The 57,010-nt window shown below is 64.9% G+C and carries 50 protein-coding genes (1 of these 50 cut by a window edge); 24 read left to right on the top strand and 26 right to left on the bottom strand.

Going from position 1 to position 57,010, the window contains the following annotated elements:
- The 18 genes from ACFTOW_RS19265 to ACFTOW_RS19180 form a co-directional block, all read right to left on the bottom strand.
- Positions 1-752: the 5' portion of a branched-chain amino acid ABC transporter substrate-binding protein gene (locus ACFTOW_RS19265; protein WP_379918815.1), read on the bottom strand. Its footprint begins 487 nt before the window's first position; 752 of the gene's 1,239 nt are visible here — the first part of the coding sequence; it begins with the start codon at positions 750-752; its stop codon lies off the left edge, out of view.
- Positions 753-907: 155 nt separating this feature from the next.
- Complete coding sequence (phnE, locus tag ACFTOW_RS19260) at positions 908-1,720, bottom strand: phosphonate ABC transporter, permease protein PhnE (protein ID WP_379918813.1); 813 nt, start codon at positions 1,718-1,720, stop codon at positions 908-910.
- Positions 1,717-2,523, bottom strand: a complete 807-nt coding sequence (gene phnE / locus ACFTOW_RS19255; RefSeq protein ID WP_379918811.1) for a phosphonate ABC transporter, permease protein PhnE — start codon at positions 2,521-2,523, stop codon at positions 1,717-1,719. The genes phnE (ACFTOW_RS19260) and phnE (ACFTOW_RS19255) overlap by 4 nt, the downstream gene beginning before the upstream one ends.
- Positions 2,520-3,341 carry a phosphonate ABC transporter ATP-binding protein gene (gene phnC / locus ACFTOW_RS19250; RefSeq protein WP_379918809.1) on the bottom strand — a complete coding sequence of 274 codons (822 nt, stop codon included), beginning with the start codon at positions 3,339-3,341 and terminating at the stop codon, positions 2,520-2,522. The genes phnE (ACFTOW_RS19255) and phnC overlap by 4 nt, the downstream gene beginning before the upstream one ends.
- Positions 3,342-3,410: 69 nt before the next feature.
- Positions 3,411-4,361 carry a phosphate/phosphite/phosphonate ABC transporter substrate-binding protein gene (phnD, locus tag ACFTOW_RS19245; protein ID WP_379918807.1) on the bottom strand — a complete coding sequence of 317 codons (951 nt, stop codon included), beginning with the start codon at positions 4,359-4,361 and terminating at the stop codon, positions 3,411-3,413.
- Positions 4,362-4,502: 141 nt separating this feature from the next.
- A complete protein-coding gene (locus ACFTOW_RS19240; protein WP_379918805.1) occupies positions 4,503-6,554 on the bottom strand; it encodes a 3'-5' exonuclease in 2,052 nt (683 codons plus the stop codon).
- On the bottom strand, positions 6,547-6,930 hold the full coding sequence (locus tag ACFTOW_RS19235) for a response regulator transcription factor (protein ID WP_379918803.1): 384 nt from the start codon (positions 6,928-6,930) through the stop codon (positions 6,547-6,549). Before ACFTOW_RS19235 ends, ACFTOW_RS19240 begins: the two co-directional genes overlap by 8 nt.
- 15 nt (positions 6,931-6,945) lie before the next feature.
- Positions 6,946-7,458, bottom strand: a complete 513-nt coding sequence (locus ACFTOW_RS19230) for a hypothetical protein (RefSeq protein ID WP_379918801.1) — start codon at positions 7,456-7,458, stop codon at positions 6,946-6,948.
- Between the two features lie 11 nt (positions 7,459-7,469).
- Entirely contained in the window at positions 7,470-9,290 is a 1,821-nt protein-coding gene (locus ACFTOW_RS19225) for a DUF294 nucleotidyltransferase-like domain-containing protein (RefSeq protein WP_379918799.1), read from the bottom strand.
- A gap of 125 nt (positions 9,291-9,415) precedes the next feature.
- Entirely contained in the window at positions 9,416-11,197 is a 1,782-nt protein-coding gene (locus tag ACFTOW_RS19220; protein ID WP_379918797.1) for a sodium:solute symporter family protein, read from the bottom strand.
- Positions 11,198-11,209: 12 nt separating this feature from the next.
- Positions 11,210-11,470, bottom strand: coding sequence for a DUF4212 domain-containing protein (locus ACFTOW_RS19215; protein ID WP_379918795.1), 261 nt, complete (start codon positions 11,468-11,470; stop codon positions 11,210-11,212).
- Between the two features lie 66 nt (positions 11,471-11,536).
- Positions 11,537-12,235 (bottom strand): adenylate kinase, encoded by a 699-nt coding sequence (locus tag ACFTOW_RS19210; RefSeq protein ID WP_379918793.1) that lies wholly within the window; start codon positions 12,233-12,235, stop codon positions 11,537-11,539.
- 427 nt (positions 12,236-12,662) lie between these two features.
- Positions 12,663-14,027: an FAD-dependent oxidoreductase gene (locus tag ACFTOW_RS19205; protein WP_379918790.1), complete on the bottom strand. Its 1,365-nt coding sequence runs from the start codon at positions 14,025-14,027 to the stop codon at positions 12,663-12,665.
- Positions 14,024-14,893, bottom strand: a complete 870-nt coding sequence (locus ACFTOW_RS19200; RefSeq protein ID WP_379918788.1) for an isocitrate lyase/PEP mutase family protein — start codon at positions 14,891-14,893, stop codon at positions 14,024-14,026. Before ACFTOW_RS19200 ends, ACFTOW_RS19205 begins: the two co-directional genes overlap by 4 nt.
- A complete protein-coding gene (locus ACFTOW_RS19195; protein WP_379918786.1) occupies positions 14,890-15,510 on the bottom strand; it encodes a cysteine hydrolase family protein in 621 nt (206 codons plus the stop codon). Before ACFTOW_RS19195 ends, ACFTOW_RS19200 begins: the two co-directional genes overlap by 4 nt.
- 3 nt (positions 15,511-15,513) lie before the next feature.
- Positions 15,514-17,586, bottom strand: a complete 2,073-nt coding sequence (locus tag ACFTOW_RS19190; RefSeq protein ID WP_379918784.1) for a hydantoinase/oxoprolinase family protein — start codon at positions 17,584-17,586, stop codon at positions 15,514-15,516.
- Positions 17,583-19,271, bottom strand: a complete 1,689-nt coding sequence (locus ACFTOW_RS19185) for a hydantoinase B/oxoprolinase family protein (protein ID WP_379918782.1) — start codon at positions 19,269-19,271, stop codon at positions 17,583-17,585. The genes ACFTOW_RS19190 and ACFTOW_RS19185 overlap by 4 nt, the downstream gene beginning before the upstream one ends.
- Positions 19,268-19,831 (bottom strand): tautomerase family protein, encoded by a 564-nt coding sequence (locus ACFTOW_RS19180; protein WP_379918780.1) that lies wholly within the window; start codon positions 19,829-19,831, stop codon positions 19,268-19,270. Before ACFTOW_RS19180 ends, ACFTOW_RS19185 begins: the two co-directional genes overlap by 4 nt.
- Before the next feature lie 145 nt (positions 19,832-19,976).
- Between ACFTOW_RS19180 and ACFTOW_RS19175 the strand changes: the two genes are divergently transcribed.
- The 6 genes from ACFTOW_RS19175 to ACFTOW_RS19150 all read left to right on the top strand — a co-directional run bounded on the left by ACFTOW_RS19175 (position 19,977) and on the right by ACFTOW_RS19150 (position 25,749).
- A complete protein-coding gene (locus ACFTOW_RS19175) occupies positions 19,977-20,783 on the top strand; it encodes a GntR family transcriptional regulator (RefSeq protein WP_379918778.1) in 807 nt (268 codons plus the stop codon).
- A complete protein-coding gene (gene leuC, locus ACFTOW_RS19170; RefSeq protein WP_379918776.1) occupies positions 20,783-22,180 on the top strand; it encodes a 3-isopropylmalate dehydratase large subunit in 1,398 nt (465 codons plus the stop codon). Before ACFTOW_RS19175 ends, leuC begins: the two co-directional genes overlap by 1 nt.
- Positions 22,177-22,782 (top strand): 3-isopropylmalate dehydratase small subunit, encoded by a 606-nt coding sequence (gene leuD / locus ACFTOW_RS19165; RefSeq protein ID WP_379918774.1) that lies wholly within the window; start codon positions 22,177-22,179, stop codon positions 22,780-22,782. Before leuC ends, leuD begins: the two co-directional genes overlap by 4 nt.
- An 88-nt stretch (positions 22,783-22,870) precedes the next feature.
- Positions 22,871-23,878: a TRAP transporter substrate-binding protein DctP gene (gene dctP, locus ACFTOW_RS19160; RefSeq protein WP_379918772.1), complete on the top strand. Its 1,008-nt coding sequence runs from the start codon at positions 22,871-22,873 to the stop codon at positions 23,876-23,878.
- 57 nt (positions 23,879-23,935) lie between these two features.
- Entirely contained in the window at positions 23,936-24,442 is a 507-nt protein-coding gene (locus ACFTOW_RS19155) for a TRAP transporter small permease (RefSeq protein WP_379918879.1), read from the top strand.
- Complete coding sequence (locus ACFTOW_RS19150) at positions 24,442-25,749, top strand: TRAP transporter large permease (protein WP_379918770.1); 1,308 nt, start codon at positions 24,442-24,444, stop codon at positions 25,747-25,749. The genes ACFTOW_RS19155 and ACFTOW_RS19150 overlap by 1 nt, the downstream gene beginning before the upstream one ends.
- Positions 25,750-25,810: 61 nt before the next feature.
- Here ACFTOW_RS19150 and ACFTOW_RS19145 read toward each other — a convergent pair whose 3' ends face one another.
- From ACFTOW_RS19145 to ACFTOW_RS19115, 7 genes are all read right to left on the bottom strand, one after another.
- Positions 25,811-26,092: a formate dehydrogenase subunit delta gene (locus tag ACFTOW_RS19145; RefSeq protein WP_379918768.1), complete on the bottom strand. Its 282-nt coding sequence runs from the start codon at positions 26,090-26,092 to the stop codon at positions 25,811-25,813.
- Positions 26,082-26,909 carry a formate dehydrogenase accessory sulfurtransferase FdhD gene (gene fdhD / locus ACFTOW_RS19140; RefSeq protein WP_379918766.1) on the bottom strand — a complete coding sequence of 276 codons (828 nt, stop codon included), beginning with the start codon at positions 26,907-26,909 and terminating at the stop codon, positions 26,082-26,084. The genes ACFTOW_RS19145 and fdhD overlap by 11 nt, the downstream gene beginning before the upstream one ends.
- Positions 26,906-29,818 carry a formate dehydrogenase subunit alpha gene (fdhF, locus tag ACFTOW_RS19135; RefSeq protein ID WP_379918764.1) on the bottom strand — a complete coding sequence of 971 codons (2,913 nt, stop codon included), beginning with the start codon at positions 29,816-29,818 and terminating at the stop codon, positions 26,906-26,908. The genes fdhD and fdhF overlap by 4 nt, the downstream gene beginning before the upstream one ends.
- 106 nt (positions 29,819-29,924) lie before the next feature.
- Positions 29,925-31,451, bottom strand: a complete 1,527-nt coding sequence (locus tag ACFTOW_RS19130) for a formate dehydrogenase beta subunit (protein ID WP_379918762.1) — start codon at positions 31,449-31,451, stop codon at positions 29,925-29,927.
- On the bottom strand, positions 31,448-31,951 hold the full coding sequence (locus ACFTOW_RS19125) for a formate dehydrogenase subunit gamma (protein ID WP_379918760.1): 504 nt from the start codon (positions 31,949-31,951) through the stop codon (positions 31,448-31,450). The genes ACFTOW_RS19130 and ACFTOW_RS19125 overlap by 4 nt, the downstream gene beginning before the upstream one ends.
- A gap of 86 nt (positions 31,952-32,037) precedes the next feature.
- Positions 32,038-32,943 carry a LysR family transcriptional regulator gene (locus tag ACFTOW_RS19120; protein ID WP_379918758.1) on the bottom strand — a complete coding sequence of 302 codons (906 nt, stop codon included), beginning with the start codon at positions 32,941-32,943 and terminating at the stop codon, positions 32,038-32,040.
- A 52-nt stretch (positions 32,944-32,995) separates the two neighbouring features.
- Entirely contained in the window at positions 32,996-34,162 is a 1,167-nt protein-coding gene (locus tag ACFTOW_RS19115; RefSeq protein ID WP_379918756.1) for an amidohydrolase, read from the bottom strand.
- Positions 34,163-34,256: 94 nt separating this feature from the next.
- On the opposite strand from ACFTOW_RS19115, the gene ACFTOW_RS19110 reads away from it, so the two are divergent.
- From ACFTOW_RS19110 to arsJ, 3 genes are all read left to right on the top strand, one after another.
- The gene (locus tag ACFTOW_RS19110; RefSeq protein ID WP_379918754.1) at positions 34,257-35,102 is read left to right on the top strand and encodes an arsenate reductase/protein-tyrosine-phosphatase family protein; all 846 of its coding nucleotides are present in this window, start codon (positions 34,257-34,259) and stop codon (positions 35,100-35,102) included.
- Positions 35,099-36,097 carry an ArsJ-associated glyceraldehyde-3-phosphate dehydrogenase gene (locus ACFTOW_RS19105; protein WP_379918752.1) on the top strand — a complete coding sequence of 333 codons (999 nt, stop codon included), beginning with the start codon at positions 35,099-35,101 and terminating at the stop codon, positions 36,095-36,097. The genes ACFTOW_RS19110 and ACFTOW_RS19105 overlap by 4 nt, the downstream gene beginning before the upstream one ends.
- A gap of 82 nt (positions 36,098-36,179) precedes the next feature.
- Positions 36,180-37,454: an organoarsenical effux MFS transporter ArsJ gene (gene arsJ, locus ACFTOW_RS19100; RefSeq protein ID WP_379918750.1), complete on the top strand. Its 1,275-nt coding sequence runs from the start codon at positions 36,180-36,182 to the stop codon at positions 37,452-37,454.
- A 23-nt stretch (positions 37,455-37,477) separates the two neighbouring features.
- On the opposite strand, the gene ACFTOW_RS19095 is transcribed toward arsJ, so the two are convergent.
- Positions 37,478-38,275: a TIGR03084 family metal-binding protein gene (locus ACFTOW_RS19095; protein WP_379918748.1), complete on the bottom strand. Its 798-nt coding sequence runs from the start codon at positions 38,273-38,275 to the stop codon at positions 37,478-37,480.
- A gap of 218 nt (positions 38,276-38,493) precedes the next feature.
- Between ACFTOW_RS19095 and ACFTOW_RS19090 the strand changes: the two genes are divergently transcribed.
- From ACFTOW_RS19090 to ACFTOW_RS19020, 15 genes are all read left to right on the top strand, one after another.
- A complete protein-coding gene (locus tag ACFTOW_RS19090; RefSeq protein WP_379918746.1) occupies positions 38,494-39,123 on the top strand; it encodes a hypothetical protein in 630 nt (209 codons plus the stop codon).
- Between the two features lie 73 nt (positions 39,124-39,196).
- Positions 39,197-39,394, top strand: a complete 198-nt coding sequence (secE, locus tag ACFTOW_RS19085; protein WP_379918744.1) for a preprotein translocase subunit SecE — start codon at positions 39,197-39,199, stop codon at positions 39,392-39,394.
- A gap of 205 nt (positions 39,395-39,599) precedes the next feature.
- Entirely contained in the window at positions 39,600-40,130 is a 531-nt protein-coding gene (nusG, locus tag ACFTOW_RS19080) for a transcription termination/antitermination protein NusG (RefSeq protein WP_379918742.1), read from the top strand.
- A gap of 116 nt (positions 40,131-40,246) precedes the next feature.
- The gene (rplK, locus tag ACFTOW_RS19075) at positions 40,247-40,672 is read left to right on the top strand and encodes a 50S ribosomal protein L11 (protein ID WP_379918740.1); all 426 of its coding nucleotides are present in this window, start codon (positions 40,247-40,249) and stop codon (positions 40,670-40,672) included.
- Position 40,673: 1 nt separating this feature from the next.
- The gene (rplA, locus tag ACFTOW_RS19070; protein WP_379918738.1) at positions 40,674-41,372 is read left to right on the top strand and encodes a 50S ribosomal protein L1; all 699 of its coding nucleotides are present in this window, start codon (positions 40,674-40,676) and stop codon (positions 41,370-41,372) included.
- A gap of 572 nt (positions 41,373-41,944) precedes the next feature.
- Positions 41,945-42,463, top strand: a complete 519-nt coding sequence (rplJ, locus tag ACFTOW_RS19065; RefSeq protein ID WP_379918736.1) for a 50S ribosomal protein L10 — start codon at positions 41,945-41,947, stop codon at positions 42,461-42,463.
- A 70-nt stretch (positions 42,464-42,533) separates the two neighbouring features.
- Entirely contained in the window at positions 42,534-42,914 is a 381-nt protein-coding gene (gene rplL, locus ACFTOW_RS19060; RefSeq protein ID WP_379918734.1) for a 50S ribosomal protein L7/L12, read from the top strand.
- A 291-nt stretch (positions 42,915-43,205) separates the two neighbouring features.
- Complete coding sequence (gene rpoB / locus ACFTOW_RS19055) at positions 43,206-47,348, top strand: DNA-directed RNA polymerase subunit beta (RefSeq protein ID WP_379918732.1); 4,143 nt, start codon at positions 43,206-43,208, stop codon at positions 47,346-47,348.
- Positions 47,349-47,455: 107 nt separating this feature from the next.
- The gene (gene rpoC / locus ACFTOW_RS19050; RefSeq protein WP_379918730.1) at positions 47,456-51,700 is read left to right on the top strand and encodes a DNA-directed RNA polymerase subunit beta'; all 4,245 of its coding nucleotides are present in this window, start codon (positions 47,456-47,458) and stop codon (positions 51,698-51,700) included.
- A 122-nt stretch (positions 51,701-51,822) separates the two neighbouring features.
- Complete coding sequence (locus ACFTOW_RS19045; protein WP_379918728.1) at positions 51,823-52,719, top strand: DMT family transporter; 897 nt, start codon at positions 51,823-51,825, stop codon at positions 52,717-52,719.
- Positions 52,716-53,561 carry a glycosyltransferase gene (locus ACFTOW_RS19040; RefSeq protein WP_379918726.1) on the top strand — a complete coding sequence of 282 codons (846 nt, stop codon included), beginning with the start codon at positions 52,716-52,718 and terminating at the stop codon, positions 53,559-53,561. Before ACFTOW_RS19045 ends, ACFTOW_RS19040 begins: the two co-directional genes overlap by 4 nt.
- Positions 53,562-53,839: 278 nt before the next feature.
- Positions 53,840-54,211, top strand: a complete 372-nt coding sequence (gene rpsL / locus ACFTOW_RS19035; RefSeq protein WP_109385713.1) for a 30S ribosomal protein S12 — start codon at positions 53,840-53,842, stop codon at positions 54,209-54,211.
- 12 nt (positions 54,212-54,223) lie between these two features.
- A complete protein-coding gene (rpsG, locus tag ACFTOW_RS19030; protein ID WP_024809819.1) occupies positions 54,224-54,694 on the top strand; it encodes a 30S ribosomal protein S7 in 471 nt (156 codons plus the stop codon).
- 24 nt (positions 54,695-54,718) lie between these two features.
- Positions 54,719-56,842, top strand: a complete 2,124-nt coding sequence (gene fusA / locus ACFTOW_RS19025; protein ID WP_379918723.1) for an elongation factor G — start codon at positions 54,719-54,721, stop codon at positions 56,840-56,842.
- Between the two features lie 85 nt (positions 56,843-56,927).
- The coding region (locus ACFTOW_RS19020; protein WP_236549664.1) for a GTP-binding protein at positions 56,928-57,010 on the top strand (83 nt) is incomplete at its 3' end.

The raw sequence follows: 57,010 nt of genomic DNA, 5'->3' as shown, positions 1-57,010 counted from the left end.
CCCGCATCGATCGCGGCCTTGACCAGCAGCACCATGTCCGAGCCCCAGTTGCCGGTGATGATCACATCCGCGTCCGAGCTGATGATCTTCTGCACATAGGGGGTGAAGTCCTTGACCTTGGCCAGGGGGTGCAGCTCGTTGCCGACGATTTCGATATCGGGGCGTTTTTCGGTGATGAACCGCTCTGCCGCCGCGCCGACGGCCTGACCAAAGCTGTAGTCCTGACCGATGATATAGGCTTTTTTGATATCATCCTGGGCGGCCAGCCAGTCGGTGATGGCGTCCATCTTCATGTCGGCATCCGCGTCAAAACGGAAATGCCAGAAGCTGCAGCGATCATTGGTGAACACGGGGTCGACCGCGGCGTAGTTGAGGAACAGCACCTCTTCGCCGGGGTTGCGCTCGTTGTGCTTTTCCACCGCATCGATCAGCGCCGAAGCCACGGACGAGCCGTTGCCCTGTGCGATGAACCGATACCCCTGGTCGAGGGCCTTTTGAAATTGCACCAGCGATTCCTTGGGGTTCACCTTGTTGTCGAACCCTGTGACCTCGACCATGGCACCGTTGATGCCGCCATTGGCGTTGACATGTTCGGCGGCGAACATGAATTCTTTCAGCCCCTGGTCGCCGGTCGGTCCCATCGGCCCCGACAGCGGGTCGATGTAGGCGATCTTGATTGCGTCCTGCGCCGATGCACCCATCGCCGCAAAAGCCATCGCAGCCGCCAAAGCGGCAGATGTCATGAATTTCATTATTTCCTCCCTTTGCGAAAGGCACCCTCCTCCGGCACCTTTCTTGACTGGGATGAAAAGGTGATCCGGCCCGCTTGTCAAGAAATGCGTGAAATTAGTTTCTGCATGGCGAAATGCGCCTGTTTTCAGAGGGGTTGGGCCAGCCGCCAGCTGGCCTAGATAATCGCGTGGCGCATCCGGGCCGATACCCACTCGCTCAACACCACGGTGGCCAGAATCAGCAGCAGGATCACGGTCACCTGGCTCCAGGCCAGAACGTTCAGCGACGCCTGCAGTTTCAGCCCGATACCACCCGCACCGACAAGGCCCAGAATGGTGCTTTCGCGGATGTTGATGTCCCAGCGAAAGACCGAAATTCCCCAGAATGCGGGCATGATCTGCGGCACGATGCCATAGCTCAGCACCTGCGCGCCGCTGGCCCCGGTGGCGGCGACCGCCTCGATCTGGCGGGCGTCGGTTTCCTCGATCGCCTCGTACAGCAGCTTGCCGACAAAACCGATGGAGCGCAGGGCGATGGCCACGATCCCGGCCAGCAGACCGGGGCCGATGATCGCCACCAGCAAAAGCGCCCAGATCAGCGAGTTGATCGAGCGGGATGCCACGATGATGAACAATGCGATGGGCCGCAGGATCGTGGCCGAGGGCGTGGTGTTGCGTGCCGCCATGAAGGCCACGGGCACCGCCATGATCACACCGCCGATGGTGCCCAGCGTGGCGATGTTGATCGTGTCCCACAGCGGCACCATGAGTTCGGGCAGGTATCCCCAGGCCGGGGGCACCATCCGCCCGCCGATGTCGGCGGCCTGTGTCGGCGCGCTTTGCACGAAGAACCAGATCGTGTCCTTGGTCATGATCTGCCAGCACCAGACGAACAGCGCCACCAGCGCCAGCCATCCGCCCCACAGCAACAGCCGCGCGCGCGGGGTGCGATAGGTCCAGATCTGGGTGTGATGGGGCATATCGCTCATTGCAGGAACTTTCGCAGATAGCTGGAACCGTATTCGGCGACCATCACGATCAGGATGATGATCAGCAGGATCGCGCCCGCGCTGTCGTATTCATACCGGTCGATGGCGGTGTTCAGCGTGGCTCCGATGCCGCCCGCACCGACGATACCGATCACCGCGCTTTCGCGGAAGTTGATGTCAAGGCGGTACAGCGACAGGCCGATCAGCCGTGGCATGACCTGCGGCTGCACCGCATAATTCACCACCTGCCACCACGAGGCGCCGGTGGCACGGATTGCCTCGGCCTGACCTTCGTTGATCTCTTCGATGTCATCGGCCAGCAGCTTGGCAATGAACCCGATGGTGGCAAAGGACAGCGTCAGAAACCCCGCAAAGGGGCCGAAACCGAACATCGCCACAAGGAAGATCGCGATGATGATTTCCTGCAAGGCACGGCTGACCGCGATGATGCTGCGGCAGATGTAATAGATCCAGCGCGGTGCAAGGTTGCGCGCGGCCCCGATCCCGATGGGCACCGAGATGGCGACACCGACCACGGTCGAGGTCAGCGTCATGGTCAGGCTTTCGATCAGCCCCTGGCGGATATCTGTCCAGCGGCTGGTGAAATCGGGTTGCAGAAACCCAAGGATGAAGCGCTGTCCGCGTTCCAGCCCCTCGTAGACACGGGTCCAGTTCACATCGACGGTGCCCATGGCCAGGATCAGGTAGACCACCATGCCCACCTGCAAGGCCAGCCGCCAGCGACGGTCCTTGACGATTTGCGGCGGGCGACGCCACGTTGTGGGGTAGGCGGGCGCGGTCATTGTGCCAGCGCCGCCATGCGGTCGCGCGCATCGGCCTCGGCGGTGGCCTGTTCTTCGTCACCCTTGCGCATGGCGTTCCAGTCTTCCTCGCCATAGATCGTGGTCAGCGCGTCCTGCGTCAGGTGTTCGGGCGGGCCGTCGAACACCACGCGCCCGGCGCGCAAACCGACGATGCGCTGCATGAACTGCTGGGCCAGCGGCACGTCATGGATGTTGACGATGGCGGGCAGGCCGCTTTCGGCGCAGATTTCCACCAGCAGGCGCATGATCTGGCGGCTTGTCTTGGGGTCAAGGCTGGCCGTGGGTTCATCGACCAGCAGCAATTCGGGGTCCTGGGCCAGTGCCCGCGCGATGCCGACACGCTGCCGTTGACCGCCCGACAGCGCATCGGCGCGCTTGTCGGCATGTTCCATCAACCCCACGCGATCCAGCAGTTGATAGGCACGCTGGATGTCGTCGGCGGGGAACTTGCGCATGAAGCTGCGCCAGAACGGCACATAGCCCAGCCGCCCTGACAGCACGTTTTCCATCACGGTCAGACGCTCGACCAGCGCGTATTCCTGAAAGATCATGCCGATGCGGCGGCGCTGGCGGCGCAGATCGCCCTTGCCCAGCTTTGCCAGATCCACGTCGCCCAGCATGACCTTGCCGGCGGTGGGTTCCACCAGCCGGTTGATGCAGCGGATCAGCGTCGATTTCCCGGCCCCCGACGGCCCGATCAGCCCCATGATCTGCCCCTTGGGCACCTCCAGCGTCACGTCCGCCAGTGCGGTGTCGCCGGTCTTGTAGGTCTTGGAAAGCCCTTCGAGTCTGAGCATGCGGCCGCCTTTTTCACAAAAGCGAACGGGCGGTCTCATGCCGCCCGTCCGGTGTTTCTGTCCGACAGATCAGTTGCAGTTGTATTCGACGCCGTTGGCCTCGTCGATGGTGCGGATCACCGACCATTCGTTCTGGAACGTGATCGGGATGAACTGCTCGTCACCGCTGCGGCCGAATTCCTCGGCCATCTTGGTGCCTTCCCAGTCGAAGGAAAAGAACGCTTCCTTGATCTTGTCCTGCAGCTCGGGCGTCAGGTTGTGGGCCATGCCATAGCCGGTGGTCGGAAAGGTCTGCGAAGTGTAGACCGTGACCAGTTGATCGGCCTGAACCACGTCACGTTCGATCATGCGTCTTTTCACCGAATTGGCGATGGCGGCTGCCGGGTAGTCCTTGTTGGCCACGCCGAGGATCGAGTTGTCGTGCTTGCCCGAAAACACCGGCTCGAAATCCGTGCCGGCTTCCATGCCGTATTCGGCTTTCAGGATCGCCGACGGCGCCTTGAACCCCGAGTTCGAGGTTTCCGAGGTAAAGGCCATCTGCTTGCCCTTGATGTCCTCGACCTCTTCGATGCCCGAATCCGGGTAGGTGATGATTTCCATCTCGTAGCCGAACGAGCCGTCCTTGGCCGCCATCATGGCGAAGGGGCGGAACCCGGCGCAGGCCACGGCCAGCGGGTTCGACCCGGTGTTGAAGCCTGCCACGTGCAGACGACCGGCGCGCATCGCCTCAATCTGGGCGGCGTTGGACTGCACCGGGAAGAACTGCACGCTCTTGCCGGTCACCTCGGCCATGTGGTCCAGAAATTCCTGCCAGACTTCGGCATAGACCGCCGGGTCTTCAACCGGGGTATAGGCAAAGATCAGGGTCGATGGATCGACCAGTTGCGATTCGTCGGTGGGAATGTCCGCGATCAGATCGCCATCGGCATCGGTATAGCGGTCGCCCAGCTTGAATTCGGCAATGGCGGGCGCGGCAAAGGCCAGCGCGGCAACGGCGGTGAGTGTCGCAAAAGCTCTCATAATTCTCTCCCAGATGTTGGTTGTGACTGCGACCTACAGGTGCACCATGACAGACACGTGACAGTTTTTTCCGGATCAAGATACAGGCAGATCACGTTTGGGCAAGCGCGGCGGTCTGCGGCAAGGCCAGCGGCCGGCGGATCAGTACTCTTGCGCGCGACGGATGCGGGTCATCTTGCGGCTGGCCTCCAGCGCGTCGCGCAGGGTGATCAGGCCGGCACCCTCCATCACGTCCAGCATGCGCAGGAAAACCTGCGCCGTGGCGGTGGCATCGCCCAGGGCGGTGTGGCGCAGGTGGGTCGGAATCTCGATCCCGAAACGCGCGGCCAGCGCGTCCAGCGTGTGATTGCCGCTGTGATCGAACAGCGTCGCCGATAGCAGCACGGTACACAGAAACGGCTGGCGAAAGTCACGCCCGATCTGCGTTTCCTTCAGGCGCAGAAAGGCGATGTCGAACGGCGCGTTATGCGCCACCAGCACCGCATCGCTGCAAAAGTCGTGGAAATCTTGCCCGGCCTCGCGGATGTCGGGGGCATCGGCGACCATCGCATCGTCGATCCCGTGCACCCGGGTCGAGGCAGGCGGGATCGCGCGGCCCGGATTGACCAGCGTGTCGAACGCCTCGCCGGTCAGCACACGGCCCCCCACCACGCGCAACCCGGCGATCTGCACGATCTCGTCGCCCGCGCGCGGCGACAGGCCAGTGGTTTCGGTGTCGAACACCACGAAGGTCAACGATTTCAGCGGCCGATCCATCAGGTCGCTGTCGGGGTCGGGGCTGGTCAGGTCAAAGTCGTAGAACTCGGGCCGGGCATCCTGCGGGGCCAGCACCGGCGCGCCCGCCTGCGCCAGCGGCAGAACGATCCGGTGACCCTGCGCCATGGGTTCCGACCAGATTTCGGTGCGATGCGCCTCAAGCACGTCGCGGCCGGTGTAATGGCCATAGGCGTCCGAGATATCCTGCGCCACCCAGCCCGAGATCTGCCCGTCGGGCGCATCCGCCCCCTGCCACGACAGGATCAGCCAGATTTCGCGGTCATGCACCTCGGCTCCCAGAACCGGGCCGTGGCGGGTGCCGTCGGCCAGCAGTCCGGTCAGGACGCGGCCCAGCAGCGCGCCGATGGCAAACCCGTCGCAGCGCAGGAAATCGGCGCTGTCGGTCACCTGCAGATCGCCGGGTGCGCGGGCGACAACGGTGTCCAGCACGTCGCGCACCGCGACCTCGGCCATGGGCCAGTGCCGGGCGGCAATCGCGCCATGGCTGCGCGCGCTGTCGCGCAGGGTGGTGAACAGGCGGTCCAGCTCGTCGCGGGCGGCGCTGGCAAAACCTGCGCGCTGCGCGGGCGGCAGATCGGGATCGTCCAGCACCTCAAGCACGGCACCGATGGCGGCGGCTGGACGGCGGGTGCGCTCCAGCAGGGTGTTGAACAGGTGGTCGCGCTCTGCATGGGTGGTCAGATCATCGGTGGCGTCGTGAAAGATCACCACGTGACCGACCGAGGCGGCATCGCTGTCCACCGCGCTGACCTGCCCCAGCAGAAACCGCGCCCCATCGGCGGTGGCGGTCAGGAACGGCTCGGGCCGGGCGGCACCGGGGCGGGCGCGCAGGCGGTCGATGGCATTGTCCAACGGCTCGGTCCGCAGGAACGCCTTGGCCGGGCGGTCCAGACCCACCGCGCCCAGCAGGGCCTGCGCCCGGCGGTTGTAGAGGATGATCCGCCGGTCGGGGCTGAGCACCAGAACCGCGTCGGACAGATCCCGCAGCAGCGCGGCCAGCAGCGCCTTGTCACGGGCCAGCGCGCGGGTCTCGGCCGCGATCGCCTGGGCCTGCGCCTCGCGCGCCTGTGTCAGCGCGTCGTGAACGGCCTGCGCTGCCGGGGCCAGCGCGCCCAGATAGCGCGCGGGCGCGGTGTCGATCCCGGTGCCCACCTGCGCCCGCGCCCGCGTTTCCAGGTCCGAGGCCAGCGCCAGCACGGGCCGCGCCACGTTTTCGTCGAACAGCAACCCCACCCAGACCGCCAGCCCCGCCAGGCCAAAGCCCGCGATCAGCCCGGCGATCACATAGCCCTCGGCAGGCCCGCCATAGCGCGCATACGCCAGCCACAGCCCCGCCGCGATCAGCGCCACGCCCCCCGCCGCCAGCCCGGCAAAAAACAGCGCGAACCGCAGGCGCAGGCCCCAGCGTTCAGCCATCCGCCCCGTCCCCCAGAAGCGCGGCGATCCGGGCGGTCAGGTCGGCGCTGGCAAAGGGTTTGGACAGAAACGCATCCGCCCCCAGCGCCAGCCCCTTGCGCCGCTCGACCTCGCCGCCCCGGGCGGTCATCATCAGGATCTTGGTGTGACAGATCGTGGGCCGCGCGCGGATCGTCTGGCAGATGTCATAGCCCGAGCGCCCGGGCAGCATCACGTCCAGCACCACCAGATCGGGGCGCTCGGCCTCGATCCGGTCGATGGCTTCGGCCCCGTCGGACACGCGCGCCAGCCGGTAGCCCTGCTTGCCGATCAGATAGGCCAGCGCCAGCGCGATGTTGTCCTCATCCTCGACCAGCAAGATGGATTTCTCGATCATGGCGGGGCGTTCCTGTCAGCCTTGGCGCGGGCAAAGCGCGGTGATCAGCGGATCATCGGCCCCGATCATCTGCCACTCGGCCGCCGCAGGATCGGCCAGCGCGGCATCGCTGACGGGGGCGCGGGCGGCACGGGTGCAATCCACCAGTTGCGGGCTGCGGTCGGTGCCGCGCCAGCGGGCGAACAGGTACAGATCGACCAGCATCACATCGGGCGTATCGGGGCGCGTGCGCGCACCGTCCTGATCGACCACCGCCAGCGCCTTGGTCTGCGGCCAGATCAGCGTCCACGGCTTCCAGAACGCGCTGTCGGTCATGGTCTGGAACACCGCCGTGCCCTCGGGCAGTTGGGCGCGGGTGCGGCTGTCCCAGCTGTATTCCGACCAGATGGTATAGGCCAGCATCGTCAGCCCCGCTGCGACCGGCATCGCCCAGCGGGGCAGGCGGCCCCCGGTCAGCCGGTTCAGCGCCAGCACGATCCCCGCCGCGCCAAGGGCGGCCACGAAGGTTGCAATCAGTTCCAGAAACATCGCGGCTGTCCTTATCCAAGCGCCGATTGCATGGTCTTGATCACCATGAAGGCATCGCGCAGGTGGCTGCGCTCCAGTTCCGACAGCGCGCCGGGGGGCAGAAAGTTGTCGGGCGCGGCCCCGCGCCGGATCTGCTCGGCCTGATGACGCAGGCGGGTCATCGCGATCAGGTCGTAGGCATCCAGCAGGTCATGCGCCCCCGAGGTCGAGATCACGCCCGCCTCGCGCGCGGTTTCAAGGCGTTCGCGGGTGTTGACGGTGGGAAGCGCCCCGCGCAGCGCATAGATGCGCGCCAGATCGACCACCGGGATCACGCCCGACAGCTTGAGATCAACGGTGTTCTTGTGCTCGCCCGAGCGGATCAGCGCAAAGCCCCGGAACAGCGACAGCGGCGGCGTGTGTTTCAGCGAGTTCGACACCATATGCGCCACGAATATCGAATTGCCGCGCGCCTTGGCCAGCACCTCGTCCTGCAGGTCGGCAAACAGCCCAAACTCGCCTGCGATGGGCCGCAGGTCGAACATGACGCTGGCCAGCATCTGCGCCTGCGGGTCCGGCTCGGCGATCCACTTGGCGAAATAGCTGCGCCAGATCCGCCGCGGCTGCCGCCAGCGCGTGGCCGTGGCCATCATGTCGCCGGGGCAATAGAAGAACCCGCAGGTGTCCAGCCCGTCGCTGACGAATTGCGCCAGGGCCGCGAAATAGGCATCGTGGTCGGGCTGCACCGCGTCGTCCAGGATCAGGCAGTTGTCCTGATCGGAAATCCCGGTCTGTTCCTGCCGCCCCTGACTGCCGCAGGCCAGCCACAGATAGGGCACCGGCGGCGGGCCGAACTTTTCCTCGGCCAAGGTCAGCAGACGGCGGGTGATGGCATCGGTCAGGTCGGTGATACGCCGGGTGATGGCGGTGTGGCGGGTGCCCGCACTGACCAGATGCGCCAGCAGATCGGGCACGCGGGTCATCACATGGGCCATTCCCTCGGCACTGTCGGCGCGCACGATGTCGGCGACCATATGGCTGGCGGTGGTGGCCTGCTGGCGAAACAGGTCGGTGCGCCCCAGCATCCCCACGATCCGGCCCCCCTGCGCGACCGGCAGGTGGTTGATCTTGCGCCCGGCAAGTGTGACCAAAGCGTCCAGCCCCAGCGCATCCGGGCCGATGGTGACCGGATCGGGCGTCATGATCTGTGCCACCGGGATAGAGCCGTCCAGCCCCTCGGCCAGCACCTTGTTGGTCAGGTCGTGCACGGTGGCAATCCCGGCCAGTTGCGTTCCGTCCATAACCAGAACGGACGATATCACCCGGTCGCGCATCATCTGCGCCACCTGTGTCACGGTCTGATCGGGAGCGCAGGTGACCGGGTCGGCCACCATCAGGTCGGCCACGCGCAGCGCGGTCAGCCCGGTGGCATAGGCGTCGGCGCTGCTGGCGGCGCGGGCAAGGGGCGCGGCGCGGAACCATTCGGCAAAGCCTGCAAACCGGTTGGTCAGGTCCAGAAACCGCGCGGTGTCTATCACGGCATAGGACAGCGCGCTGCTGGTGCGCGCGGTCAACGTGGCCCGCCCGCCCCGAAACAGCGCGCGTTCGCCCAGCATGTCGCCGGGCCCGCGCTGCGATACCACATCGCCACTGTCCGACAAGATATCCAGCGCGCCGTCAAGGATCACGTGCAGCCCGGCCATCACCGCGCCCTCGCGGATCAGCAGGGTGCCGGGCCTGGCGGTGTGAAAGGTAACCGCGTCGGTCAGCTCCGCCCGCGCCTCGGGCGGCAACAGATCGAACGGCGCATGGGCCAGCACGCGGTCCAGAAGGCGGCTCTGGTCGTCTGGCATCTGCGCGCTCCTTGGGTCGGTCGGGGTACGGGAAATCAGTCTAAAAGACGCATCAGGTGGCGCAATATGCCGTGATGTCTGCCGTCGCAAGGCAAGGGGCGCATCGCTGCGCCCCTTGTTCGTGCTTAGTGATCGGTCGCGGCCGCCGCGCCCTTGGGCACGCGGACGCTTTCGACCAGGTCCTCGATCTCTTGCGGGATCGGCGAGGTCATTCTGGACACTGCAAAGGCCACCGCAAAGTTGATCATCGCGCCGACCGCACCAAAGCTGGTGGACTGGATCGTGCCCAACAGCGGGTTTGCGTCGGTAAAGCTGTTGGTGTCGGGGATGAAGAACCAGCCCTTGTGCAGGAAGATGTACACAAGCGTCACGATCAGACCGGCCAGCATGCCCGCCACGGCACCGTGGTTGTTCACCTTGGTGAAGATGCCCATCATCAGCGCCGGGAAGATAGACGCCGCCGCCAGACCAAAGGCCAGCGCCACGGTCTGCGCGGCAAAGCCCGGAGGATTGAGGCCCAGCCAGGTCGCCACCACGATGGCCACCGCCATGGCGATCCGGGCCGACAGCAACTCGCCCTTTTCGCTGATGTTCGGGGTGAACTGCCCCTTCATCAGGTCATGGCTGACCGCAGACGAGATCGCCAGCAGCAGACCCGCCGCCGTGGACAGGGCCGCCGCAAGGCCACCTGCCGCCACAAGGCCGATCACCCAGCCCGGCAGGTTGGCAATCTCGGGGTTGGCCAGCACCAGGATATCCTGGTTGAAGCGGGTCAGCTCGTTGCCTGCCCAGCCGTTTTCAGCCGCCTTTGCCTGCATTTCGGGGTTGGCGTCGTTGTAATACTGGATCAGGCCGTCACCGTTCTTGTCTTCCCAATCCAGCAGACCGGTCTTTTGCCAGGTCTTCATCCACAGGTATTCCTGCTCGGTCTCGATGGTTTGCACCGCCACCGCGTCGCCGCCGGTGCCGTTGGGCCACATCAGTTCGGTGATGTTCAGACGCGCCATCGCACCCACGGCCGGGGCCGTCAGATACAGCAGCGCGATGAACACCAGCGCCCAACCTGCCGACCAGCGCGCATCGGCCACTTTGGGCACGGTGAAGAAGCGCATGATCACATGCGGCAGTCCGGCGGTGCCGATCATCAGCGACAGGGTGAACAGAACCATGTTCAGCGTGTCGGAATGGTGCGTGGTGTATTCGGCAAAGCCCAGCTCGCGCACGATCTCGTCCAGCTTGGCCAACAGCGGCTCACCGCTGGCCTCATGCGTGCCGAACAGGCCCAGACCCGGGATCGGGTTGCCGGTCAGTTGCAGCGAGATGAAGATCGCCGGGATCGTGTAGGCGAGGATCAGAACGACATACTGCGCCACCTGCGTATAGGTCACGCCCTTCATGCCGCCGAACACCGCATAGGCGAACACGACGCAGGCCCCGATCAGCAGGCCGGTGGTGTTGCTGACCTCAAGGAACCGGCCAAAGGCCACGCCCACGCCGGTCATCTGGCCGATCACATAGGTCACGGACGCGATGATCAGGCACAGCACCGCGACCATCCGGGCGGTCTTGGAATAGAACCGGTCACCGATGAACTCGGACACGGTATATTTGCCGAACTTGCGCAGATACGGTGCCAGCAGCAGGGCCAGCAGCACGTACCCCCCCGTCCAGCCCATCAGGTAGGTCGAGTTGTCATAGCCCACAAAGGCGATAAGGCCCGCCATCGATATGAACGAGGCCGCCGACATCCAGTCGGCCGCCGTGGCCATGCCGTTGGTGACAGGGTGCACGCCGCGCCCGGCGGCGTAGAATTCGCTGGTCGAGCCCGCGCGCGCCCAGATCGCGATCCCGATATACAGGGCGAATGACGCGCCCACGAAGATCAGGTTGATGACGAATTGATCCATATGTCCTGCCTCTTATTCTTCGCCGACGCCGTGTTCGGCATCCAGCTTGTTCATGCGCCAGGCGTAGAAAAAGATCAGCGCCAGGAACACGAGGATCGAGCCCTGCTGCGCGAACCAGAAGCCCAGGTCGGCCCCGCCTACGGAAATGCCTGCCAGCAACGGGCGCAGCAGGATGCCAAAGCCAAAGCTGACCAGCGCCCAGATCGCGAGGCTGATCAGGATCAGCCTGACATTGGCCTGCCAGTAGGCGTTGTTGTCTTGTTTCTCGGACAAGGTCATGTCCCTCCCTTATTGTTCGGTTTCTCTCTGCGCCGACGGGGAAATCCGTCGCGCGCGGTCTCAGGCGACGGTCGGTGCAAGTGTCTGTGCGACAATCGCGGTCAGGTCTTTTGCCACGGTGTCGATATCGGCCATGGCATCGACACGGGCCAGCACGCCGCGCGCCTCGTAATACGCGATCAGCGGGGCGGTCTGGGCGTGGTAGGCCTTTAGGCGCTGGTGCACGGTTTCGGCGGTGTCGTCGGCGCGGCGGGTCATCTCGGAACTGCCACACTTGTCGCAGGTGCCGAAGGCCGCGGGCTGCTTGAATTGGTCGTGATATCCCTCGCCGCAGCCTGCGCAGGTGTAGCGGCCGGAAATGCGCGCCACCATCGCGGCGTCGTCCACATCCAGGCTGATAGCGGCGGTGATCGCGCTGCCGATGTCGGCCAACAGATCATCCAGCGCCTGTGCCTGCACGGTGGTGCGGGGGAAGCCGTCGAAGATGACGCCGTTGGTGCAATCGGGGTGGGACAGGCGGTCGCGCAGAATGGCGATGACGATGTCGTCGCTGACCAGATCGCCGCGGTCCATCACGGCGCGGGCTTGTAAACCGGCCTCGGTGCCGGCCTTGACGGCGGCGCGCAGCAGGTCGCCGGTGGAGAGTTGGACAAGGCCGAAACGATCTTGCAGCATGCGGGCCTGGGTGCCCTTGCCGGCCCCCGGTGGGCCAAGCAGCACAAGGTTCGCGGCGGGTGTGGGTGCTTTGAAGCCGTCCATGAAAACTCCCCCATTTTCAATGTCTTGTGGCGCAACCCAAAGGTCGGGCCGGGGCCGTTGGCTGGTGCCTTGGCGCCTGTTTCTCCTCCTCCGCTGGCTGAGCCGCTCCATCTTCGGCGCAACTGGCGGTATTCCACCTTTTGAATTAGACGATTTCTGTAAATTTCGCTAACGGGCATTGCAGTGAAAGAATATTCTTGTCAAAAATATGGTCAGTTTGAAAATATGAACAGTAAATTCGTTTACTCACGTTGAATTGAAGGGGTTTTCCGACCGGCGCAGGGGCCGGACCGCACCGGGATTGTCCCGAAAAACCGCCATGCACCGATCATGCACATCCCGTGCACATGCCATATGCACCGGCGTCGCGGGTTTGATGCCGCCTGTCAGGTGACCTTGGGGAAGGACGATTCGGGGTCTGGCCCGGTCAGGTCGAATCACGCCCGGCCAGGTAGCCCAGCGTCGCCGCCGACAGCAGGCCATTGCCGCTGAGGTATCCGGCATCGCCCCGGCCCGACACGCCGCAGGCCGCGCCGCCGGTGGCGTGGAGATTGGCGAACAGCCCGCCATCGGCGCGCCGGACGCGGGCGGTGACGGGATCGACCGCCAGCCCGCCTTGCGTGTGAAACAGCGCGCCAGTGACGCGCACGGCGGCAAAGGGCGGCGACAGGGGCACATCGCCAAAGCGGCGGCCAAAGCCATCGGTGCCACCCTGCGGAATCGCGGCCAGCGTGGCGGCCAGCGCATCGGCGGGCAGGCCGGTGTCGCGGGCAAGGGCGGCCACATCGTCGCCCCAGCGCACCGCGCCCTGACGCTCGGCCTGTTTGAAATCCTCGAACTGGCGGGCGATGGCGGCGATGCGGGCGTCGAACACGGCCCATGCCACGCCGCCGGGTTGGGACAGGACGGCGCGGGCGGCCTCGGAATAGCCCTGGGATTCATCCCAGAACCTCTGGCCCGCGCTGTTGACCTGCACGCCGCCTTCCATGATCACCGCCCATGTGATCAGGATGCCATGCGGGTGGGCCACGTTGCCGTGGCCCTGATAGGCCCCAAGGTGGCGCGCCTCGGCCCCCAGCTGCTGCCCCCATGTCACCGCGTCGCCGGTGTTGCCGTCATGGCCGAACCACAGCGCATCGCGGATCGCGGGCATGTGCTCGGCCACCATGGCGCGGTTGCCGCCATACCCGTTGCAAGCCAGGATCAGACGGTCGCAGCCCACGGTTTCCACACCGCCATCGGGGCGGCTCAGCCGTGCGCCAAGGACGCGACCGTCATCGGCAAACAGGGCATCGGCCCGGCGTTCGCAGATCACATCGACGCCTGCGCGTTCGGCCGCCCCGCGCAGCGCGTTGATCAGGTCGCGCCCGGCGCGGCTGGGCAGCCCGTGCATCCGGCGGCGGGAATGGCCGGGATAGTCGAAATCGGTGACGACCGAGAAGGGCAGCCCGTGCCGGTCGGTCAGCCAGTCGATCACCGGGGCGGCGGTGCGGGCCATCGCGTCCACCAGAGCGGGATCGTTTTCGCCCTTGGCCTTGGCCTGAATATCGGCGGCAAAGGTTTCGGCGTCGTCCTTGATCCCTGCCGCGCGTTGCTGTGCCGTGCCCGCTGCCGGGATCAGCCCGGCGCTGAGCGCGGTCGATCCGCTGGGCACGGCGTCGCCTTCGACCACCAGCACCTCTTGCCCCGCCTCCAATGCGGCCAGCGCGGCCACCATGCCCGCCGCGCCGCCGCCGATGATCAGCGTTTGCACGGACAGATCAAACCGGTCGGGCGCGGGCAGGATAGTCATGCGCCGTCCTTGCCGTCGAACCGCTGCCCTTTGGCCAGCATCTCGGGCGTGCCGATGGCGGCGTTCAGCCCGTCGAAATCGAACATGCGGTCGGCAAAGGGCGCGTTCGACCCGTTGGCATGCAACGAGGCGTAGTAGTCGGTGGCGCAGCGCGCCAGCGCCCGCACGATGCCGCCGGGAAAGATCACGATGTCGAACCCCAGAGTTTGCAGGTCATCCGCGGACTGGATCGGGGTCGCGCCGCCTTCGACCATGTTGGCCAGCAACGGCACGCGGCCCCTGAAGGTGTCGGCCACGCGCGACAGCTCGTCGCCCGAGCGCGGAGCCTCGATGAACAGCACGTCGGCCCCGGCCTGCACATAGGCCTCGGCCCGGTCGATGGCGGCGGCGAACCCTTCAACGGCGATGGCATCGGTGCGGGCGATGATCAGGGTGTCGTCGCTGGCGCGTGCCTCGGCCATGGCGGCGATCTTGCCTGTCATCTCGGCCTTGGAAATCAGGGATTTGTCGGCCAGATGGCCGCAGCGTTTGGGATATGTCTGATCCTCGATCTGCAGGGCATTGGCGCCTGCGCGTTCATAAAGCCGCATGGTGCGCTGGGCGTTCAGCGCGTTGCCAAAGCCGGTGTCGGCGTCGATGATCACCGGCAGGTCCACCCGGTCGCGGATCAGGGTCATGGTGTCGGCCATTTCGATCACCGAGGTCAGGCCGATGTCGGGCCTGCCCAGCCGGGTGTAGGCGACGGCCGCCCCGGACAGGTACAGCGCCTGAAACCCGGCCTGCTGGGCCAGCGTGGCGGTCAGCCCGTCATAGACGCCGGGGGCGATCAGGATTTCCGGTTGGGTCAGGCGGGATTTCAGGGTCATGTCGCGCCCTCCAGCATCTGTGTAGCCTCGGCGCAGGTCATCTGCGCGCCGAGCGAGCCGAGCGAGATCAGAGTTGCATCGTGCACATCGGGTTTGAACGCGGCGCAGCCATCGGTCAGCAGCACGGTGTCGATGTTGCGCAGATGCGCGTCGCGCAGGGTGCTGGCGACGCCGCCGTTGGTGACGATCCCGCCGATCAACAGCATGTCAATGTCCAGCGCGCGCAGGATGTATTCCAGTCGGGTCTGGTAGAACGCGGAATAGGCCACCTTTTCCACCGTGTAATCCGCCGGTTGCAGCGCATCGACCAGCGCATGCCCGAACGCGCCCGGTGCAAAATCGCCCTTGGTCAGGAAGGGGCGCAGTTGTTTCAGGTGCGGCGCGATCAACGGTTCATCGTCGGGGCCGGGGACCAGCGTGAACTGCGCGCTGACATAGGTGCCACCCGCCGCGCGCAGGGCATCGCGCAGCGGCGCGATGCGGTCGGGCAGGGCAGTGATGGCCTCGGCCCCCTGTCCCGCGCGGCCATAGGCGCCCTCGGGGTGCATGAAATCGTTTTGCAGGTCGATTGTCAGCAGGGCAGTGCGTGCCGGGATGATGTCGGGGGTATGGGCCATGGGCTATGCCTTTGCTCGGTCGATGATCGTGTTGCCGAACCGGTCGATCGTGGCGGTCAGGCCGGGATCGACCAGCACGGTGGTGTCGGGCTGTTCCAGGATCGCGGGGCCGGTGATGCTTGCGCCGACAGGCAGGGCCAGCCGGTCATAGATCGCAGTGTCGTGCCAGGTGTCGCCGAAATGCACCTGCCGCTGGCCCTTGTGCGCGGTGGCGACGTCGCCGCCCTGCGGGGCGAGCGTGGTCAGATCGAACTTGGGCCGCCGCCCGATGACGGCGGTGCGCAGGTTCATCACGCGGCGGGTGCCGTTTGGCAGCAGGCGGCCATAGGTGGCGTGATAGGCGGTGTCGAAGGCCTGGGCGATCTGCGCGCGGGTGGGCGGTGTGACGGTGCCATCGGTGACGGTGACGTGCAGCGGGACAGACACGGTGTGGGTCTGCCCGAGGTAGGCCATGTCAAGCTCGACCACGATGTCGCGGGCGACAAATGTGCTGCGCGCGGCGTCCAGCAGGCTGTGGCCTCGGGTGACGTGATCTTGCAGGAACGCGGTCAGCGCGTCGGTGTCGAGGTGATCTACCGGGGCGTTGATGGTCTGGACGAAATCCTGCCGCATGTCCGCGATGACGCAGCCCATGGCGCTGGTGACGCCGGGATAGCGCGGCACGATGGCGCGGGCCAGGCCCACATCCGCGATCAGCGCGCCGGTGTGCAGCGCGCCGCCGCCGCCGAAGGGCATGAAGGCGAAACGCTTGGGATCGAAGCCGCGTTCGATGCTGACAAGGCGGATGGCCCCTGCCATGCGGGAATTGGCGACGGTGAGGATCGCCTCGGCGGCGGCCTCGGTCGTAAGGCCCAGGGGCTGGCCGACATGCGCGTCGATGGCGGCGCGGGCGGCGTCGACGTCCAGCCGGGTCAGCTTGCCGCCGATGGGGTTGTCCGGGTCGATCCGGCCCAGCACGACGTTGGCATCGGTGACTGTGGGGCGGGTGTTGCCAAGGCCATAGGCCACGGGGCCGGGGTTTGATCCGGCACTTTCGGGGCCGATGTTCAGCAGCCCGCCCTTGTCGACCCAGGCGATGCTGCCGCCGCCCGCGCCGATAGTGGTGATCTCGATCATGGGCGTGCGCACGACCATGCCGAAGTCGATGCTGGTCTGGGGTGACAGCACCTGCTGCCCGCCAGCGATCAGCGAGACATCGAAACTGGTGCCGCCCATGTCGCCGGTGATGACATCGGGAAAGCCCGCCGTTTGCGCGATATAGCCCGCAGCGATAACGCCTGCGGCGGGGCCGGACAGGGCGGTGCGGATCGGCAGGCGGCAGGCGGTGTCCACCGCCATCACGCCGCCGTTGGATTGCACGATCATGAACTCGCCCCCGAAGCCGCCGCCTTTCAGCGCGGTTTCCAGACGGTCGATATAGCCCGAGACTTCGGGTTGCAGATAGGCATTCAGCGCGGTTGTCGAGAAGCGTTCATATTCGCGGATTTCCGGCAGGATTTCGGAGCTGGCCGAAACATGGCTGTTGGGCCAGAACGCGCGGACCGCGGCCACCGCCGCCGCCTCGTTTTCCGGGTTGGCATAGGCGTTGGCAAACAGGATCGCCACGGCGGCGCAGCCCTGATCCAGCAGTGTCTGCGCGGCGGCGCGCACGGCATCCAGATCGACGGGCGTGCGGATGGTGCCATCGGCCAGCGTGCGTTCCGGCACCTCAAGCCGCAGGTCGCGGGGCACGACGGGGGTGAAATCGCCGCGCAGGCCCCATGTGCGGGGCCGGTCGCGGCGGCGCATTTCCAGCACGTCGCGCAGCCCTTGGGTGGTGATCACGCCGATGCGCGCGCCCTTGCGTTCCAGCAGGGCGTTGGTGCCTGCGGTGGTGCCATGCACCACGACACCCACGGTCGCCAGATCGGCCACCTGCTGGCCAATGCCGTCCAGAAATCCGCCCGACTGGTCGGGGCGGGTGGTGGGTACCTTGGCGACGCGGACCTGTCCCGACGCCTCGTCCAGAACGAATACATCGGTGAAGGTGCCGCCGACATCGACGCCGATCATGGTGCTGCCTTCTGCTTTGCTCATTGTGCGACCTTCTGCCATGCGATGCCGTATGTTTTGGTTGCCTTGTCGGGCGACAGCAAGCCCTGTGCCACGTCGCGCGCCACCTCCGCAGGATCGCGCCCGCCCGCCGCGCCATAGCCGCCGCCGCCGGGGGTTTCCAGCCGCACGGCCTGCCCCTGCGCCAGCTTGATGCCGCGCATTTTCGACGCCATCGGCGGGCTGTGCCAGCCATCCGCCTGCTCATAGGTAAAGACGTTCATCGCCGCCGGATCGCCGCCTGCCACGCCTTTCGGGGCGAACCGCCCGCGCTCGCCGAACAGGAACGCCTCGGCGCCGTTGCCCTCCAGCACCTCGATTTCATAGACGGCGCCAAGCCCGCCGCGATGGGTCCCCGCGCCTGCGCTGTCGGGGCGCAGCGCCCATTGGCGGAACATCACCGGATACGCGGCCTCGAGAATCTCCATCGGCGGGATCGTCGCGGTGGAGATCGGGGCGTTGCCGTGGTTCAGCCCGTCGCCCTCGGGCGTGCCGCCATGGCCGCCGCCGTAGAACGAGAACATCACCCAGGGCTGGCCATTGCTGCGTTTGCCCGCAATCGACAGCGCGTTGATCGTGCCATAGGCGTTGGCCACCACGCGGGTCGGCGCGGCCTGCGCCATGGCCGAAAACATCACGTCGATCATGCGCAGGATGGTTTCGGTATAGCCGCCCACGGGGGCCGGAAACTCGGCCGACAACAGCGAGCCGTCGGGGATTTTCACATCGATCGGGCGCATGACGCCGGCGTTGGCGGGCAGCATCGGAAAGATGTGCTTGATCGCCACATAGGCGGTGGCAACGGCGGTGGGATAGGCGATGTTGACCGGCCCGGCGCAGCGCGGCGCGGTGCCGGTGAAGTCCAGCAGCATGCGATCGCCCCGGATTTCCAGCGCCACCCTGATCGGCAGCGGTTCATCGGTGATCCCGTCGTTGTCGAGGTAATCCACCGCCTCCCACCGGCCATCGGGCAGGTCTGTCAGTTCGGCCCGCATCAGCGCCTCGGCCCGTTCCCCCAGCGCATCGAGGGCCGCGCGCACGGTATCGGCCCCGTAGTCGCCCAGCAGTTCATCCATGCGCCGGATGCCCAAATCCAGCGCGCCCAACTGGCCGTTCAGATCGCCCTGCGCCGATTGCGGCAGGCGGGTGTTGCGCAGCAGGATGTCGATGATGTCCTGGTTGATCTGCCCCGCGTTCGCCAGCCGGACCGGGGGCAGCACGAACGCCTCGGCAAAGGCATCGGTGGCGGCGGGGTTGTAGTTGCCCGGAACCGCGCCGCCCACATCGTGCCAGTGACCGACGCTGGCCAGCCAGCAAAACAGCGCGCCATCGCGGAAATAGGGCCGCACCAGCCGCATGTCAGAGAGGTGCGTGCCGCCGATATGGGCGTCGTTGAAGATGAAGATGTCGCCATCCGCCACCGTATCGCCGAACTTGTCGATCACCGCCTTGACGGCAAAGGACATGACCCCGACAAAGATCGGCAGCCCCGATTTGCCCTGCACCAGTGTGTCGCCGGTGGTGGCGTGATACAGGCCATGGGACGCGTCATGCGCCTCGGCGATGATCGGGTTGAAGGCCGCGCGGAACAGGGTTGCGTCCATCTCGTCGGCGATCTGTTCCATCCGGCCGGACAGGACGGCAAGGGTGATCGGGTCGATATCTGTCATGCGTTCACCTTTACCTCGGCCATGTCGTTCCACACGTCCTGACGGGTGATCCTGCCATTGGTCAGCTCGAACCGGTCGATGAAGCGGATGCCGTCAAAGGCGGTGCCGTCCAGCCATTCGCCATAGAGCGTGCCGATGGCATAGACGACCGCGGTTTCGCCCGATTGCAGGGTTTCGATGCTGTCGTAGGTTTTCTTGACAAAGGCATAGCGCGGTTTGGACCAGGCGATCAGATCTTCCAGCGTGGTCATGCCGGGGGCGTCGGGAAAGTTCATCACGAAGCCATCGTCCAGCAGGGTGCGGGCATTGGGCAGGTCGCGCGCCTCCATCGCGGCCAGATAGGTGCGCACGGTCGCGGCGGCGTCGGGCCGGGCCGGGGCCGGATCACGGTGCGTTCCGCCGCGCATGTAGTGGGCGCGGGGCATCTCATGGATCATCACGGTGATCGCATCGGGTGTGGCGGGCACGACGGACAGCGCGGCATTGGTCAGCGCGCCTGCCAGCCGCGCCTTGTCGGCGTCGCTGTATCCTTCGAGGATATGGGTTTCGATGATCGGCATGCGGCCCCCTGCTCTGACGTTTGTATTTTTTGTAATACAGCTTTTGGATTGTGCATAGGGCAAATTTTTTCGACCAAAGCAGATAGATTTCTTGATTTTGGGTTGGCCGCTGATAGGCTTTTGCAAGAATCCAATGGGGGGCGACGTGGCCGGGACGGATCGCACATCACTGCCGGAGGGCGGCAAGGCGCGCAGGGTGTACCTGCTGTTGCGCGACGAGATGAGCAATGGCACCTATCCGCCGGGCAGCCATCTGCCGGGCGAGCAGCGGCTGGCCGAGATGTTCGCCGTCAGCCGCGTGACCGTGCGCCGGGCGCTGGATGCGCTGGACGCCGACGGGCTGGTGGCGCGCCGCGCCGGGTCGGGCACGGTGGTGCGCGCGCAGGATGGCGCGGCGGCGGTGGCGGCGGATTTCACCTCTCTGATGCCGCAGCTGGTGGCGATGGGGCAGTCGACGACGGCGCGGTTGCTGTCGTTCTCTTATGGCGCGGCCCCGGACACGGTGGCGCAGGCAATGGGGCTGGAGCCCGAGGCGCGGGTGCAGACCGCGGTGCGCGTGCGTTCGGTGCAGGACCGGCCATTCTCGCATCTGACAACCTATGTGCCCGAGGCGATTGCCGCGAATTATACCGAGGCCGATCTGGCCACCACGCCGCTGTTTCGCCTGCTGGAGCGGTCGGGTGTGCAGGTCGAGGCGGCTCATCAGTCGGTTAGCGCCACGCTGGCGTCGCCCGATGTGGCGCTGGCGCTGGGGGTGTCCGTCGGCTCGCCCCTGCTGTCGCTGCGCCGGGTGGTGCGGGATTCGGACGGGCAGGGGGTCGAATACCTGTCGGCCCTGTACCGCGCCGATCTGTTCCGGCTGGAAATGACGCTGAACAGGGTGGGCGGCGACGACAACCGCCATTGGGAGCCGGTGATCACCCCCGCCCCCGAGCAGGAGGCGGCAGAGTGATGGCGCGCCGGATGCTGGACAAGCTGTGGGATGCCCACGAGGTGCTGCGCCGGGACGATGGCACATCGCTGCTGTGGGTGGATCGGCACCTGGTGCACGAAGGCTCGCACCACGGGTTTGCCAAGCTGGCGGCGCGGGGCATGCCGGTGGCCGAGCCGGAGCTGACATTCGCGGTGGTCGATCACTATGCGCCGACACGCGGGCGCGACAATATTCAGGCGGCGGACATTCGCCGCATGATCGAGACGCTGAACAGCAATGCCGCCACTCACGGACTGCGGCTGTTCGGCCTGCACGACCCCGGTCAGGGGATCGTGCATGTTCTGGGGCCGGAACAGGGGCTGACCCTGCCGGGGCTGACGGTGAATTGCGGCGACAGCCACACCTCGACCCACGGGGCGTTCGGCGCGCTGGCCTTTGGCATCGGCGCGACCGAGGTGGCGCATGTGCTGGCCACGCAGACGATCTGGCAGGCGCGCCCCAAGGTCATGCGCATCACGGTCGAGGGGCGGTTGGGCCCGTCGGTGACGGCCAAGGACATCGCCCTGCACTGGATCGCCCTGCTGGGAGCAGACGGGGCGCGGGGCCATGCGATCGAATACGCCGGATCGGCGGTGCGCGGGCTGACGATGGAAGGCCGGATGACCCTGTGCAACCTGTCGATCGAGGGCGGCGCGCGGCTGGGGCAGGTGGCACCGGATCAGGTAACGTTCGACTATCTGCGCGGGCGGCGCTTTGCGCCCAAGGGTGCGGATTTCGACCGTGCGGTGGCCGAGTGGTCCGCGCTGGCCAGCGACGCGGATGCCGTTTTCGACCGCGAGGTCGAGATTGACGCGGGCGTTATCGCGCCCACCGTGACATGGGGCACCAGCCCGGAAGAGGCGATGCCGATCACCGCCACGATCCCCGACCCGGCCACCCTGCCGACGGCCCGCGCAGATCGCGCGCGCGAGGCGTTGGCGTATATGGGGCTGACCCCCGGTGCGGCGCTGGCGGGCACGAAGGTGGATCAGGTCTTTATCGGATCGTGCACCAATGGCCGGATTGAGGACTTGCGCCTTGCCGCCGCCGTTCTGGCGGGGCGACGGGCGCGTGTGCCGGGGATGGTCTCGCCCGGGTCGGCGCTGGTCAAGCAGCAGGCCGAGCAGGAAGGGCTGCACACCATCTTTACCGATGCGGGGCTGGAGTGGGCCGATGCGGGCTGTTCGATGTGCGTGGGCATGAATGGCGATCTGGTCGCGCCCGGCAATCGCTGTGCGTCGTCCACCAACCGCAACTTCAAGGGTCGGCAGGGGCGCGGCGCGCGCACCCACCTGATGAGCCCGGCGATGGTCGCCGCCGCCGCCGTGGCGGGCGAACTGACCGATGTGCGCCCGATGCTGGAGGGCCGGGCATGAGCGGTTGGCGCATCCATGACGGCACCGCACTGGCCCTGCCGCAGGAAAGCATCGACACCGATCAGCTTATCCCGGCGCGGTTCATGTCGCGGCCCCGTACGGAAGGGTATGGAGATTACCTGCTGCACGATCTGCGGTTCGACGGCGCGGGCGCGCCGGTGGCCGATATGCCGCTGAACCGGCACCCCGGCGCGACGGTGCTGATCGCACGGCGCAATTTCGGCAGCGGATCAAGCCGCGAGGCGGCGGTGTACGCGCTGGTGGATTACGGGTTTCGCGCGGTGATCGCGCCCAGCTTTGGCGACATTTTCGCGGGCAACGCGGTGAACAATGGCTTGCTGCCTGCAAGGATGGAGGAGGGGCAGGTCGAGGCGCTGATCGCGGCGCTGGGGGATGGCAGGGCGCAGGCGCGAATCGACCTTGAGGCTGCGATAGCGACCATTGGCGGCGCGGAATATCCCTTCGATCTGGACCCGATCCGGCGCACCAAGCTGATGAACGGCTGGGATGATATCGACATGACGGCCAGCCATCACACCGAAATCGCCGCGTATCGCACGGCGCGTCGCGCGGCGCATCCCTGGGCCTGGCCCAGCACATGAACGCCCGCCCCGACAAACGGGTGGCACCAACCGGGGGCACGACCCCCACAACAGGGCGGGGGCAACCCCGGAAAAGGAGAACAAGACGATGAAACACGCAATCATGGGCGGCGTCCTTGCCGCCTCGACACTGGCGATGACGGCGCAGGCGCAGGAAACCCTGACCGCTGTGCACGCCTTTCCCGAAACGCTGATCTACACCCAGTCGTTTTTCGAGTTCGTCGAAAAGGTGAACGCGGCGGGCGAAGGCGTGGTGCAGATCGAGGTGCGCGGCGGCCCCGAGGCGATCGGCATGTTCCAGCAGCCCGACGCGGTGCGCGACGGGATCGTGGACATGGTCTATACCCCCGGATCGTTCTATGCCGGGGCGCTGCCGGAAAAGGATGCGATGGTCACGTCCAACCTGACTGCCGTCGAAACCCGCGCCAATGGCGGGACCGAGATGATCGACCAGATCCATCAGGAGAAGATGGGTGTGAAGTACCTGGGCTGGTTTGACAGCGGCGTGTGCTACAACCTGTGGACCCGCAACGCGCCCGAGTTCGACGCCGATGGCAATCTTGAGGTCGAAGGCCTGAAACTGCGCGGCAACGCGGTGTATAATGCCTTCTTCACCAATTATCTGGGCGCGCAGGTGATCGACCTGCCCACGACCGAAGTGTATTCGGCGCTGGAGCGCGGCGTGGTCGATGCGACCGGCTGGACCCAGATCGGGCTGATCGACCTGAAATGGAACGAGTTCCTGAACTACCGGATCGAGCCGTGCTTTTTCTCGACCGACCTGGGCGTGATCGTGAACCTGGACCGCTGGAACGGCCTGTCCGACGAGGCGCGCACGATCCTGCAGGATGTGGCGATCCAGCACGAGAAGGACAGCGTCGAGGCCCTGCGCACCAAGCGCGACGAGGATTTCGCGGCGCTGGAAGAAGGCGGCATGCAGGTGGTCGAGCTGGAAGGCGAGGCGCGGGCGAATTACCTCGAGGCCGCGCGCAGCACCACATGGGAGCGCATGAAAGGCCTGATGGCCGAGCACCCGATGGGCGACGGCCTGTATGACGAACTGATCGCCAAGTTCTACGATCTGTCGGCGGAATAATCGCCCAGCCGGGCGGTCCCGTTGTGGGGCCGCCCATTTCCCATGAAAGGGCAGGACATGCAGGCGCTTGGCCGGGTCTATACCGGGTTTCTCTACCTGATGGCGGGCATCGCGGGGGCGATGCTGCTGTGGCTGATGGTGTCGGTCATCGTGTCGGTGACGATGCGCAATCTGGGCCTGCAGCCCTTTGCCTGGCTGTTCACATCCGCAGAATATGCGCTGCTGTACATGACCATGCTGGGCGCACCCTGGCTGGTGCGCGAAAAGGGCCATGTGCATATCGAACTTGTCACCGCCGCCCTGCCGGGGCCCCTGCGCCGGGTGGTCAGCCGGGGTGTGGCGGCCCTGTGCGTTCTGGTCTGCCTTGTGCTGGCGTGGAAGGGGGCCGATCTGGTGGCGACCAACCTTGCGCGCAACGATTATGACGTGCGGGCCTATTACTTTCCGCGCTGGATGCTGACGATCTCGTTCCCGGTGTGCTTTGGCCTGATGGCGGTGGAGTTTTCGCGGTTCGTCTTTGGCGACGACCTGATGCATTCGGGCGAGGCGGGGATACACGAATAATGGAATGGTACGAGGCACTGGCCCTGCTGCTGGGGTCGATCATCGGGCTGATGGCGATCGGGATGCCCGTGGCGCTGGCATTTCTGGCGGCCAATATCGTAGGGGCCTGGGTGTTCATGGGCGGCGAACGGGGGATCTCGGCGCTGTTGAACAACGGGCTGGGATCGCTGACATCCTTTGCGCTGGTGCCGATCCCGCTGTTTCTGCTGATGGGCGAGATATTCTTTCACACCGGCCTTGGCGCGCGGATGTTCAACGCCATCGACCGGCTGATGGGCAAGCTGCCGGGGCGGCTGAGCTATGTCACGGTTCTGGGCGGCACCGGGTTTTCCACCCTGTCGGGATCGTCGATGGGCTCGACCGCGCTGCTGGGCAGCCTGATGGTCCCCGAGATGAGCGCGCGCGGCTACAAGAAACACATGTCGATCGGGCCTATCCTGGGAACGGGGGGGCTGGCGATCATCATCCCGCCCTCGGCGTTGGCGGTGCTGCTGGCGACGCTGGCGCGGATCGACGTGGGCGCGTTGCTGATCGCGGGGATCATCCCGGGGCTGATCTTGGCGTCGTTCTACATCGCGACGATCTGGGTGCAGACCCGCATCGACCCCACCGCCGCCCCCGCCTATGAGGTCGAGCACATGCCGCTGGGCCAGAAACTGCTGCTGCTGGCGCGCGACGTGATCCCGATGCTGTCGGTGATGGTGATCATCGTGGCGATGATGGTGGGCGGCATCGTCACCCCCTCCGAGGCGGCTGCCTTTGGCGCGCTGGGGGTGCTGATCCTTGCGGTGGTGTTCCGCTGCCTGACCTGGGAGGCGATCAAGAAATCGGTGGTCGGCGCGATGCGGGTGACCCTGATGGCCTATCTGATCGTGTTCGGCTCGGCCACGTTCAGCCAGCTTCTGGCGTTTTCCGGCGCATCGCGGGGCCTGATCAACTGGGCCACCGGGTTCGAGCTGGCCCCGATCGCCATGCTGTGCGTGATGTTTGCGGTGCTGCTGTTGCTGGGGATGTTCATGGAGCAGATCAGCATGATGCTGCTGACCGTGCCGATCTTTTTCCCGCTGGCGCAGACGCTGGGGTTCGATCTGATCTGGTTCGGGCTGATCATGCTGCTGGCGCTGGAGATCAGCTTTACCACGCCGCCCTTTGGCCTGCTGCTGTTCGTGATGAAGGGGGTGGCCCCGCCCGAGACGACGATGCGCGACATCTATGTGTCGGCATTCCCGTTCATGGGCTGTTCGTTGCTGCTGGTGGTGCTGCTGGTGATGTACCCGCAACTGGCCTTGTGGTTGCCGGGGCTTTAGCGTGATCCGGCGGTGTCGCTGACGCGACGCCCTGTATCTCGGCCCGTTCCGGGCCTCGGGGTCAAGGGGCGCTGCCCCTCTTGGCCGTTGGCCAATTCACCCCGGGATATTTGAAGAGAGAGGAAGAACAGGGGGGCAGGCGGATGTGGTCCATCGCGGCGATCACCAGCGGGTCGAGGCCCGATGCGCCATCGGCCACATGGGCGGCCAGTTGCGCGCGCATCCGGGGTTCCCAGAAATCATTGATATGGGCGGCAATGCGTTGGGGTTGATCCGTGCCCGGCTGGGACCTGAAGAAGGTGGCGATCTGGTTGGCCATCATGGTCAGTTTCTCAGGCGACATCGCTGCCTCTTTGCGTGATACGTTGCGGATGGGCGTAAAGGTCGAACCCGTCGCCGCGTGCGAATGTGGCCAGCGTCAGGTTGGCATCCTCGGCCATTTCGACCGCCAGCGCGGTGGGGGCCGATACCGCGATCAGCACAGGCGCGCCGGCCATCACGCATTTCTGCACCATGTCCACCGATACCCGGCTGGTGATGACGACAGCGCCGGTGGCGGGGTCGGTGCCCTGTCGTGCCAGCGCGCCGATCAGCTTGTCCAGCGCGTTGTGGCGGCCCACATCCTCGCGCGCCAGGGTGATCCCGTGGCCCGGTTGCAGAAAACCCGCCGCATGGGTGGCGCGGGTGCGGTCGTGCAGCGGTTGCTGCGCGCGCAGGGCGTCACTGGCCCCGGCCACCTCTGCATGCGACAGACGCAGGTCACCGTCGGGCAGGCGGGGAAGGGCGCGCAGGGCGGCATCCAGGCTGTCGATGCCGCACAGCCCGCAGCCCACCGGCCCCAGCATCGCGCGGCGGCGCTGGTGCAGCAGGGTGGCACGGTCGGCACGCAGCCAGAACCGGGCCTCGATCCCGCGGTCGTGCCGGAGCTCTTCGAAGCCCTCGATCTGGTCCAGTCCGTCGATCAGCCCTTCGGACAGGGCGAAGCCATGGGCGAAATCGGCGATATCGGCTGGGCTGGCCATCATCACCGCCTGCGTCGACCCGTTGAAGACCAGCGCCACCGGCACCTCGTCGGGCAGGGCGCGGGTGATGGCGCGGGCGGCGCCCGATTGCACCGACTGCCCGTTGCGGGTTCTATGCGCGCGCGTGCCCATGATCATTCCGCCGCCGGCAGGATGCGGCGCGCGGCGGCGGCCTGCGCGGTGTAGTCCTGTTGCCACTCGCTGGGACCGTTCGACGCGCTGACCTGCACCGCCGTCACCTTGTATTCGGGGCAGTTGGTGGCCCAGTCGGAATAGTCGGTGGTGATCACGTTGGCCTGCGTGTCGGGGTGGTGGAAGGTGGTGTAGACCACACCGGGGCTGACCCGGTCGGTGATCTTTGCACGCAGGCTGGTTTCGCCCGAGCGTGACGCCAGACGCACCCAGTCGCCATCGCGCAGGCCGCGGTTCTCGGCATCGTGCGGGTGGATCTCCAGCACGTCCTGGTCGTGCCAGATCACGTTTTCGGTGCGCCGTGTCTGGGCCCCGACATTGTATTGCGACAGGATGCGCCCGGTGGTCAGCAGCAGCGGGAAACGCGGGCCTGTGCGTTCGTCTGTCGCCACGTATTCGGTGACGATGAACCGCCCCTTGCCGCGCACGAAGCCATCGACATGCATCAGCGGCGTGCCTTCGGGGTTGGCCGCGTTGCAGGGCCATTGCACGCTGCCCTTTTCTTCGAGCAGGGCGTAATCCACCCCGGCAAAGCTGGGCGTGGTGGCGGCGATCTCGTCCATGATCTGGGCGGGATGGGTATAATGCCAGGGCGCGCGACCGGCATCCTGCAGCATGGCGTTGGCCAGAAGCTGCGTCACCTCCCAGTCGGCATAGCCGTTGCGCGGCTTCATCACCTCGCGCACGCGGTTGATGCGACGCTCGGCGTTGGTGAAGGTGCCGTCCTTTTCCAGGAACGTGCTGCCGGGCAGGAAGACATGGGCATAATTTGCCGTCTCGTTCAGGAACAGGTCATGGACGATGACGCAGTCCATCGCCGCCAGACCTGCGGCGACATGCTTGGTGTCGGGGTCCGATTGCAGGATATCCTCGCCCTGGCAGTAAAGCCCCTTGAACGTGCCATCGACGGCCGCGTCCAGCATGTTGGGGATGCGCAGGCCCGGCTCGGGGTCGATCGTGACACCCCACAGCGCGTCGAACATGGCGCGGGCATCGTCGTTTTTGACATGGCGGTAGCCGGGCAGTTCATGCGGGAAACTGCCCATGTCGCAGGCGCCCTGCACGTTGTTTTGTCCGCGCAGCGGGTTCACGCCCACGCCGGGACGGCCCAGGTTGCCGGTCAGCATGGCCAGGTTGGCGATCGCCATCACCGTGGTCGATCCCTGCGAATGCTCGGTCACGCCCAGCCCGTAATAGATGGACCCGTTGCCGCCGGTGGCGAACAGGCGGGCGGCGGCGCGCAGGTCTGTGGCAGGAACCCCGGTCAGCATCTCGGTCGCCTCGGGGGAATGGCGCGGATCGCTGACGAAGGCGGCGTAATCCTGAAACTCGTCCCAGTCGCACCGCTCGCGGATGAAGGCCTGATCCATCAGCCCCTCGGTCACGATGACATGCGACAGCGCGGTGACCACGGCGACGTTGGTGCCGGGTCGCAGGGGCAGGTGATGGGCCGCGGCGACATGCGGCGATTTCACCAGGTCGATCCGGCGGGGGTCGATCACGATCAGCTTTGCACCTGCGCGCAGGCGCTTCTTCAACCGCGCCGCAAAGACCGGGTGCCCGTCGGTGGGGTTGGCCCCGATCACGATCACCACGTCGGTGTGTTCGACGCTGTCGAAATCCTGCGTGCCCGCAGAGGTGCCGAACGTCTGGCCAAGGCCATATCCGGTGGGCGAATGGCACACCCGCGCGCAGGTGTCGGTGTTGTTGTTGCCAAACACAGCGCGGGCCAGTTTCTGCACCAGAAACGTCTCTTCGTTGGTGCAGCGGCTTGAGGTGATGACGCCGATGGATTTCTGACCGTATTGCGCCTGCAATCCGCGCAGGCGGTTGGCGGCAAAACCGATCGCCTCCTCCCACGTGACCTCGCGCCATGGCTGGTCTATCTGCTCGCGGATCATCGGGTTCAGGATGCGGTCCTTGTGGCTGGCATAGCCATAGGCGAACCGCCCCTTGACGCAGGAATGGCCGCGGTTGGCCTTGCCATGCTTGTAGGGCACCATGCGCACGACCTGATCGCCCTGCATCTCGGCCTTGAACGAACAGCCCACGCCGCAATAGGCGCAGGTGGTGATCACGCTGCGCTCGGGCGTGCCCATCTCGATCACCGATTTTTCCTGCAAGGTGGCGGTCGGGCAGGCCTGCACGCAGGCCCCGCAGGACACGCAGTCGGAGGCCATGAAGTCTTCGCCAAAGCTGCCCGCCGACACGCGGCTGTCAAACCCGCGCCCGTCGATGGTCAGCGCGAATGTGCCCTGCACTTCTTCGCAGGCGCGTACACAGCGGTTGCAGACGATGCATTTCGACGGATCATAGGTGAAATAGGGGTTGCTGTCGTCTTTCGGCAACCACTCGGGATTGGCCTCGCCGCTGGTGTTGCGAGGGGCAAAATGGTTGGCCAGCGCGCCGCCTTCGGGCGCCTGATACCGCACGTCGCGCAGGCCCACGGCACCCGCCATGTCCTGCAATTCGCAATCGCCATTGGCCGAGCAGGTCAGGCAATCCAGCGGGTGATCGCTGATATACAGCTCCATCACGCCCTTGCGGATGCGGCGCACCTTGTCCGATTGGGTGCGCACGGCCATGCCGGGGGCCACCGGCGTCGTGCAGGACGCGGGCGTGCCGCGCCGGCCCTCGATCTCGACCACGCACAACCGGCACGACCCGAAGGCCTCCAGACTGTCGGTGGCGCACAGCTTGGGCACCGCGATGCCCGCCTCGGCCGCGGCGCGCATGACGGATGTGCCTTCGGGGACGGTCACATCGAAGCCGTCGATGCTGAGCGTCACCATGATATCCGAGCGGGATGCGGGCGTGCCCATGTCGCGGTCGTCGGGAATGATGAAATCCTTCATCGCGCGGTCCGCTGCTTCATCTTGCCAAGTAAACTCCGGGGGGAGTGGGGGGCAGAGCCCCCCACCCGGTCGCCGCGCACCGCGCGGCGCAACACCTGCGCCATCCTCATTCCGCTGCCTCCCGGTCTCGGGCGAACTCGTCGGGGAAATGCGTCAGGGCCGACATCACCGGGAACGGTGTAAACCCGCCAAGCGCGCACAGGCTGCCGTCCTGCATCGTCTCGCACAGGTCGGTCAGCAATCCGACCGCCGCCGCATCGCCCGCCGCGATGCGGTCGATGGTTTCGACCCCGCGCACGGCCCCGATGCGGCAGGGCGTGCACTTGCCGCAGCTTTCCACCGCGCAGAATTCCATCGCAAACCGCGCCATGCCCAGCATGTCGGCCTGATCGTCGAACACCACCAGCCCCGCATGACCCAGCAGCCCGCCCTTGGCGTCCAGTTCCTCGTACCCCAGTGCGGCGTCGAACTGTGACACCGGCAGGTAAGCCCCCAGCGGCCCGCCGACCTGCACCGCCTTGACGGAACGGCCCGTTGCGGTGCCGCCGGCCAGATCGTTGACCACCGTGTCCAGCGTCATGCCGAACGCGGTCTCGAACAGCCCGCCGCGCGCCACGTTGCCCGCGATCTGCAGGGTCACGGTGCCGCGCGACCGGCCCAGGCCGAAATCGGCATAATGCTGCGCGCCACGTTCGAAGATCACCGGCACGGTCGCCAGCGAGATCACGTTGTTCACCACCGTGGGCTGGCCCAGAAACCCCTGCAACGCAGGCAGAGGCGGCTTGGCGCGCACGACGCCGCGCTTGCCTTCCAGGCTGTTGAGCAGGCTGGTCTCCTCGCCGCAGACATAGGCGCCCGCGCCCACGCGGATTTCCATGTCGAACGCCCGGCCACTGCCCAGCACATCGGCCCCCAGCACGCCCGCGTTGCGCGCGATCCCGACCGCGGCCTGCATCACGGCGATGGCGTCGGGGTATTCGCTGCGCAGGTAGACATAGCCGCGCGTGGCGCCCACACCCAGACCCGCTATGGCCATGCCTTCGATCAGGGTAAAGGGGTCGCCCTCCATCAGCATGCGGTCGGCGAATGTGCCGCTGTCGCCCTCGTCGGCGTTGCAGACGATGTATTTCTGCGCGGCTGGCGCGTCATGCACGGTCTGCCACTTGATGCCGGTCGGGAACCCGGCCCCGCCGCGTCCGCGCAGGCCCGAAGCCTTGACCTCGTCCACGATATCCTGACCGGTCATCGCCAGCGCCCGGCGCAGCCCTGTCAGCCCGCCATGGGCCGCGTAATCGTCCAGCGACAGCGGGTCGATCACGCCGACGCGGGCGAATGTCAGCCGGGTCTGGCGTTTCATCCAGTCCAGATCGTCGACCGGACCCAGCGCGCGGGGATGCGCGGACAGATCGCCGAACAGGGCGGGCACATCAGCAGGGGTGATCGGGCCGAAACCGTGGCGCAGGCCGTCTATTTCGACCTCCAAGAGCGGTTCCAGCCAGATCATGCCGCGCGTGCCGGTGCGGATCAGGGTGATCTCGACCCCGCGTGCCTGCGCCTCGGCGCGGATCGCGCGGGCAACGTCCTCGGCCCCCAGCGCCTTGGCGGCGGCGTCCTGTGGCAGGTAGATCTTCATGGTGTCACCCCGTCCAGCACGGCGGCGATGCGGGGTGCATCGGCGCGGCCCATCAGGTCGCCGTCGATCTGCACGGCGGGTGCGCAGGCGCACAGCCCAAGGCAATAGACCGCTTCCAGCGTCACGGCCCCGTCGGGCGTGGTTTCACCCCAGCCGATGCCCAGCCGGTCCTGCATCTGCGCGGCCAGCGTGTTCGCGCCCATAGACTGGCATGCCTCGGCCCGGCAGATGCGGACGACGCGGCGGCCTGCCGGGGCGGCGCGGAAATCGTGGTAAAAGCTGATCACGCCCGCCACTTCGGCCCTGCTGATGTTCAGCCGTTCGGCGATCAGCGGCACGGCGGCCTGCGGCACAAACCCGAACTCGGCCTGCAACGCGTGCAGGATCGGCAGCAAAGGCCCTTCAAGCCCGTCATGGTCAGACAGGATGCGGGCCGTGCTGTCGCTCAGCACGTCTTGCGGCACGACGGGTGGCTCGGTGGCGGCGGCGTCCGGGCGCATGTGTATCTCCCACAATAGGCAGGGAAACTGTGCGGGCGCGCGATACGGATATCAATATCGATATTTCGTTGGATGATAGGCTGCGCCTATGATGTCGCGCCCGCACGCTCATCCGTCGCAATCCGCCCCGCAACGCGGAACAGCGCGGTCAGAACCGGGGTCTGCGCGTCCTGATGGGGCGCGATCAGCCCCACCGTGGGTGCGCCCCGGGTGGCGGCGATGGGCACGACCGACAGGTCATGGCCAAGCGCAAGGAATCGGGCGTGATCCTCGGGCAGGATCGTGGCCTGCCCGCCGTTCAGCACGGTGGCGACCAGAACGATGGTCGAGCCGCTTTCGATCTGCGCGCGCGGGGTCACGCCGGCTTCCATGAAGTTGCGGTTGATGATGCGGCGGTTCTGCATGTCGGGGGTCAAAAGCGACAGCGCGGCATCGCCCAGATCGGACCATGCCAGCCGCGCGCGCCCCGCCAGCGGATGATCGCCCCGGCAGACCAGCGCATAATGCTCGCGATACAAGGGGGCCGAGGTAACGCGTCCCAGCGGTTCGTTGTCGAGATAGGAAATGCCGACATCGGCATCGAGGTTTTCCAGCTGCTCCAGTATCTCGACCGACGAGCGTGACAGCACCGTAAAGCTGACATTCGGGTGCGCTTTGGCGAAATCGGTGGTCAGCCGTGCCGCCCATGTCAGGGCGGTGGGGATCACGGCCAGCCGCAGGTGGCCCGACAGCCCCTCGCGCACGGCGCGCATCTCGTCGCGCAGGCGGCGGGTGTCGCCGACGATCTGGCGCGCCCAGGTCAGGGCGCGCTGGCCCTCGGGTGTCAGCCCGCCATAGCGCGAGCCGCGCTGCACCAGCTTGACGCCCAGATGATCCTCGAGCTGCTTGATGCCGCTGGACAGGCTGGGCTGCGTGATGCCCAACCGTTCGGCGGCGCGGCCGAAATGCTGTTCGCGGGCCAGCGCCAGCAGCATTTCAAGCTGTTTGATCATCGGGGTTTCCTATCGCTGTCTGGCTTGGTGATAGCGGATGGGAATTGTCCTGTCAGCCCTGTTGCAGCACCTCGTCCGCCAGCGCGGCAAGGATGCGCGCGCCCTGCGGGATCAGGTCGTCGGGGAAATCGAAATCGGGGTTGTGCAGGGCAGGCTGATCGGTGCCTGACCCAAGGAACAGCATCGCAAGCTCGCAGTCACCGCCGAAGCGCCCGAAATCCTCGGATGGGCGCAGGGGCAGGGGGGCGGGGCCGTGCGGGATGCCCAAACGGTCCAGCGTGCGGGTGGCGATGTCGGTGGCGGCCTGCGTGTTGTGCGTGGTCAGGAAAATGTCGTGCCAGTCGATCTGATGGCCCAGGCCCTGTTGCCCTGCCAACGCACCCACCAGCGCCGTGGCCTGATCGACCAGCCCAGCCATCACGTCGTCGCGCAGCGCGCGCAGGGTGACATAGAGCGTGGCGTCGCCCGGCGCGATGCCAAAGGCAGGCTCGCCCAGCCGCGCGTGACAGACCGTGGCCAGCCGAAACCCTGCGTCGCTGTCGGGGCGGCCATGCGACAGCCCCGACAGCGCGGGCATCAGATGCGCCAGCGCCGCCATGGGCGAGGTGCCGTTTTCAGGCTCCGAGGCATGGGCGGTGCGCCCGCTCAGCCGCACGCGCATCCCGCGCGACGCGCACATGACCGGCCCCGCGCGCAACGCCACATGGCCCAGCGGAAGGCCCGGCAGGTTGTGGATGGCAAAGGCATGGCTGGGGCGCAGATCGGCAAAGCGGGGATCGTCCAGCACACGGGCGGCCCCGGCGCCGTCTTCCTCGGCGGGTTGGAACAGCAGGGTGACGCGCCCGCGCGCAGGGCGGTGACGGCCAAGGATATGCCCCGCCCCGGCCAGCATCGCCATATGCCCGTCATGGCCGCACAGATGGGCGATGCCAGGGATGGTCGAGCGGTGGGGCAACGCTCCCACCTCGTGTATCGGCAGGGCGTCAAGCTCGCATCGCAGCAGGACATGCGGGCCGGGCTGGCCGCTGTCATAGGTGGCGACGACGCCATGCCCGCCAAGGCTGGTGATCATCTGGTCGGGTTTGGTGCCTTGCAGCATGTGCACGACCCGCGCGGCGGTCTGCGCCTCGTGCCCCGACAGTTCGGGATGGCGGTGCAGATCGCGCCGCCAGTCGGTCAGGGCGACGATCTCGGAATTGCGCAATTTCTGGTGTGTCATGGGTGCACTCTAGCCGTGCGAAAGCATGGGTAACAGGTGTTTGTCATACAAACTTCACTTGCCGACTCGGCTATAATTCGAATATTCACGAAATATGGAAAAAGAGACCATCCTGCGCCTGTCTGCCCTGGCCCATCCGCAGCGTCTGTCAATCTTTCGACTGCTGATGCGGCGCTATCCCGACCAGCTTGCCGCCGGTGAAATCGCGGTGACGCTGGCGCTGAAACCGTCGACCCTGTCGGCCTATCTGTCGGCGCTGACGCAGGCCGGGCTGGTGACGCAGGCGCGGTCAGGCACGTCGCTACGGTACGGCATTGATATGTCAGGCGCGCGACAGATGGTTGATTTTCTTGTGAAAGATTGCTGCCGGGGCCGCGCGGATCTGTGCGCCCCCTTTCCCCTTGCGCATCAGGAGCGTTCCATGACCGAAGGTAAATACAACGTGCTGTTCATCTGCACCGGCAATTCCGCCCGCTCGATCTTTGCCGAGGCGGCTTTGCGCGCCACGGCGGGGGACCGGTTCACAGTCCATTCCGCGGGCACCCGGCCACAGTCCGAACTGAACCCCTTTGCGCTGGAGGTTCTAAGCGCCAAGGGCCATGACATCACGCCGCTGCGCGCCAAGAACGTGACTGAGTTCCAGGGGCCGGATGCGCCGCGTCTGGATTTCGTGTTCACCGTCTGCGATCGCGCCGCGAACGAGGAATGCCCGGCCTGGGAAGGCCAGCCTGTCACCGGCCACTGGGGCGTGCCCGACCCGGTCAAGGCGACCGGGACCGAGGCGCAGAAGGCGCTGGCGTTCCAGCAGGCCCATGGCGCGCTGGCCAACCGCATCCGCGCCTTCGCCGCGCTGCCGCTTGAGACGCTGGACAAGATCGCGCAGCAAAAGGCGGTGGATGACATTGGTCGCGTCGCGGACGAAGCGGAGGCAAAGGCGTGACCACTTACGCCATCAACGGCATGGGCCGGATCGGAAAGCTGGCGCTGCGCCCCTTGCTGGAGCGTGGCGCGCATGTGGCGTGGATCAACGACGGGGTGGGCGATGCGGAAATGCACGCGCACCTGCTGGAGTTCGACACGGTGCACGGGCGCTGGCCTGCAGAATTTTCGCATGACGACAAGGGCGTTATCATCGACGGCACCCATATCCCGTTCATCGGGACTCGCGATCTGACCGACCTGCCGCTGGACGATGTGGATGTGGTGATCGACTGCACGGGGGTATTCAAATCCGAGGCGAAACTGGCCCCGTATTTCGACGCGGGCGTGAAAAAAGTGGTCGTCTCGGCCCCGGTCAAGGACGGGCCGACCGCCAATATCGTCTATGGCGTCAATCACGACACCTATGATGCGGATGCGCACAGCATCGTCACGGCTGCCTCGTGCACCACCAATTGTCTGGCCCCGGTGGTCAAGGTGATTCATGAAAACCTGGGCATCAGGCATGGCTCGATCACCACGATCCATGACGTGACCAACACGCAGACCATCGTGGACCGACCCGCCAAGGATCTGCGCCGGGCGCGGTCGGCGCTGAACAGCCTGATCCCCACCACCACCGGCAGCGCCACGGCGATTACCCTTATTTACCCAGAGCTTACCGGGCGTCTGAATGGCCATGCGGTGCGGGTCCCGCTGCTCAACGCGTCGATCACCGATTGCGTTTTCGAGGTCGAGCGGGCGACCACGGCAGAGGAGGTGAACGCGCTGTTCAAGGCCGCCGCCGAGGGGGAACTGGCCGGTATCCTGGGCTACGAGGTCCGCCCGCTGGTCAGTGCCGACTACACCAATGACACAAGGTCGGGGATCGTCGATGCGCCCTCGACCATGGTGATCAACGGCACGCAGGTGAAGCTCTATGTCTGGTATGACAACGAGATGGGCTATGCCCACCGGCTGGTCGATGTGGCGCTGATGGTGGGCGACAGCCTGTGACCGGATGGCCCGGAAAGGGCCATGCACCGCCCATGCACATATCATGCACAGCCCATGCAGACGCCGGACGGGGACGCGACGGATGACAGACACGAGTGACAAACCCGAAGGGCTGAGCGCCTATATCGCCGTCACGGCGGCCTATTGGGCGTTCATGCTGACCGATGGCGCGTTGCGGATGCTGGTGCTGCTGCATTTTCACACGCTGGGATTCAGCCCGGTGCAACTGGCCTATCTGTTCGTGCTGTACGAGATCGCGGGCATGGTCACCAATCTGTCGGCGGGCTGGATCGCGGCGCGGTTCGGGCTGACGGCGACGCTGTATGCCGGGCTGGGGATTCAGGTGCTGGCACTGCTGTCGCTGGCGCAGCTTGATCCGGGGTGGGGCATCGCTGCCTCGGTCGCGTTCGTGATGTGCGTGCAGGGGGCCAGCGGCGTGGCCAAGGATCTGGCCAAGATGGCGTCGAAATCCGCCGTCAAGCTGCTGGCGCCAACCACGGGCGACGGGCTGTTTCGCTGGGTTGCGGTGCTGACCGGATCCAAGAACGCGGTCAAGGGAGTGGGGTTCCTGCTGGGCGCGGCGCTGCTGGCCGGGTTCGGGTTCGTGCCTGCGATCTATGGCATGGCGGCGGTGCTGGCGGTGATATTGGGAGCGGTGGTCGTGCTCATGCCCTCGGGTCTGCCGCGCGGACGCAAGGGGGCCAAGTTTTCCGAGGTGTTCTCGAAATCGGCCAATGTGAACTGGCTGTCGGCGGCGCGGGTGTTCCTGTTCGGTGCGCGCGACGTGTGGTTCGTGGTGGGCATCCCGGTCTATTTCTATGCCGTGCTGTCCGACGGGTCCGAGGCGGGCAATCGCGCGGCCTTCTTCATGATCGGGACGTTCATGGCGGTCTGGATCATCCTGTATGGTGCGGTGCAGGCGGCCGCGCCGCGCATCCTGCGGGCGCGCGACCGGGACGAGGGCGCCTTGGTGCGCGCGGCGCGTGGTTGGGCGCTGGCGCTGGTGGCAGTGCCGGTGGTGCTGGTGGCGGCCCTGCTGGTGTCGGGCGGGCCCGCGCCCTGGCTGACGGTGACCATCGTGGCGGGGCTGCTGATCTTTGGCGCAATCTTTGCCATCAATTCCTCGCTGCATTCCTATCTGATCCTGGCCTTTACCAAGGCCGAGCGGGTGACGATGGATGTGGGCTTTTACTACATGGCCAATGCGGGGGGTCGGTTGCTGGGCACGGTGCTGTCGGGGCTGACCTATCAGGTGGGCGGGCTGGCCCTGACGCTGGGGACGGCGGCGGTGATGGTGGGATTGAGCGCGCTGATGGCCGGGCGGCTGGATGCGTCGGGGGCGGCGCGCGCGGCCTGACGGGCCGTCGCGCGGGCAGGTGGCTATGACTTTACATGCCGGGTGCCCGGCGCGGGCGGCGGATTGGGTGGCCCGGCAAAGCATTGCGCATGTTCCATCCATGTCTGGGCCACGGCACCTTCGACCTGCAACGATGTGTCGGACAATGCGCGGGTCTGCGTGACGACGGCGGCGAAATCCAGCGCCGGGCCGGTGATGCGCCCGGCGGCGTCATCCCCATAGTCCCACAGCGCGCCCGAGGGGGCGGTCAGCGCCAGCGCGGGCATGGTTTCGGGCACGTCCAGACCGTTGACCTTGTGCGACCAGCCAAAGGTATTGACCCCCAGAACCACGATGTTGCGCAGGCGGTCGGACTCGGTGCGGATGTGGCCGAGGGTGTCGAACACCTCGAACCCGTGGGCCCATGTCTCCATCTGTCGCGCGGTGATGGACGAGCGCGCGGACATCGACGGCCCGGCCCAGGGCAGGCGGGTCTTTGGGTCCATGTCGATCCAGCGGGTGGCCATGCCGCGGGCGTGGGTGATCCATGCGTCGCGCAGGGCGGGGCCGCGTTCGGGGACGGCGGCATCCTCCGGCGCGCGCATGCCCTTGCCGCCCTGAAGCGCGGCGACCACGGGGGCGATCATCCGTTGAAACGCGTCTTCGTCCTGCGCCGAAAGGTCGGCGGCGCGGTTCCAGAAATGCAGGTGCACCAGCACGTCGTCGATCGTCCAGCCCTTGAACTGGGTCGGCGTGGCGAAGGCCGGTTCGGGCAGGTCTGCCAGTATACTGTGCAGGGCCTCGGATTCGGCGCGGAAATCGGCGGCTTCGGTCAGGGTCATGGGGTGTCCTTTGTTGCGGGTCTGATCGCCTTTGGCCTTGGGGCAAGGGTAGGGGGCCGCTGCTGCGGCTTCAATTTCAAAACGGCAGGGGCCGTCGTGGCCGGGGTATGCCGCGGTTTTGCCATGATGCTGACGCATGCGCGCCAGATTTCATTGGCATTCGATTTGGGATGGCAGCCCGCAAATTCGCGGGTGTCTGGTGTTTGTGCGAGGTTCAGATGGCAGATCAACACGACAAGGTCGGGCAGGACCCCGACCTGATGGCGATCCGGTCGCTTTTGCAGGACCAGGAGGCGGTGCCCGAGCAGGCGGTGCCAGGCCCTGAAAGACGCCACACGGCCACCCGACAGCACAGACCGCCCGAGGCGGAGACGCGCCCGAAGGCCCCGGACACGGCAGAGATGGGCAGCGGAACGGCGGTGCGGGCCCTGCCCAGGGTCCTGATGGACCGGGTGCGCGGCTATCGCCCGACTCGCCGCCATGTCGCGCTGGCGATTCTGGCCATGCTGGCGCTGCTTCGGCCCTGGCTGCTGGTGGCGCTGATCGTGCTGCCGCTTGCCGTGCTGGCAGGGGTGTTTGCGACACTTGGGTCAGAGCGGGTCTGGGCCGGGGTATTGCGCGGCTACAAGCGGTATCACGCGCGCAGCCCTGCCCGGGCCGAGCGGCTGCGGCGGCGGGCGGATGCCTTTGCCCTGCGCTGGGATGGGTTTCTGGACCGCTTCCCCGAAGGACTGGCCGATGCGCTGGCCCTGCCGGATCTGACTGCCCTGCAAGAGTCGGAGGCGCGGCATGAAAAGGCGCTGGACCGCCGGTTTGATCGGTTGCAGTCCGACGCGCGGATGCAATAAGGCCGACGGCACACTTGAATTCATCGCGGCACCCGCGTATGTGGGCGGCTGATCCGATACAAAAGGTGCTGGCATGGCGCGCACGAACCCCCTTCAGTTCATTCAGCAGACCCGGGCAGAAGTTGCCAAGGTGGTCTGGCCGACCCGGCGCGAAGTGCTGCTGACCACCGTGATGGTGTTCATCATGTCGGCGCTGACGGCGGTTTTCTTTGGTCTTGTCGATCTGGGCATCCGCAGCGGTCTGGCCGTTGTTCTTGGCTATTTCGGCTAGTCACCGGGCCATTTGTCATTTCTGCCCCGCAGGGTTGCCTTGGCAGGACAATCTTTGTAACAGGCAGGTCTGATCCGGAAATGGCGTGCGGCGATTCGAGTTGCACGCCGCTTTTGTATTCGGGACACGGCTGCGCCGAGGCGCGGCGTCACACACAGGATTTTCGGCTTTCGGGCCGAGCGAAGGCACAGGGGCTGAGGTCAAGATGGCGAAGCGTTGGTATTCGGTGAGCGTTCTCTCGAACTTCGAGAAGAAGATCGCCGAGCAGATCAGGCAGTCCGTCATCGAGAACGGTCTGGAAGATCAGATCGAAGAAGTGCTTGTGCCCACCGAAGAGGTGATCGAGGTGCGGCGTGGCAAGAAGGTCACGACCGAGCGGCGGTTCATGCCCGGCTATGTGCTGGTGCGCATGGAGATGTCCGACCAGGGCTATCACCTGATCAACTCGATCAACCGTGTCACCGGGTTTCTGGGGCCGCAGGGCCGCCCGATGCCGATGCGCGATGCCGAGGTGCAGGCGATCCTGGGCCGCGTGGCCGAGGGCGAGGAAGCCCCGCGCACGCTGATCCGCTTCGAGATCGGCGAACGCGTCAAGGTCAACGACGGCCCGTTCGAGGATTTCGACGGCATGATCGAGGAAGTGGACGAAGACACCCAGCGCCTGAAGGTGTCGGTGTCGATCTTTGGCCGGGAAACCCCGGTCGAACTGGAATTCACGCAGGTGACCAAGCAGTAAGGGCCTTGCGTGGACGAGCGTGGGAGGCGAGGGGCGCGCGCGCACCGGACCGGACCACGGCAACGAAAAGGGCCGCCTGACGCGTCAGGGGCCTGTTGAAAAGAAGGAGAGGCCGGATGGCCAAGAAACTCGTCGGCACGCTAAAGCTTCAGGTGCCCGCCGGTAAGGCAAACCCGTCACCGCCCGTGGGCCCGGCCCTGGGTCAGCGCGGCATCAACATCATGGAATTCACCAAGGCTTTCAACGCCAAGACGGCGGATATGGAGCCCGGTGCGCCATGCCCCACCGTGATCTCGTACTATCAGGACAAATCGTTCACGATGGAGATCAAGACGCCGCCTGCGTCCTACTACCTGAAAAAGGCGGCCAAGCTGGATTCCGGGTCCAAGACCCCCGGTCGTGCCACTGCCGGGTCCGTGACCGTGTCGCAGGTGCGCGAAATCGCCGAGGCCAAGATGAAGGACCTCAACGCCAACGACATCGAAGCGGCCATGCAGATCATTCTGGGTTCGGCACGCTCCATGGGCATCGAGGTTAAGTAAGATGGCAAAATACGGAAAACGCACCAAAGCCGCCCGCGCCGCAGTTGCCGGCAAGGAAAACCTGCCCTTGGAAGAGGCCGTCGCCCTGATCAAGGGCAACGCCGTGTCCAAGTTCGACGAGACCATCGAGGTCGCGCTGAACCTTGGGGTTGATCCGCGTCACGCCGACCAGATGGTCCGCGGCGTTGTCGGCCTGCCCAACGGCACCGGCAAGACCGTGCGCGTCGCGGTGTTTGCCCGCGGTGCCAAGGCCGAAGAGGCCACCGCGGCCGGGGCCGATATCGTCGGGGCCGAGGACCTGATGGAAACCATCCAGGGCGGCACGATCGAGTTCGACCGCTGCATCGCCACGCCGGACATGATGCCGATCGTCGGCCGTCTGGGCAAGGTGCTGGGCCCGCGCAACCTGATGCCGAACCCCAAGGTCGGTACGGTGACGATGGACGTGGCCGAGGCGGTGAAGAACGCCAAGGGCGGCGAAGTCCAGTTCCGCGTCGAAAAGGCCGGTGTGGTTCATGCCGGTGTCGGCAAGGCATCGTTCGACGAGGCCAAGCTGGTGGAAAACATCCGCGCCTTCGTGTCGGCCGTGGCCAAGGCCAAGCCGGCCGGTGCCAAGGGCACCTATATGAAGAAGGTCTCGCTGAGCTCGACCATGGGGCCGGGTGTCTCGGTCGACGTCGGCAGCGCCTCGTCGGAATAAGATGATCCCGGGCGGCGCGACAGGCGCCGCCCGTTTTCCTTGTGTGCCCAGGTACAATTGGCACAACTTCACGAAATGTTCATTGCCCTGTAACTGCCCTTACGGCCTGCCGTGCTGCGCGGGCAAGGCAGCGGCCCTGTGACCAAGCCGGGGTTTCGTGTCTAAGATGCTGATGCGCCAAGATTTGCGGTGATCGGCGTGTGGTGTGAGGCGGCTGGCACGACGAGCGGTGAGTCCCCCACATTCCCAAGCAGGCGGCCCGCATTTTGCGATCCTGCACCATCTTGCGTTAAAAAGCCGATAGACAATCGTGTGCAGGGTCAGTACACGCACCCTTGACCACGCCGTAAAGGGATTCGTGTATGCGAATCCCTTTTGCGGTTTGGCCTGTCCAAGACGGTGGGTGAAGGGTGATTCTGCCTTTCTTAATTTCCTGCCTGAGACGGGAGAACCAGATTGGCCGGGGGTTTCCCTTGGGCGGTTTTGGCGTTGCCCCGTATTCGGACATGAGTGTCAGCCGCAAGGTTGACAGAAGTGAGCCGGGGGGTAACCCCCAAACTTGGAGTGAAACTGTGGATAGAGCCCAGAAAGAGAAAGTGGTCGATGAACTCGGCCAGATCTTCGAAAGCTCTGGCGTCGTGGTGGTAGCCCACTACGCGGGGATCACGGTTGCTGAAATGCAGGACCTGCGCGCGAAGATGCGCGAAGCTGGCGGGTCCGTGCGCGTTGCCAAGAACAGGCTCGCCAAGATTGCCCTGGATGGAAAGCCCTGCGCAAGCATTGCTGACCTTCTGTCGGGCATGACGGTACTTGCCTATTCCGAGGACCCCGTGGCGGCAGCCAAGGTGGCCGAGGACTATGCCAAGGCGAACAAGAAGTTCGAAATCCTTGGCGGTGCAATGGGCGAGACCGCACTGGACCGGGCCGGTGTCGAGGCCGTGTCGAAAATGCCGTCGCGTGAGGAGCTTATCGCTTCGATCGTGGGCTGCATCGGCGCACCTGCTTCGAACATTGCCGGGGCCATTGGCGCACCTGCTTCGAACATCGCGAGCATCCTCTCGACCATCGAAGAGAAGGCCGAGGCGGCTTGAGCAACCAAAACCCCCGCGTCGTGGCTTTTGCCTGACGTTGGAACACATCTAGATGAACGGAAACAGTAAAATGGCTGATCTGAAAAAACTCGCGGAAGAGATCGTTAATCTGACGCTTCTCGAAGCACAGGAACTGAAAACCATCCTGAAGGATGAGTACGGCATCGAGCCCGCCGCTGGCGGCGCAGTGATGATGGCCGGCCCCGCAGGCGACGCCGGTGGCGAGGCTGCTGAAGAGCAGACCGAGTTCGACGTCATCCTGAAGGCAGCCGGTGCCTCCAAGATCAACGTGATCAAGGAAGTCCGCGCCATCACCGGTCTGGGCCTGAAAGAGGCCAAGGATCTGGTGGAAGCCGGTGGCAAGGCCGTCAAGGAAGGCGTGTCGAAAGCCGAAGCCGACGAGATCAAGGGCAAGCTGGAAGCAGCTGGCGCCGAAGTCGAACTGAAGTAATGGTGGGCGGCACTGCCTTGCAAGGCGTGCCGCGCAGGTAGGGTGGGTGCCAACCCACCCCGACCATCACCAGACAGCGTGGCTGGTCCCGGCAAGATCCGGGGCCAGCCGAACCTGTCTTGGCAAGGGCCCCCTGCTGCGGGGCGTTTTCCAAGGTGCGGTTCACAGGATCGGGAGGGCGTTGGTGGGACAACGCCCAGGCATTGATCGTGAATCCCCTGTTTCGGATAGGCGCATGGCCGGGGCCCGACGGCTATGGCGCTTGATGAGAAACGAAAGGCGACCTTACACATGGCTCAAAGCTTCCTTGGCCAGAAACGTTTGCGCAAATATTTCGGTAAAATCCGCGAAGTGCTGGAAATGCCGAACCTGATCGAGGTTCAGAAATCCTCGTACGATCTCTTCCTGAAATCCGGTGATCAGCCGCAGCCGACGGACGGCGAAGGCCTGATGGGCGTGTTCCAGTCGGTGTTCCCGATCAAGGATTTCAATGAAACCAGTGTGCTTGAATTCGTGAAGTACGAGCTGGAAAAGCCGAAATACGACGTCGAGGAGTGTCAGCAGCGTGACATGACCTACAGCGCGCCCCTGAAGGTGACGCTGCGGTTGATCGTGTTCGATGTGGACGAGGACACCGGCGCGAAGTCGGTCAAGGACATCAAGGAGCAGGACGTGTTCATGGGCGACATGCCCCTGATGACGCCCAACGGCACCTTTGTCGTCAACGGCACCGAGCGTGTGATTGTCAGCCAGATGCACCGCTCGCCGGGCGTGTTCTTTGACCATGACAAGGGCAAGACCCACAGCTCGGGCAAGCTGCTGTTCACCTGCCGGATCATTCCCTATCGCGGCTCGTGGCTGGATTTCGAGTTCGACGCCAAGGACAACGTCTATTCGCGCATCGACCGTCGCCGCAAGCTTCCGGTGACGACCCTGCTCTATGCTCTCGGGCTGGATCAGGAAGACATCATGAACGCCTATTACGATCAGGTGACCTACCGTCTGGAAAAGGGCAAGGGCTGGGTGACCAAGTTCTTCCCCGACCGTGTGCGTGGCACGCGTCCGACGTTCGACCTGATCGATGCGGCGACCGGCGAGGTGATCGCCGAGGCCACCAAGAAGATCACGCCGCGCGCGGTCAAGAAGCTGAAGGACGAGGGCGCGGTCACCGACCTGCTGGTGCCGTTCGAGCATATCGTGGGCAAGTTCGTGGCCTGCGACGTGATCAACGAGGAAACCGGCGCGATCTATGTCGAGGCCGGTGACGAGCTGACGCTGGAATATGACAAGGATGGCACCCTGATCGGTGGCACCGTCAAGGATCTGGTGGATGCCGGGATCACCGAGATCCCCGTTCTGGACATCGACAACATCAACGTCGGCCCCTACATCCGCAACACCATGGCGATGGACAAGAACATGAACCGCGATACCGCGCTCATGGACATCTACCGCGTGATGCGCCCGGGCGAGCCGCCGACCGTCGATGCGGCCAGCGCGCTGTTCAACACGCTGTTCTTTGACGGCGAGCGGTACGACCTGTCGGCCGTGGGCCGGGTCAAGATGAACATGCGTCTGGCGCTGGACAAGCCCGACACCCAGCGCACGCTGGATCGCGAAGATATCGTCGCCTGCATCAAGGCATTGACCGAGCTGCGTGACGGCAAGGGCGACATCGACGATATCGACCATCTGGGCAACCGCCGGGTCCGCTCGGTCGGGGAACTGATGGAGAACCAGTATCGCGTCGGCCTGCTGCGGATGGAGCGCGCCATCAAGGAGCGCATGTCGTCGGTCGAGATCGACACGGTGATGCCGCAGGACCTGATCAACGCCAAGCCGGCGGCTGCCGCCGTGCGCGAGTTCTTCGGCTCGTCGCAGTTGTCGCAGTTCATGGACCAGACCAACCCGCTGTCCGAAGTGACGCACAAGCGCCGCCTGTCGGCGCTTGGGCCGGGCGGTCTGACCCGCGAGCGTGCGGGCTTTGAGGTGCGCGACGTGCATCCCACCCACTATGGCCGGATGTGCCCGATCGAAACGCCGGAAGGCCCGAACATCGGTCTGATCAACTCGCTTGCCACGTTTGCGCGGGTCAACAAGTACGGCTTTATCGAAACGCCCTACCGCGTCGTGAAGGACGGGCAGGTGACGGATGAAGTGCACTACATGTCCGCCACCGAGGAAATGCGCCACACCATCGCGCAGGCCAACGCAAACCTGGACGCGGGCGGCAAGTTCGTCAACGATCTGGTGTCGACCCGCCAGTCGGGCGACTATACGCTGGCCCCGAACGAAAGCGTCGATCTGATCGACGTGTCGCCCAAGCAGCTTGTGTCGGTCGCCGCCTCGCTTATTCCGTTCCTGGAAAACGACGACGCCAACCGCGCCCTGATGGGGTCGAACATGATGCGTCAGGCGCTGCCGCTGCTGACCGCAGAGGCACCGCTGATCGGTACCGGTATCGAAGAGGTCGTGGCACGCGACTCTGGCGCCGCCGTGATGGCGCGCCGTGCGGGCATCATCGACCAGGTCGATGCGCAGCGGATCGTGATCCGGGCCACCGAGGATCTGGAACTGGGCGATGCGGGGGTGGATATCTACCGCATGCGCAAGTTCCAGCGCAGCAACCAGAACAGCTGCATCAACCAGCGTCCGCTGGTCAAGGTGGGTGACACCGTCCAGAAGGGCGAGGTCATCGCCGATGGCCCCTCGACCGATCTGGGCGAACTGGCCGTCGGCCGGAACATCATCGTCGCCTTCATGCCCTGGAACGGCTACAACTACGAGGACTCGATCCTGATTTCCGAGCGGATCGCCCGCGACGACGTCTTTACCTCGATCCATATCGAGGAATTCGAGGTTGCCGCCCGTGACACCAAGCTGGGGCCGGAAGAGATCACCCGCGACATTCCCAACGTGGGCGAAGAGGCGCTGCGCAACCTCGACGAGGCCGGCATCGTCTACATCGGCGCCGATGTGGAGCCGGGCGACATTCTGGTGGGCAAGATCACACCCAAGGGCGAAAGCCCGATGACGCCCGAGGAAAAGCTGCTGCGCGCGATCTTCGGCGAAAAGGCCAGCGACGTCCGCGACACCTCGCTGCGGGTCAAGCCGGGCGATTACGGCACGGTCGTCGAGGTGCGGGTATTCAACCGCCACGGCGTCGAAAAGGACGAGCGTGCGTTGCAGATCGAGCGCGAAGAGGTCGAACGTCTTGCCCGTGACCGCGACGACGAGATGGCGATTCTGGATCGCAACATCTATGCCCGTCTGCGCGACATGATCCTGGGCAAGGTCGCGGTGAAGGGGCCGAAAGGCGTCAGGCCGAATTCGAAAGTGACCGAAGACCTGCTGAGCAGCCTGAGCCGGGGCCAGTGGTGGCAACTGGCGCTGGCCGACGAGGACGCGGCCAAGATCGTCGAGGCCCTGCACGAGCAGTATGGCGTGCAGAAACGCGCGCTGGATGCCCGGTTCGAGGACAAGGTCGAAAAGGTGCGCCGGGGCGATGATCTGCCGCCGGGTGTGATGAAGATGGTCAAGGTCTTTGTCGCGGTGAAGCGCAAGCTGCAGCCGGGCGACAAGATGGCGGGCCGGCACGGCAACAAGGGCGTCGTTTCCAAGGTGGTGCCGATCGAGGACATGCCGTTCCTTGGCGATGGCACCATGGTCGACATCTGTCTGAACCCGCTGGGCGTGCCGTCGCGCATGAACGTCGGGCAGATCCTCGAGACGCACATGGGCTGGGCCTCGCGCGGCATGGGGATCAAGATCGACGAGGCGTTGCAGGACTATCGCCGCACCGGTGACCTGACTCCGGTGCGCGAGGCGATGCACCTGGCCTATGGCGATGATGTGTACGAAGAAGGCATCGTCGGCATGTACGAGGGGACGCTGATCGAGGCGGCAGGCAACGTGACACGCGGTGTGCCGATCGCAACGCCGGTGTTTGACGGGGCCAAGGAGGCCGATGTCAACGACGCGCTGGTGCGCGCGGGGTTTGACACCTCGGGGCAGTCGGTTCTGTTCGACGGTCGCACGGGCGAGCAGTTTGCCCGTCCGGTGACCGTGGGCGTCAAGTACATGCTCAAGCTGCATCACCTTGTGGATGACAAGATCCACGCGCGCTCGACCGGGCCATACAGCCTGGTGACCCAGCAGCCGCTGGGCGGCAAGGCGCAGTTCGGCGGTCAGCGTTTCGGCGAGATGGAGGTCTGGGCGCTGGAAGCGTACGGGGCCGCCTATACCTTGCAGGAAATGCTGACGGTCAAGTCGGATGACGTGGCAGGCCGCACCAAGGTCTATGAAAGCATCGTGAAAGGCGAGGACAACTTCGAGGCCGGCGTGCCGGAATCGTTCAACGTTCTCGTCAAGGAGGTCCGGGGTCTGGGCCTCAACATGGAACTCCTGGACGCTGAGGAGGACGAGCAAGCGTAAATTTTCGTGCGAAAATTTACGCGGATCACCGCGGGGCGCGCGAGATTTTTCGGACGAAAAATCTCGGCCCCCTGTCCTCTTTCCAGCCCGAATTCAAGGATCTGAAGATGAACCAGGAAATCACAAACAATCCGTTCAACCCGCTGACCCCGCCCAAGGTGTTCGACGAGATCAAGGTCTCGCTGGCGTCGCCCGAGCGGATCCTGTCGTGGTCCTATGGCGAGATCAAGAAGCCCGAGACCATCAACTACCGTACGTTCAAGCCCGAGCGTGACGGTCTGTTCTGCGCGCGTATCTTTGGCCCGATCAAGGATTACGAATGCCTGTGCGGCAAGTACAAGCGCATGAAGTATCGCGGCGTCGTCTGCGAGAAATGCGGCGTCGAGGTGACGCTGCAGAAGGTCCGCCGCGAGCGGATGGGCCATATCGAGCTGGCATCGCCCGTCGCGCATATCTGGTTCCTCAAGTCGCTGCCCTCGCGCATCGGCCTGATGCTGGACATGACCCTGCGCGATCTGGAACGCATCCTGTATTTCGAGAACTACGTGGTGATCGAACCGGGTCTGACCGATCTGTCCTATGGTCAGCTGATGAACGAAGAAGAGTTCCTGGATGCGCAGGACGCCTATGGCATGGATGCCTTTACCGCCAATATCGGCGCCGAGGCGATCCGCGAGATGCTGGCCAATATCGATCTGGAAGCCGAGGCCGATCAGCTGCGTGCCGATCTGAAGGAAGCGACCGGCGAGCTGAAGCCCAAGAAGATCATCAAGCGCCTGAAGGTTGTTGAATCCTTCCTGGAATCCGGCAACCGCCCGGAATGGATGATCATGACCGTGATTCCGGTCATCCCGCCCGAGCTGCGCCCGCTGGTGCCGCTGGATGGCGGCCGGTTCGCGACGTCCGACCTGAACGACCTGTACCGCCGGGTGATCAACCGCAACAACCGTCTCAAGCGGCTGATCGAGCTGCGCGCGCCCGACATCATCGTGCGCAACGAAAAGCGGATGTTGCAGGAATCCGTCGATGCGCTGTTCGACAACGGCCGTCGCGGCCGGGTGATCACGGGGGCCAACAAGCGCCCGCTGAAATCGCTGTCGGACATGCTGAAGGGCAAGCAGGGCCGCTTCCGTCAGAACCTTCTGGGCAAGCGCGTCGACTTTTCCGGCCGTTCGGTCATCGTGACCGGGCCGGAACTCAAGCTGCACCAGTGCGGCCTGCCCAAGAAGATGGCGCTGGAGCTTTTCAAGCCGTTCATCTATTCGCGGCTTGAGGCGAAGGGGCTGTCGAGCACCGTCAAGCAGGCGAAAAAGCTGGTGGAAAAGGAGCGCCCCGAGGTCTGGGATATCCTGGACGAGGTGATCCGCGAACATCCTGTCATGCTGAACCGTGCGCCCACGCTGCACCGTCTTGGCATCCAGGCGTTCGAACCCGTTCTGATCGAAGGCAAGGCGATCCAGCTTCATCCGCTGGTCTGTTCGGCCTTCAACGCCGACTTTGACGGCGACCAGATGGCCGTGCACGTTCCTCTGTCGCTGGAAGCGCAGCTGGAAGCGCGCGTGCTGATGATGTCGACCAACAACGTTCTGTCGCCTGCCAACGGCGCGCCGATCATCGTGCCGTCGCAGGACATGATCCTTGGTCTGTACTATGTGACCATCGAACGCGAGGGCATGAAGGGCGAGGGCATGTCCTTTGCCTCGATCGAAGAGGTCGAACATGCGCTGAACGCCGGTGCCGTGCATCTGCACGCCAAGATCAAGTGCCGCGTCAAGCAGATCGATGAAGAGGGCAACGATGTCTGGACCCGGTTCGACACCACGCCGGGCCGGGTGCGTCTGGGGGCCTTGCTGCCGCTGAACACCAAGGCGCCGTTCGATCTGGTCAACCGTCTGCTGCGAAAGAAAGAGGTGCAGCAGGTCATCGACACCGTCTATCGCTATTGCGGTCAGAAAGAGAGCGTCATCTTCTGTGACCAGATCATGACACTGGGCTTCAAGGAAGCGTTCCGGGCCGGGATCAGCTTTGGCAAGGATGACATGGTCATCCCCGAGAGCAAGTGGCCGATCGTGGATGAGACCCGCGATCAGGTGAAGGATTTCGAACAGCAGTACATGGACGGCCTGATCACCCAGGGTGAGAAGTACAACAAGGTCGTCGATGCCTGGTCGAAGTGCAACGACAAGGTCACCGAGGCGATGATGACCACCATCTCGTCGGAAAAGCGCGACGAGGACGGATCGGTGCGCGAGCCCAACAGCGTCTACATGATGGCGCATTCGGGTGCGCGTGGCTCGGTCACGCAGATGAAGCAGCTGGGCGGCATGCGTGGCCTGATGGCCAAGCCGAACGGCGACATCATCGAAACGCCGATCATCAGTAACTTCAAGGAAGGTCTGACCGTTCTTGAATACTTCAACTCGACCCACGGCGCGCGGAAAGGTCTGTCGGACACGGCACTCAAGACCGCGAACTCGGGCTATCTGACGCGGCGTCTGGTGGACGTGGCGCAGGATTGCATCGTGCGCGAGCGTGACTGCGGCACCGACCGGTCGATCACGGCAGAGCCCGCGATCAACGATGGCGAGGTCGTGGCGACCCTGGGCGAACGTGTTCTGGGCCGTGTCGCGGCCGAAGATGTGATCCATCCCGCCACCGGCGAGCTTTTGTTCCCCGTCGGCACGCTGATCGACGAACGTCTGGCCGATATGGTCGAAGAGGCGGTCGTGCCGACCATGCGCATCCGCAGCCCGCTGACCTGCGAGGCCGAGGATGGCGTCTGTGCCATGTGCTATGGTCGTGACCTCGCGCGCGGCACGATGGTCAACACCGGCGAGGCGGTGGGCATCATCGCGGCGCAGTCGATCGGTGAACCCGGCACGCAGCTGACGATGCGGACGTTCCACATCGGCGGCGTGGCACAGGGTGGTCAGCAGTCCTTCCTTGAAGCCAGCCAGGAGGGTGTGATCGCATTCGAGAACGCGCAGATCCTGGAAAACGCCTCGGGCGAGATGCTGGTGATGGGCCGGAACATGAAGCTGGTGATCCAGGACGACAACGGCGTCGAGCGGGCCAGCCACAAGGTCGGCTATGGCTCCAAGCTGTTCGTCAAGGAGGGCGACAAGGTCATCCGTGGTGGCAAGCTGTTCGAATGGGATCCCTATACCCTGCCGATCATCGCCGAAAAGTCGGGCACGGCCAAGTTCGTGGACCTTGTCACCGGGATCGCCGTGCGCGACGAGACCGATGACGCCACCGGCATGACCCAGAAGATCGTGATGGACTGGCGCGCGGCCCCCAAGGGCAACGAGCTGAAGCCCGAGATCATCCTGGTCGGTGAAGACGGCGAGCCGGTGCGCAACGATGCGGGCAACCCGGTGACCTATCCGATGTCGGTGGATGCGATCCTGTCGATCGAGGAAGGTCAGGAGGTCGTCGCGGGCGACGTGGTTGCGCGTATTCCGCGCGAAGGGGCCAAGACCAAGGACATCACCGGCGGTCTGCCGCGGGTGGCGGAACTGTTCGAGGCGCGTCGCCCCAAGGATCACGCGATCATCTCGGAAATCGACGGCTATGTGCGGTTCGGCAAGGACTACAAGAACAAGCGCCGCATCACCATCGAGCCTGCCGACGACAGCCTGTCGCCGGTGGAATACATGGTGCCCAAGGGCAAGCACATCCCGGTTCAGGAAGGCGATTTCGTCCAGAAGGGCGATTACATCATGGACGGCAATCCCGCGCCGCATGACATCCTGGCCATCATGGGTGTCGAGGCGCTTGCCAACTACATGATCGACGAGGTGCAGGACGTGTATCGTCTGCAGGGTGTGAAGATCAACGACAAGCATGTCGAAGTGATCGTGCGCCAGATGCTGCAGAAGTTCGAAATCTCGGACAGCGGGGATACCACCCTGCTGAAGGGCGAGCATGTGGACAAGCAGGAGCTGGATCAGGCCAATGCCAAGGCCGAGGCCAAGGGCGGTCGCCCCGCTTCGGGCGAGCCGATCCTGCTGGGCATCACCAAGGCGTCGCTGCAAACGCGCAGCTTCATCTCGGCGGCGTCGTTCCAGGAAACCACCCGCGTGCTGACCGAAGCCTCGGTTCAGGGCAAGGTGGACAAGCTGGTGGGCCTGAAAGAGAACGTGATCGTGGGCCGTCTGATCCCGGCGGGCACGGGTGGGGCAACCCAGCGCGTGCGCCAGATCGCACAGGGTCGCGACAGCATCGTGATCGAGGCACGCCGCGAAGAGGCCGAGGCCGCAGCGGCGCTGGCCGCTCCGGTCAAGGACGACGACGTGATCGGTGGCGACGGGTTCGACAACCTGGTGGAAACGCCGGAAAGCCGCGAGTGATCGCAGCCTGAGTGACACGCGAAAGGCCCCGCATCAGCGGGGCCTTTTTTGTTTTGGGCGGGGCTTTTCATTCGTGGCGATACGGTGTTTCGTCACAGCATGTGACGGAGGGGGGCAGGGCGATGACAGCGGCGGGGCTGAGCGACAATTTCAAGGGCGCGCTGCTGATGATGGCCAGCATGGCCGCCTTTACCCTCAACGACACCTTCGTGAAGATGCTGGCGGGCACCCTGCCGCTGTTCCAGCTGCTGTTTCTGCGCGGGCTGCTGACCACGGTGATGGTGGGTGTGCTGGCCTGGCGGATGGGGGCCTTTGCCCGGGCGATCCCGCGCCGCGACTGGAGACTGGTCGCCCTGCGGCTGGTGGCCGAAGTGGGCGCGGCCTATTTCTTTCTGACCGCGCTGTTCAACATGCCGCTGGCCAATGTCACCGCGATCCTGCAATCGCTGCCGCTGATCGTCACGCTGGCAGCGACACTGGTGTTCAAGGAGCCGCTGGGCTGGCGGCGAATGGGGGCGATCCTGATCGGGCTGGTGGGCGTGATGCTGATCGTGCGGCCGGGGACCGAGGGGTTCACGCTCTATTCCCTCTATGCGCTGATCGCCGTGTGTTTCGTGACCATGCGCGACCTGTCCACCCGCAAGCTGAGCGCCGAGACACCGTCGTTGCTGGTCACCTTCCTGACCTCGGGGGCGGTGATGGCGTTTTTCGGTCTGGGCAGCGTGCTGGACGAGTGGGCCGCGCTGGATCTGAACGCAGCCCTGCTGGTGCTGGCGGCGTCGGTGATGGTGATCGGCGGCTACCTGTCCTCGATCATGGTGATGCGGGTGGGCGAAATCGCTTTTGTCACGCCGTTCCGCTATACCGGTCTGATCTGGGCGCTGGTGTTGGGCTGGCTGGTGTTCGGCGACTGGCCCGAGCCGCTGACCCTGCTGGGCGCGGCCATCGTGGTGGGGATGGGGATATTCACGCTGTACCGCGAAGGCCAGTTGGTCCGGCGCGGCAGGTTGAAGGCATGAGCCTGCGGGTGCAGGCGCTGGGGCTGTGCCGGTGGAACTATCCTTCGGCCCCCGGTGCGTTCCAGCGTGATGCCAAGGGCGGATTGGCGGCGATCCGGGCGGATCTGTATGATCCCGCAAGGCTGGAGTTGCGGCTGTTTTATCTGGAGCACGTGGTGCTGCCGCCGCTGCGCGCGCAGACCGACCCGGATTTCACCGTGATCCTTCTGATGGGCGATCGGTTGCCGGGCGAGGCGCGCGGGCGGGTGCTGAACCTGATCGCAGACATCCCGCAGATCAGGCCGGTCTTTGCCCCCGAGGGCCAACCGCATCAGGAGATCTGCCGCCGCGTGATGCAGGAGTCGCGCGAAGGCGACGCCCGCGCTGTGGCCGAGTTTCGCATCGATGACGATGACGCGGTGGCGGTGGATTTCATCGAACGCACGCGCGACATGTTCACCCGGATCAAGGCGCTGTTCCGGTCGGGCGGCAAGCTGGCGCTGGATTTCAACCGCGGCTACATCTTGCGGACCGAACATGACGGGATCACCCTGCAACCGGTGACCACGCGCTACTGGACGCCCGCGCTGGTGGTCTATCAACGTCCGCAAAGCGATCAGAGCCTGCTGGATTTCAACCATGCCCAAATGTGGAAGCGCATCCCGACGGTGACCTTTCCCAAGGTGCCGATGTACCTGCGCGGGGCGCATGGCGGCAACGACAGCAGCGTGGCACACAGCCCGCACAATGCCGAAGAGGCCTGGCATGACGAGGCCAAACTGCCACAGACCCTGCACGAGAGGTTTGCGTTTGACCTGCCCGGGGCGCAGGCGGCATGGTTGCGCCTGTTGCATGGCGGTTGAGTGACCGGAAGCATCAGCGGCTTGTTGACAACCCCAACGACTCCCCCTATACGCGCCACATCCGGCTCGGGGTCTCCCCTTTGCCGATATCAAAATCGTAGTGGCCACGATCCGGGCTATTGGTGCCCCGATCCTCTGGAAGCTCACCGCGTCGTTCACCTCGGAATGGGAACGATGGCGGTCTTTTCGCTTTGTGGACGCGCAAGGTGAAGATTGGACAGAAACCTGCGGGGATGCCCGCGCTGACACATGTGTTGATAGACGGGGAAAGAGACCGAATGCCAACGATCCAACAGCTGATCCGCAAGCCGCGGCAGCCCAAAGTGAAACGCTCCAAATCCCTTCACCTTGAAGGGAACCCGCAAAAGCGGGGCGTTTGCACACGAGTTTATACCACGACACCGAAAAAGCCGAACTCGGCCATGCGTAAGGTTGCCAAGGTGCGCCTGACCAACGGCTACGAGGTCATCAGCTATATTCCCGGTGAAAGCCACAACCTTCAGGAACACTCGGTTGTCCTGATCCGTGGCGGCCGTGTCAAAGACCTTCCCGGTGTGCGTTATCACATCCTGCGCGGTGTTCTGGATACCCAGGGCGTCAAGGATCGTAAGCAGCGCCGTTCGAAATATGGCGCGAAGCGTCCGAAGTAAGAGGATCAACAGATGTCCCGTCGTCACGCCGCTGAAAAACGCGAAGTCCTGCCCGATGCCAAGTACGGTGATCGGGTTCTCACCAAGTTCATGAACAACCTGATGCTGGCCGGCAAGAAATCGGTCGCCGAGCGGATCGTGTATGGCGCGCTGGAGCGTGTCGAAGGCAAGATCAAGCGCGCCCCGGTCGAGGTGTTCCATGAAGCACTGGACAACATCAAGCCGTCGGTCGAGGTCCGCTCGCGCCGGGTTGGTGGTGCCACCTATCAGGTGCCCGTCGAAGTGCGCCCCGAACGCCGCGAGGCCCTGGCCATCCGCTGGCTGATCAACGCCTCGCGCGCGCGAAACGAACACACCATGGAAGAGCGCCTTGCAGGCGAGCTGATGGATGCGGTTCAGTCGCGCGGCTCTGCCGTGAAAAAGCGCGAAGACACCCACAAGATGGCCGACGCCAACAAAGCGTTCAGCCATTACCGCTGGTAATTCAGACCCGAAGGATCAGGCCAAATGGCACGCGATTATCCCCTCGAACGGTACCGCAACTTTGGTATCATGGCGCATATCGACGCAGGCAAGACGACCTGCTCGGAGCGTATCCTTTTCTACACCGGCAAGTCCCACAACATCGGTGAGGTGCACGATGGTGCGGCCACCATGGACTGGATGGAGCAGGAGCAGGAACGCGGCATCACGATCACCTCGGCGGCGACCACCACCTTCTGGCAGTGGCAGGAAGACCCGTCTGCCGAAGGCACCGACGATGTCAAGTACCGCATGAACATCATCGATACGCCCGGCCACGTCGATTTCACCATCGAAGTCGAGCGTTCGTTGGCCGTTCTTGACGGCGCGGTTGCCGTTCTGGACGCCAACGCGGGCGTCGAGCCGCAGACCGAAACCGTGTGGCGTCAGGCCGACCGTTACAAGGTGCCGCGCATCGTGTTCGTCAACAAGATGGACAAGATCGGCGCCGATTTCTTCAACTGCGTGCAGATGGTCGCAGACCGCACCGGCGCGATCCCGGCCCCGATCCAGATTCCGATCGGCGCCGAGACCGAGCTGGAAGGCATCATCGACCTGGTCACCATGGAAGAATGGACCTGGAAGGGTGAGGATCTGGGCGCGTCCTGGACCCGTCAGCCGATCCGCGAAGACCTGCAGGAGCTGGCCGCCGAATGGCGTGCCAAGCTGATCGAGAACGCCGTCGAAATGGACGACGAGGCCATGATGGCCTATCTCGACGGCGAAGAGCCTGATGTGAAGACCCTGCGCCAGCTGATCCGCAAGGGCACCCTGGCCATGAAGTTCGTGCCTGTCCTGTGCGGCTCGGCGTTCAAGAACAAGGGTGTGCAGCCGCTGCTGAACGCGGTTGTCGACTACCTGCCCAGCCCGCTGGACGTGGTCGATTACATGGGCTTCAGCCCCGATGACGAGACCGAAGAGCGCAACATTCCCCGCCGTGCGGACGATTCGATGCCCTTTGCTGGTCTGGCGTTCAAGATCATGAACGACCCGTTCGTCGGCTCGCTGACCTTCACGCGGATCTATTCGGGTCAGATGAAAAAGGGCGACAGCCTGCTGAACTCGACCAAGGGCAAGAAAGAGCGCATCGGTCGCATGATGATGATGCACTCGAACAACCGCGAAGAGATCGAAGAGGCATTTGCCGGCGACATCATCGCGCTGGCCGGTCTGAAGGACACCACCACGGGGGACACGCTGTGCGATCCCAAGGCGCCGGTGGTTCTGGAAACCATGACCTTCCCCGATCCCGTGATCGAGATCGCGGTCGAGCCCAAGACCAAGGGTGACCAGGAGAAGATGTCGGCGGGTCTGGCCCGTCTGGCAGCAGAAGACCCGTCCTTCCGCGTCGAAACCGATCTTGAATCGGGTCAGACGATCATGAAGGGCATGGGCGAACTGCACCTGGACATTCTGGTTGACCGTCTCAAGCGCGAGTTCAAGGTCGAAGCCAATATCGGTGCGCCGCAGGTGGCCTATCGTGAAACCATCGGCCACGAGGTCGAACACACCTACACCCACAAGAAACAGTCGGGTGGGTCGGGTCAGTTCGCCGAGGTAAAGCTGATCATCTCGCCGACAGCGCCGGGCGAAGGCTATTCCTTCGAATCGCGCATCGTTGGCGGCACCGTGCCCAAGGAATACGTCCCGGGCGTGGAAAAGGGCATCAAGTCGGTGATGGACTCCGGTCCGCTGGCGGGCTTCCCGGTGATCGACTTCAAGGTGGCGCTGGTCGATGGCAAGTTCCACGACGTGGACTCGAGCGTTCTGGCGTTCGAAATCGCGGCGCGGATGGCAATGCGCGAAGGTCTGCGCAAGGCCGGGGCCAAGCTGCTGGAACCGATGATGAAGGTCGAGGTCGTGACCCCCGAAGAATATACCGGCAACGTGATCGGCGATCTTACGTCGCGGCGCGGGCAGGTCTCGGGTCAGGAACCGCGCGGCAATGCGATCGCGATCGACGCGAACGTGCCGCTGGCCAACATGTTCGGCTATATCAACACGCTGCGGTCGATGTCTTCGGGCCGCGCCCAGTTCACGATGCAGTTCTCGCATTATGATCCGGTGCCGCAGAACATCTCGGAAGAGATCCAGTCGAAATACGCATAACGGGATGGCGGGGTGAACCCCGCCCTACCCACCACCGTAGGGTGGGGTCCGACCCCACCACCCACACGACAATCAGGAGGCCATCATGGCAAAGGCAAAGTTTGAACGTAACAAGCCGCATGTGAACATCGGCACGATCGGTCACGTTGACCACGGCAAGACGACGCT

Origin of the sequence: Lacimonas salitolerans, assembly GCF_042677865.1 — a bacterium.
Classification (GTDB): domain Bacteria; phylum Pseudomonadota; class Alphaproteobacteria; order Rhodobacterales; family Rhodobacteraceae; genus Lutimaribacter; species Lutimaribacter salitolerans.
This window is presented reverse-complemented; position numbering and strand designations above follow the sequence as displayed.

What these genes read in the sequence shown, in the direction of transcription:
- phnE (WP_379918813.1), bottom strand. Translation starts at nt 1,720, where the DNA reads ATGAGCGATATGCCCCATCACACCCAGATCTGGACCTATCGCACCCCG.
- phnE (WP_379918811.1), bottom strand. Translation starts at nt 2,523, where the DNA reads ATGACCGCGCCCGCCTACCCCACAACGTGGCGTCGCCCGCCGCAAATC.
- phnC (WP_379918809.1), bottom strand. Translation starts at nt 3,341, where the DNA reads ATGCTCAGACTCGAAGGGCTTTCCAAGACCTACAAGACCGGCGACACC.
- phnD (WP_379918807.1), bottom strand. Translation starts at nt 4,361, where the DNA reads ATGAGAGCTTTTGCGACACTCACCGCCGTTGCCGCGCTGGCCTTTGCC.
- ACFTOW_RS19240 (WP_379918805.1), bottom strand. Translation starts at nt 6,554, where the DNA reads ATGGCTGAACGCTGGGGCCTGCGCCTGCGGTTCGCGCTGTTTTTTGCC.
- ACFTOW_RS19235 (WP_379918803.1), bottom strand. Translation starts at nt 6,930, where the DNA reads ATGATCGAGAAATCCATCTTGCTGGTCGAGGATGAGGACAACATCGCG.
- ACFTOW_RS19230 (WP_379918801.1), bottom strand. Translation starts at nt 7,458, where the DNA reads ATGTTTCTGGAACTGATTGCAACCTTCGTGGCCGCCCTTGGCGCGGCG.
- ACFTOW_RS19225 (WP_379918799.1), bottom strand. Translation starts at nt 9,290, where the DNA reads ATGCCAGACGACCAGAGCCGCCTTCTGGACCGCGTGCTGGCCCATGCG.
- ACFTOW_RS19220 (WP_379918797.1), bottom strand. Translation starts at nt 11,197, where the DNA reads ATGGATCAATTCGTCATCAACCTGATCTTCGTGGGCGCGTCATTCGCC.
- ACFTOW_RS19210 (WP_379918793.1), bottom strand. Translation starts at nt 12,235, where the DNA reads ATGGACGGCTTCAAAGCACCCACACCCGCCGCGAACCTTGTGCTGCTT.
- ACFTOW_RS19205 (WP_379918790.1), bottom strand. Translation starts at nt 14,027, where the DNA reads ATGACTATCCTGCCCGCGCCCGACCGGTTTGATCTGTCCGTGCAAACG.
- ACFTOW_RS19200 (WP_379918788.1), bottom strand. Translation starts at nt 14,893, where the DNA reads ATGACCCTGAAATCCCGCCTGACCCAACCGGAAATCCTGATCGCCCCC.
- ACFTOW_RS19195 (WP_379918786.1), bottom strand. Translation starts at nt 15,510, where the DNA reads ATGGCCCATACCCCCGACATCATCCCGGCACGCACTGCCCTGCTGACA.
- ACFTOW_RS19190 (WP_379918784.1), bottom strand. Translation starts at nt 17,586, where the DNA reads ATGAGCAAAGCAGAAGGCAGCACCATGATCGGCGTCGATGTCGGCGGC.
- ACFTOW_RS19185 (WP_379918782.1), bottom strand. Translation starts at nt 19,271, where the DNA reads ATGACAGATATCGACCCGATCACCCTTGCCGTCCTGTCCGGCCGGATG.
- ACFTOW_RS19180 (WP_379918780.1), bottom strand. Translation starts at nt 19,831, where the DNA reads ATGCCGATCATCGAAACCCATATCCTCGAAGGATACAGCGACGCCGAC.
- leuC (WP_379918776.1), top strand. Translation starts at nt 20,783, where the DNA reads ATGGCGCGCCGGATGCTGGACAAGCTGTGGGATGCCCACGAGGTGCTG.
- leuD (WP_379918774.1), top strand. Translation starts at nt 22,177, where the DNA reads ATGAGCGGTTGGCGCATCCATGACGGCACCGCACTGGCCCTGCCGCAG.
- dctP (WP_379918772.1), top strand. Translation starts at nt 22,871, where the DNA reads ATGAAACACGCAATCATGGGCGGCGTCCTTGCCGCCTCGACACTGGCG.
- ACFTOW_RS19155 (WP_379918879.1), top strand. Translation starts at nt 23,936, where the DNA reads ATGCAGGCGCTTGGCCGGGTCTATACCGGGTTTCTCTACCTGATGGCG.
- ACFTOW_RS19150 (WP_379918770.1), top strand. Translation starts at nt 24,442, where the DNA reads ATGGAATGGTACGAGGCACTGGCCCTGCTGCTGGGGTCGATCATCGGG.
- ACFTOW_RS19145 (WP_379918768.1), bottom strand. Translation starts at nt 26,092, where the DNA reads ATGTCGCCTGAGAAACTGACCATGATGGCCAACCAGATCGCCACCTTC.
- fdhD (WP_379918766.1), bottom strand. Translation starts at nt 26,909, where the DNA reads ATGATCATGGGCACGCGCGCGCATAGAACCCGCAACGGGCAGTCGGTG.
- fdhF (WP_379918764.1), bottom strand. Translation starts at nt 29,818, where the DNA reads ATGAAGGATTTCATCATTCCCGACGACCGCGACATGGGCACGCCCGCA.
- ACFTOW_RS19130 (WP_379918762.1), bottom strand. Translation starts at nt 31,451, where the DNA reads ATGAAGATCTACCTGCCACAGGACGCCGCCGCCAAGGCGCTGGGGGCC.
- ACFTOW_RS19125 (WP_379918760.1), bottom strand. Translation starts at nt 31,951, where the DNA reads ATGCGCCCGGACGCCGCCGCCACCGAGCCACCCGTCGTGCCGCAAGAC.
- ACFTOW_RS19120 (WP_379918758.1), bottom strand. Translation starts at nt 32,943, where the DNA reads ATGATCAAACAGCTTGAAATGCTGCTGGCGCTGGCCCGCGAACAGCAT.
- ACFTOW_RS19115 (WP_379918756.1), bottom strand. Translation starts at nt 34,162, where the DNA reads ATGACACACCAGAAATTGCGCAATTCCGAGATCGTCGCCCTGACCGAC.
- ACFTOW_RS19110 (WP_379918754.1), top strand. Translation starts at nt 34,257, where the DNA reads ATGGAAAAAGAGACCATCCTGCGCCTGTCTGCCCTGGCCCATCCGCAG.
- arsJ (WP_379918750.1), top strand. Translation starts at nt 36,180, where the DNA reads ATGACAGACACGAGTGACAAACCCGAAGGGCTGAGCGCCTATATCGCC.
- ACFTOW_RS19095 (WP_379918748.1), bottom strand. Translation starts at nt 38,275, where the DNA reads ATGACCCTGACCGAAGCCGCCGATTTCCGCGCCGAATCCGAGGCCCTG.
- ACFTOW_RS19090 (WP_379918746.1), top strand. Translation starts at nt 38,494, where the DNA reads ATGGCAGATCAACACGACAAGGTCGGGCAGGACCCCGACCTGATGGCG.
- secE (WP_379918744.1), top strand. Translation starts at nt 39,197, where the DNA reads ATGGCGCGCACGAACCCCCTTCAGTTCATTCAGCAGACCCGGGCAGAA.
- nusG (WP_379918742.1), top strand. Translation starts at nt 39,600, where the DNA reads ATGGCGAAGCGTTGGTATTCGGTGAGCGTTCTCTCGAACTTCGAGAAG.
- rplK (WP_379918740.1), top strand. Translation starts at nt 40,247, where the DNA reads ATGGCCAAGAAACTCGTCGGCACGCTAAAGCTTCAGGTGCCCGCCGGT.
- rplA (WP_379918738.1), top strand. Translation starts at nt 40,674, where the DNA reads ATGGCAAAATACGGAAAACGCACCAAAGCCGCCCGCGCCGCAGTTGCC.
- rplL (WP_379918734.1), top strand. Translation starts at nt 42,534, where the DNA reads ATGGCTGATCTGAAAAAACTCGCGGAAGAGATCGTTAATCTGACGCTT.
- rpoB (WP_379918732.1), top strand. Translation starts at nt 43,206, where the DNA reads ATGGCTCAAAGCTTCCTTGGCCAGAAACGTTTGCGCAAATATTTCGGT.
- rpoC (WP_379918730.1), top strand. Translation starts at nt 47,456, where the DNA reads ATGAACCAGGAAATCACAAACAATCCGTTCAACCCGCTGACCCCGCCC.
- ACFTOW_RS19045 (WP_379918728.1), top strand. Translation starts at nt 51,823, where the DNA reads ATGACAGCGGCGGGGCTGAGCGACAATTTCAAGGGCGCGCTGCTGATG.
- ACFTOW_RS19040 (WP_379918726.1), top strand. Translation starts at nt 52,716, where the DNA reads ATGAGCCTGCGGGTGCAGGCGCTGGGGCTGTGCCGGTGGAACTATCCT.
- rpsL (WP_109385713.1), top strand. Translation starts at nt 53,840, where the DNA reads ATGCCAACGATCCAACAGCTGATCCGCAAGCCGCGGCAGCCCAAAGTG.
- rpsG (WP_024809819.1), top strand. Translation starts at nt 54,224, where the DNA reads ATGTCCCGTCGTCACGCCGCTGAAAAACGCGAAGTCCTGCCCGATGCC.
- fusA (WP_379918723.1), top strand. Translation starts at nt 54,719, where the DNA reads ATGGCACGCGATTATCCCCTCGAACGGTACCGCAACTTTGGTATCATG.